We start from the raw sequence: 57,671 nt of genomic DNA, 5'->3' as shown, positions 1-57,671 counted from the left end.
TTTCATGCCCAACTCCAGGATATGCGGGAACAACAACAGCTCTGCAGACTTACCGTATTGTAACACAAATTGATTCATATAGGTGATGTGTAGGCATGCATAAAGTAAAGAAATTTGTTCAACCTGCACGTACAAAATTCAACGTCGTTCTATTTTGGAAGTTTTTACCTGTAATACAATATAATTTGTATGCCAAAGATTCCTCACCACCAATTTACGTTATGAAAAATTACTTCCATGGCAGGGCGCCCCGCCTGGCGGGATCCTTGTTGTTTGTCATCTTACAGCTGATCGCCTCCTGTATCTACGCACAAACCGTCACAGGAACGGTTTCTGATGAAAAGGGCGTGAAATTGCCCGGGGTTTCTATAGCAGTAAAGGGCAGTTCCCAGGGAACCACGTCCGATAGCTCCGGCAAATATCGCATTCCCGCTTCCGCCAACGCCACTCTTGTCTTCACTTCGGTAGGCTTTAAAACAACAGAAGTGAAGGTAACCGGCCAGCCAATATTAAATGTATCGATGGTGATTGACAACCAGAATCTGGGGGAGGTGATTGTAACCGCCCTTGGTATTAAAAAACAGTCGCGTAGCCTGGGATATGCCGCTACCAGTATCAAACCCGAAGAAATAAGTGTAAATCGCAGTAGCAATATCATGAACACCCTGCAGGGCAAAGTTGCCGGACTGAATATCTCTTCACTCGGTACCGGTCCGGGCGGCACGTCCAAGATCCGTATCCGCGGCCAGTCGTCTATTTCAGGACAAAACAACCCACTGATCGTCATTAATGGGGTGCCGGTCGACAATACTAATTTCAACGACAACATCATAGGCGTAAAAGGCGGGGGGGTGTTCTCAGATGGCGGTGACGGATTATCCAGTATCAATCCTGATGATATTGAAAACATGACAATATTAAAAGGGGCTCCCGCATCCGCTCTTTACGGCTCCCGCGCAAAGGACGGTGTCATCATGATCACCACAAAAATCAAAGGGAAAACCAGAGGGATTGGTGTTACATATAACCTGAATTATACCAACGATACACCGCTTGACTTTACGGATTATCAGCGTGAATACGGACAGGGTGAAAACGGCGTTCGCCCTTCAGCGCCCAACCCGACTTCAGGGCAATGGTCCTTTGGTGAAAAATTTACTCCGGGCTTGACGCAAATCCTTTTTAATAACTTAACGCTACCCTATGAACCACAAGGTAGTCGCATAAAAGAATTTTATCGTCATGGCCAGAACGTTGCCAACACAATTGCTTTTGAAAGCAGCAGTGAAAAAGGTGGCTTCCGGTTATCGCTTAATAATACCCAGAACCAGGGAATCATGCCCAACAATACATTTAATCGTAAATCGATGAACCTGGGGTTTAGCTATAATTTGTCAGAACAGTTTCTGATATCAGGTAACGTCAACTATTCACGGGAAATCAATAAAAACCCACCTAATATTGCCAATCAGGACAATTCCATCCCCACTACCCTGATGGCAATGTCCACCTCCATGCCTTTGCATGTGCTTGATGAAAATAAATACAACGCTGCGGGCGATGAATACAATTGGTCCAGGTTTACCAACCGCACCAATCCCTATTGGGTAATAGCAGAACAGTTCCATAATATCAAACGGGACCGCATTTACGGCAACGTGACCCTGAGATACCATTTGCGGCCATGGCTCAGCGTGCAGGGACGGTTTGGCCAGGACTATTGGTCCCGGGATGAAGATGTCAACAACTTCCCTACCGGTCAGGCCTCCAGGGCTGCCGCACCTCCGGGATTTGTAAATGGTTTATATACGCAGGAATCACGCCGCTTCAGGGAGACAAACCTCGACTACCTGATAAACGCGAATAAAAAATTCGGTGAAGTGGAAATAAACCTTAACGCCGGCGGTAACCGTATGCGTAAACGGACGGACGTCAACAATGTCGTAGTAACAGACTTTATCACCCGAGGATTATATACGGTACAAAACGGACGTTCCAAAGATCCTGTATATACACTGATAGAACAGGGCGTAAACTCATTGTACAGTTCCGCTGAAATAAATTTCCGGCAAACCTTCTACCTCACCGGCACAATACGAAATGACTGGTTCTCTACCCTGGCGCCTGAAAACAGAAGCATTTTGTATCCGTCCATATCCGGCAGTTATATCTTTTCAGAACATCTCCCCCATATCAGTTGGCTGAATTTCGGTAAACTGCGGCTAGGTTATGCCGAAGTAGGAAGTGATGGTGATGTGGCGCCTTATTCTAACCAGCTGTTCTATACACCTAATGCCAATTTCATTAGTAACCCAAATGGACAGGCAGTGCCCGTTGGCACCAGTGCCATTAGTAATAATGTTACCGGTACTACCTTACCTAATGCACAACTAAGACCCAGCAGAATATCTGAAGTTGAAGCCGGACTGGAAATGCGTTTATTCGACAACCGCGTTAATATCGACCTGGCGGCTTATCGCAAAATTACCCGCGACCAGATAGTACTGGTACAGATCTCAGATGCCTCCGGCTACCTGAATACACCAATCAACAGTGGTAAAAGCAGGAACCAGGGATTTGAAGCCATGTTGAACCTGGTGCCGGTAAGAGGTGTTCACTGGAACTGGGAATTCACAGCAAATACTTCCTATAATATCACAAAAGTACTCAGCATCATCACTGATAGACCAGGCGAACGTATTACCACCGGTACGCACGTATTTAATGGTGAAACCAGGCATGTAGTGGGTCAGGAAATAGGACAGATTGCCGGCTACGGCTATGCATATAATGACAAAGGACAACAAATATTTCAATCAAACGGTTTGCCGCAACGTACGTCCGACTTCCTTTTGTTTGGCAGTGCATTGCCCAAATGGGTAGGTGGTTTTTTAAATACCGTTAACTACAAAGGATTCAGGCTTAGCGTATTTGTAGATTATAAACTTGGTAACAAAATGCTGTCAGGCACCAACTTCAACGCTATACGGCACGGACTGCATAAGAAAACGCTGGAAGGACGTGAAGGCGGCGTAAAGGGCGAGGGTGTAGATGCCAGTGGTAATCCAAATAATGCCGTAGCAGCAGCGCAAACCTACTGGGAACATCTCCGCTCACAACAGATCATTGCCTCTGTTGTATATAACGGAGGTTACTGGAAGTTGCGCCAGGTATCGCTCGGGTATGATCTTACCAGGCACATTCCGGCAAGATGGCCTATAAAAGGGCTGAAGATCGATCTTGTAGGCAACAATTTATTGATTTTAAAGAAGTGGGTCGACAATATTGATCCGGAAACATTTGGTTTTGGTTCCGACAACCAGCTCGGGCTTGAATCGCCCGGACTTCCCACTACGCGCAGTCTTGGATTGAACCTGAATATCAAACTTTAACAGATTCCATCATGAAAAAGATCTTATTATCCATCATTATATCGTTTTCGCTTGTTGCCTGTGATAAGGGATTAAGTGATCTGAACGTCAACGAAACCAATTCAACCTCACTGGATCCGGTCCTGTTGCTCAACCAGGCCATTATAAACACTTCATTTCCGGTTAAGTCACTGGTATTCGATGTGGGAATAGTGCAACAGATGATATCGCCTAATGGCGGTGTACTTGCCGGCGCTAATTTTAACCAGGACAGTCGCGATGTAACTACACAACCCCTGTGGACTGCCTACTATCAAAGCGTGATCAAAAACACCTATGATGCCCGTACACGGGCTAAGGATCTGCCCAACCGCAGCAACATTTACAACATGGTCCGCATTTACCAGTCATACGTTTTTATGATATTAACAGACGAATACGGAGATATTCCCTACCTGGAGGGTGGCGCCGGGTTGACTACCGGTGCACTGTTTCCCAAATACGACCGTCAGCAGGACATTTATCCATCGATTATACAGGAACTCACAGAAGCGGCGGCAGCACTCAATACCACCGCTGTTATTGAAACAGGAGACCTGTTATATGCCGGCAATGTAGCCAAATGGAAAAAATTTGCCTATTCCCTGTTGCTGCGGGCTGGTATGCGATTGAGTAAAGTAGATGAGGCTAAAGCACAGAGCACCGTGCAGGCAGCCGTAGCAGGCGGTGTGATTACTGTTAATGCAGACAACGCGTATATAAGGCACGACGCCAACTATACCCAACCTATTGGCGCTACCTTGAATGGCGGTGAGGCTGCGAATTTTTACCTGGCCAAACCATTTGCAGACCAGCTGAAAAATTCCAACGACCCACGATTATCAGCAATTGCCATCAGGTACATAGGCGCCACCAGCGGGGCAGGACAAACCGTAGCCGCCGGCACTACTGATCCCACCAAACAAATCGGTATGCCTATCGGCCGGGACAATGGCACCATTGCAGCTGCCGCCACTGCCGATGGCCTGGCCAGTTTTTATGAGTATAGCCAGGTTGACCGGCGCAGAATGCTCAAAACATTTTCCCCTGTTTTCCTTGTAACGGTGGCCCAAACCAACCTGCTGCTGGCTGAAGCCCGTTTCAGGGGTTGGATCACTACCGGGACCGCAGCTCAATACTATACTGATGGTATTGCCGCCCATATGGATCAAATGGCAGTATACGATCCTAATAGTGCCATTATTGCCGATGCCCGTGACGCATACATAGCTGCCCATCCCCTTTCGGCCGGCAATGAGCTGAAAGAGATCAATACCCAATACTGGATCGCGTCCTTTCTGAATGGTCCGGAAGCCTTCGCCAATTTCAGAAGAAGTGGTTTCCCTGAACTATCTCCTAACCCATATGGCCAACCTGGCAATCCGGATGTACCCGAGGGTACCTTTATCCGGCGACTCACCTATCCTACCTCGGAGCTAAGTGTAAATAGTGAAAATGTAAACGAGGCAATATCCAGGCAGGGAGCTGATAAGTTAAGTACAAGAATCTGGTGGGACGAGCAATAAATGATACCGGCAATGAGCACACAGAAAAAGTTAAGGAGTTCCGACTGGTTCGGCAAACAGGATAAAATGAGTTTTGTACACCGGTCCTGGTTCCGCAACCAGGGTTATCCCGATGATTATTTCATGAACAGGCCTGTCATCGGGATCTGTAATACCTGGAGCGAGCTTACTCCCTGCAATGGTCACCTTCGTGACATAGCCGAAGTCGTAAAGCGCGGCGTATTGGAAGCCGGAGGCGTTCCATTTGAATTCCCGGTCACTTCGCTAGGTGAAACGGTCATGCGGCCAACTACGATGTTGTTCCGTAACCTGACCAGCATGGATGTTGAAGAAACGATCCGTGCCAATCCTATTGACGGAGTAGTGCTACTCACCGGTTGCGACAAAACCACACCAAGCACTATTATGGGCGCCTGCAGTGTAGACCTGCCTACGATTGTAATACCAGGCGGTGCTATGCTTAATGGACATTTTCGTGGTGAATGCATCGGAAGCGGCACATTTAACTGGATGATAAAGGAGAAACAAGGCGTGGAAAACTACACCATGCAAGACATCCTGGAAGTAGAAACGGGTGTCGCGCGTAGTCAGGGCCACTGTATGACGATGGGTACTGCCAGTACGATGGCGTGTATGTCGGAAGCCCTGGGGCTGACATTACCCGGCGCCGCCGCTATTCCAGCCGTGGATGCACGTAAAAAACTGCTCGCCCAGTTAAGTGGGCGTCGTATTGTAGAAATGGTAAAGGAAGACCTTAAGCTCTCCCGTATACTCACCCGGAATGCGTTTGAAAATGCCATTGTGATCAATTCTGCAATTGGCGGCTCATCAAATTTTATCATCCATCTGCTGGCTATTGCTGGTCGCATCGGTGTTCCGCTTTCATTGGAGGATTTCGATGTCACCGGTAGCAGGGTTCCCCTGCTGGTCAACCTTAAGCCCTCGGGAAAATTCCTGATGGAAGACTTCTATTATTCAGGGGGGCTGCCGGTGGTGATCCGCGAGATGCAACCCTATCTGAACTCAGATGTCATAACTGTTAATGGGAAAAGCCTTTGCGACAACTGTACGATCTCCCCCTGTTACAACACGGATGTCATTGCTACGTTACAGGCCCCTTTGCAATCAGAAGCCGGGATGGTTGTGCTGAAAGGAAATTTATGCGAGCAGGGAGCTGTTATTAAGCCTGTCGCTGCATCTGCTCATTTACTCAAACATCGCGGCCGGGCTGTCGTCTTTGAATGTATAGAAGACTATATCGCCCGTATCGACGATCCGGACCTGGATATTGATGAAAACTGTGTGATAGTTTTAAAAGGTGCCGGTCCTGTGGGTTATCCCGGGATGCCGGAAGTAGGTAATGTTGATCTGCCGATGAAACTCCTGCAAAAAGGCGTTAAAGATATGGTACGCATTTCTGATGGCCGCATGAGTGGTACGGCAGGTGGTACAGTAGTATTGCATGTATCGCCGGAATCAGCCATAGGAGGTGTACTGGCTCTCGTACATGACGGAGATATGATTGAGCTGGATGTAGCTGCCAGGAAGTTGCATCTTGATATTACCGATGAAGAGCTGGCCGCACGCAAAGCAAGCTGGCAGCCGCCTGCCCCTATGGCAACCCGTGGGTATGTTAAATTCTATATTGATCATGTGCAACAGGCACATCTCGGTGCAGACCTGGATATATTACGGAATGGTTCAGGAGCGGAGGTGATCAGGGATCTTCATTGAGATGTAGGTCGCTGGCATCAATAGTAACACTATTGAGCATGATTGTGCTACCGCTACTGGCTTGCTCACCTGGGTTACTCGGAAAGAAATCAACCAGCGTGTCGTATATTTATATGGCGGCTAAACTTATATTTGAATATGAAGATACCCATAATACATGGCTATATTGATCGTCGGATCCTCGTGAACTTTACGGCTGACCCAAATACTGTTCAAAAGATTATTCCTGAACCATTCAAGGCCAAGATATATAAAGGTAAAGCGATTGTAGGCATTTGCCTCATCAGATTGAAGCATATTAAACCTAAAGGACTTCCTGACTTTATCGGCATTTCTTCTGAAAACGGAGCACACCGGATTGCCGTTGAGTGGGAGGAAGGAGGTGCAATCAGGGAAGGTGTTTACATTCCGAGGCGTGACACATCATTGAAACTAAATACTCTTGTAGGCGGACGGTTATTTCCGGGAATACATTATTTAGCTAAATTCAATGTCATGGAAGCTAATAATAGTTACCATATTGATTTTACCAGCTCCGACAATACTAGTATATCCATTGACGCAGTAGCAACAGATCACTTTGCCTCGAATTCTATATTTGAGACATTGGAGAATGCATCAAGCTTTTTTGAAAAAGGCGCTGTAGGCTATTCGCCGAACAACGAGAAATACGAAGGATTAAAGCTGCAGACTTACACTTGGAAAGTGCGACCACTTGAGGTACAGACCGTACATTCCAGCTTTTTTGAGAATGAGAGTATTTTTCCTAAGGGATCGGTTCAGTTTGATAACGCGCTTTTAATGACTGGAATAGAACATGAATGGAGTAGTGTGAAACGAGGATAATCATGCTTTAAGCGTGTTCCATCAACTACCTAAACCATATCCCCATAAAAAGCCTCCCGTGTTTTCCGTTCCTCCAGTTCAATGGTTACAGTAAGATATTCCAACAGTTTCAGAAGCGGATATAGTATAGCAAATTCAGAAAATACAGTTTTTAGTTTTATTGAAAGTCCTCGTACGGGAGAATATATCTGCTCCAATTTCTATCTTTATAAGCATTCGATTGCTTTTCGCACATTAAAAATATTGAACCTCAACAACATGCATCATAAATTTTACTTTTGAGTTCATAAAAATCCTTATCTTAGAATTAGGTAATACGCCCCAATCCCTTCACTTTTCAGACGTCGCTCTTGTCTTTATTTATTATTTAAAAATTTAGAAACAATTTTTATGAGAACGATTTACCTTTTCGTATCGATTGCTTTTTTAGTATCCTGCACACCCAGCTCCAACAAACCAACAACGGAAGCTGTAAAGACATCCGATTCCGATTCAACCAAACATGAAAGCATGACTTACCCATATATGGCAAGTTATTCTTCGGATTTTGAGATCGGTGATGCAAAAAACGCACAAACATTGCTCGAATTGTACCAAAACTGGGACAACAACACAATTGAGAATTCAAAGAATTCTTTCGCAGACACTGACACCATGTTTTTCGCTGATGGTAATATGTTTGCCGGCAGCAGGGACTCACTTATTGCTACTGCTAAAAAGATGAGAGGACAGATGGGCAAGGTCGTTGATTCTATTCATGCCTGGGTACCTCTCAGAAGTAAGGATAGAGATGAAGAGTGGGTAGTAATATGGACCAGGGAGTATTCAACAGATGCAAATGGAAAAACAAAAGCTAAAGAACTGCAGGAAACATGGCGGTTTGATAAAAATGGGAAAATTAATCTGATGTATCAATATGAGCAGCTCTCTCCCAAGATGCCGCCATCACCGACGAAAAAATGAATAATCTCAATATTAACAAACCCTTGCTATAATAACGGGAAAAAGAAGATAATGTGTTCAACATCCCTGAAAAAACGGGTATTACCAAACTTCCGGAATAAAATTTAATATCTGCGCTAGCGCAACGTTTTCTCTAAAACTCCAAGGGACAAATTTTATAAAAGTTTGTCCCTTTGGGTAAAGATAGTAGACATCGTAACGCAGTCATGTACTATATGGTAACAAATGAGGTAAACCGGACACAAGTGTGTAAAGCTCCTGAGATATTCAGGGGCTTTACACGCTACAGCTCTCAAAGCAGGTTTTCCTGCGCCGCCTGATAGACGGTTCTCACTGAGGCCTGAAAACCTAAACTACGGGCCAGGGATGCATCGGCATGCAGATACCAGGGATTCATCAGCGGCTCTGCTGAGGAAACCATTGGTTCGCCAACAAGCTGCAATAGCTCGTATAATGTGGTTGGGGCCTCATCTGCGATATTGACTATCCGTCCGTCCATGGCCCCTTGCAAAGCCATCATGATGGCCGTGTATATATCGCGATGGTGAATGGTGCTCACCCGCATAGCCGGATGAAAGTTAGAAGCGGTAACGTGTTTGGGCAGATCTTCCAGGTGGCCGTCACCATCCCCGTAAACAAATGGGAAGCGAAGAACCGACCAATTTAACCCGCTTTCACGCAACTCCTTTTCCGCAGCAACTTTACTGGCCGGATAGGCATGCTGCGGGTTAAGCGCATCGTCCTCCCGGCCGGGGTGCGGATTGTTCTTGTCATAAACATGACTGGTACTTGCAAAAATGAAACGGGCATCAGGGGCATTGCTCTTTACGGTATCAATGAGGTTGCGTGTACCCTCCAGGTTACTTTTCCAGATCAGGTCCGTGTCCGGCGACCGGAACACGGCTGCCAGGTGAATGATCACTTTCACATCTTTTACTGCCGCTTGCAGTGTCGCCGGGTCGAACAAATCGCCTTCAATAGCTGTTACTCCGGCCGCAACTTCTTTGCCACGTACCAGTGCCGAACAATTATATCCTGCTTCGACAAGGCGGGGCAAAAGCCTTGAACCCACTAAGCCGGTCGCACCTGTTACCAATATTTTACCAAATTGTCTGTCCATAATTAAATTATTTTAGACAAAGGTGGGGCTAATGCAATAGTATGGTTTGGACAAAAACCGCTTTTACAAGGACAGATCCTGATAAAAGCCGGCTATCGTTTTACCGGTTACTTTCTTAAACAAGCGCGAAAAATACCCCGGATCATTGAAGCCAAGCTCAAATGCCAGTTCCTTTACAGAGGTATTTTGATTATGATATATTCTACGCCTTGCCTCTATAATCAAACGGTCGGTGATGAATTCCTTAGGTGAAACACCCGAATGCTGTTTTACGATCCTATATAAACAATCTGTGCTTACGGCCAGCTTTTCCGCGATCTCCGTTATGGCAGGTTGATCTGTAAGGTTATCTTCTACAAATAACTTGAACCCTAAAAACGTATCAAGGCTCCCTGCTGTGTGTTTTTTATGCAAGACAAAATAAGCGGTGTTTATTTCTGTAAGCACGCTGTTTACGTAAGCCAGGATCAGTTCCGGCTCAGTATTAGCAGTACGTAGCAGTTCATTTAAGATCTTAAAAGTGTTCCACAGCCTAAGTGCAGCATCCGGCGGGAAACTGATTTTTTGCCGGTTCAGCGGGTTGAGCAAAAAGGGGAACTTTCTGGGCAATCGCGAAAGGCACTCGTCATCAAACCCCAATTTATAGCAGTATGCGTTATGGCGAGTTGTACTAAGTTTCCTGAGCTGGTGGGGTAAGGCAAAAAAAAGTTCATTTTTGCCAACTTCAATAGTTTCCCCATCGATAACCTCCCGACTGTTCCCGTCCAGAACGAAAAGAAAGAAATAATAAGGCAGCCGCTGGGCAGATCCGTATTGAGCTGCCAACTCCGGCGCTATATGTCCAAACTCCGGAGAAACAATACGTATAGGAATCCCTTTGTTCTGGCTCAGATTTTCAGGAAAAGTGGTACCGCGCATAACTCTAATGATCATTATTAAGCGAAGTTAATCAATTAGTCTTTGCTTATGTTGCGGTTCATATAGGCTTCTAAATTAATTTTTTGAAGGGTATCGAAATTAAAGAATATATCCGCAAGCTCAGGTTGCAATCTCAACAAGATAATCAAAAGTTCCTCATACTTTACATCTTCAAAGGCGGCATCCGGTTCCATAACACCTCTATAATAAGGTTTTATCGATAGGATAAAGCTGTAAATCCATTCACTTTTAGCAACCTCGATAATAGCTCGTTCTGACAAAAAACTGCGGCGCGGTTCTGGTGCTTTTACTGAAACTGGCGGAGGACCTCCTCATCAAAACAAAACATGACAGGCTCAAATCTTCCGTCGTACTGTTGAGCATGAATTTAACAAGGCGGTTCCTGCGGGCGATACAGCAATCCCATAACCAGCAGGTATAAATTTCATTGCCATCAAAAAAGCTGACTATACCGAATGACTACCTTCGTTTCCAGACCGTCTTATTCAAAGATTGTATATAGGCATTTCAGTTGAAGGACTGCCGGAAATCCAACGGGCTTTGTTTGGTCTTGCTTTTAAATAATTTATTGAAAGATTGAGGATGCTCAAAACCAAGCTGATAGGCGATCTCACTTAGAGACAGCCGCGTCGTAGATAATTTTTCCTTAGCCTTTTCGATCAGCTTCTCGTGGATAATCTGCTGCATCGTCTGGCCAGTCTATAGCGAGTACCTGGTCTCTGCGGTTCGATAAAGTACCGCTGACTTCAATTGCCTCTATGCCAAAATCCCCAATCCAATCATGGAGCAAATCATTAACCAGGCCTCTAAGTTTTGGCAGATCTGTCTGATGGCCGGGAATCAGATCCGGTTCTTCTATAGGAACAAACACGAGAAGATCGATTCCGGCAATTACAGTTTGAGCTGTTTCAAATAACAGTTGAATATTCCTTCCCGGGTCAATAACATGAAGATAGGCTAAGATATCAATGACACATCTGTCAAATATCACATTGCGTTCGCTTTTAGAAACCAGTTTTGCCGAATAATTAAACTGTTCAATAAAATCCTCAGCAGTAGGAATTTCTGAAAATTCATACCCTGATGTTTCCAGTTGATAATATGGCTCCATTTCAAGTGTATATCCAGGAAGGTTCGCCATAAGTTCTTCCGCTAATGTTGTTTTACCGACCCGGTGAGCACCGATTATCGCAATTCTCATATTTTCATTTTGATTTGTGAAATACGACAAAAATAAGACAGATTCGCAAGTGCGAACCTGTCTTTCCAGTGTTGAGCAATGGTTTTCGAACTGCCAGGCAATGTTTTGACAATCCTAAAAGATCTTACCTCATGTTCACGATAAAAAAGTACGAGGTCATGTTTTGTATATAAAAGAAAATCCCGCCGCAGCCTAAGCAAGCCCCCTTTTAATATTTAGCCGACAAAGCTTGTACTCTTGCAGCCGCGTGTTTATTCTTGGGCTCTAGTTCAATCACTTTTCGGTAATTGATTAAGGCTTCTGAATACCGCTCCGCAGCCTCCAATAATTCCGCAAGGCTGTCATAAGTATTTGCACTATGAGGATATAATGACACGTTCAGTTTGAAAATAGCTATCGCTGCGCTGATATTCTTTTGATCGAAGAGTTGATACCCCCATTTATTCAATTCATTTTCGCCCAGTTGAAATGCCGGATCTTTCTTTTTCAAACGGGTAGCGACGGCGACAGCTTTGTCGAAGCCCTCTTTCAGCAAGGCAGTTCTCAATTTTTTCAGATTTGCCGGCAACCCGAAACCATTGGCTTCACGCATCTCCGGGATATAGAAGCCTGCTATTTCATCAATAAACTGATCAGGATTGCCTCCTATCAGATTTGTCAATACTACAATAGAAAGGTCATCTTTGAGATATACGAATAATGCAGACCGTCCGCCGCCAACGGGTGCAACAGCAGGATGCTCATCCCTGGTTACAGTAGGCCAACCCAAGGCATATCCATTTGTTAACAGGTTAAAGCCGCCGGTCTTTCCATTATTAAGTTTAGCTGGTGTCCACAAGAGTTCAATGCTGGATGGCTGTTTTAATAGTTTCCCGCCCTTCAAAGCTATCACCCAGTTGGCCATCTCTGTAGCCGTGGATTGTATACCTGCAGCCGTTCTGAAAAACACGGGAAACTGCATATAACTATTTCCCGGCGTACTGTTTCGAATAAAGCGGTCGCCCACTTGTCGGGTCATCGTATAGGCGCCCGCATAATTGGGAATTACATCGTAGGAGTCGCCAAACCGTGTCAGCACCATACCGGCAGGTTTGAACTGCCTTTCCTCGATAAACCGTGTAAAATGCATTCCACTTAATTTTGTGATGATCTGTCCCAATAACACATAGCCCGTCTGGTTGTACCTGAATTTTTCACCGGGTTTAAACTCAATTGGTAACAGCTTTACCTTTTGCATCGCTTCCTGCTCATCTCCATGTCCCATAACCTGCTCTTCCTCATTCATGATATCTGGCAGTCCGGAGATATGTGTCAGCACCTGCTGCAAAGTGATACTCTTCCAGCTATCAGGTAAGCTGTCCAGATAATTCGACAGCTGATCTGTAATTTTCAGCTTATTATCTTCCGCCAATTGCATAATAGCGACGCCTGCAAAGGCTTTGGTAATTGAGTTAACAGAAAAGATCGTTTGATCAGTTGCCTTGACATCATATTCAAGATTGGCAATGCCATAAGTTGTGTTCTTGACGATTGCTCCATTCCGGACAACCGCTACTTGCAAGGCAGGAATGTGGCGTTGCTGCATTTTGCTCTTTACAAAAAGATCTATACTATCGGAAGTAGTAAGAGATTGTGCACCAGCAAAGGCAGTGATCAAACAAAGTGGCAAAAATGAAAAGCGTGTAAGTAGTTGATGTTTCATTTATAAAGTTGGGATAAGTAGATAAATGTAGCGCTTATTTCTTAACAATGATAATACGCTAATTAATTGTGGCCGGGTTGTCCGGGCTTCTGGCGTCTTTGCGCATCAACAGACATGCCATTAAATAAGAACATGTTTAAATTTTCTTATTTCTGTCAGTCTGCCGGATGAATACTATTCCTCTCCAAAACAGAAATACCCGGTGGTATCTTCTGGATGCCAATCTGTATTTTGAAATCTTTTATTCGTAAAAATGCCTGCTTTGCACCTTTTTATTTCAAAAATAGAAATAAAATGTGTCCGGACGGTAGCTCTGCGAGCGGCTTCAGCTTCAATTGATAATCAGTCGGGATGACCGGATTCTATCAAAAAGATAGCGATGAAAACCAGCTATTTGTAACATTTATCGCCCCAATTTGAAACATTCCCCCTCCCTGCTTTCAGACGGTACATAATAGCTTTACAGCCTCTAACCGACGTATATGAAATTGAGATTGCACCTGTTTAGCCTGTTGGCTTCTGCCTTTTTGAACGACTTATTGGCTGTGAATAAAATTCCTGCTAAACAAGCAATTTATCCTGAATCTTAACCGTATCATATACTTATCCATTAATCTGTCGAAACACCTATGAAGATCACAAACCTGTGCACACTGGCCTGTGCGCCTGTTACCATTGCGTGGGCCTGCAAGAAAGAGAAGGTCGCCGCTGTTGAAAAACTGCCATTGAACGATCATGGCACCGCTTTCGTGCATGCTGGCCTGTTACACAAACAATCCGGCTTTGACCTATGTAACCAGACAGCTCATAGCCAATGGCATTAAACCCTTTTACCGGGATACGGGCGGTGCTTTGAACAGGCGGAATAATACCGCGCTTGATAAACGTACCATTGATGCCATTGTGGCGGGTGGCAAATAATTTGAACTCTACGAAAAATTCCTTTTTCATGTCCTTCAGAAGATACATGCAATTCAGACAGAAAGCACTTGCCTTTCCTTGTTTATTTCTCCTGATCATTGTATTTCAGGGCTATCAAGTGAGGGCCCAAACCGCCAGCTATGTCTGGAAAAACGCACCTATTGGTGGTGGCGGATTTGTGACTGGGATCGTTACCCACAAAACATCCGGCGACAGGTACTGCCGCACAGATGTAGGCGGAGCTTACCGCTGGGATGCAGCGAACAATAAATGGATTGAGCTGCTAGACTGGCTTGACGAGTCTGAAAATGGATTTTATGGTGTGGAAGCTTTGGCGCTGGACCCACAGAACCCTAATAATGTGTATATGCTTTGCGGCACCTCCTATATCAACAGCGGAAGAACGGCTATACTGAAATCTACGGACAAAGGAAATACTTTTACCTATACAGATGTTACGGCTAAATTTAAAGCGCATGGAAATGGGCCCGGACGCGGAAACGGAGAACGTCTGGTGGTAGATCCGAACAACAGTAACATATTATTCTGTGGAACCCGGGCAAACGGATTATGGAAGAGTACAGATGCCGGCCTTACCTGGAACCTTGCCTGGAACGGCGTAACTACTACTCCTAATGAGAACGGAATATGTTTTGTGGTTTATGATCCCTCCGGCAGCGTAGTGGGCGGCGCAACTCAAACCATGTACATAGGTGTTTCCCGCACGGGAGGCGCAAATATTTATAAAAGTACAGATGGAGGAACAACCTTTACCGACATCTCTGCAACCACCGGTTTTATGCCTCGCAGGGCTGCGCTGCAGGGAACTACCATGTATGTTACCTATTCGGACGATGCGGGCCCGCAATCCAGTGGAGGAGATGGGAAGTTGTATAAGCTCAACACAGCTACCGGTCTGTGGACAAACGTTACCCCCGTTCATTCGAAGGATTATTCATACGGAGGCGTAAGTATAGACCCGACTAATGTTAACCGGGTAGTAGTTTCTTCCTGCGGCTTGTATTGGAACAACCAGTTTGGTACCGGTTGGGGAGACTTTGTTTTCCTTTCTACCGATGGCGGATCAACCTGGACGCTTAAAAACGGCAGGAACGCCACCTATGATAGTAACGGCATGGGATGGTCTGACGGAGGTGCGGTTAATTGGATGGACTGTATCGAGTTTGACCAGTCCAATCTTTCAAAAGTGCGGGTGGTCGGCGGAGGCGGAATATATACATGTTCGGATATTACAGCCGTAAATCCTACGTGGAAATACGATGTGATCGGGATTGAAGAAACAGCGTTGCTTGACGGGATAAGCATTCCCGGAGGGCCGGTTATTTCTTCCTTTGGAGATGTAACAGGCTTTGTGCATGAGCCGCTGACTTCTTATCCCGCAAATAAACTCGCACCTTCAGATCAGAATAACCAGAGCATCGCTTATGCTGCCGGCAACACAAGCAAAGTTGTAAGAGCTGCGAACACAGGAAGCGTTGTATACTATTCCACTGATAAGGGTGCTTCATGGATGGGATGCGCCACTAATAAAGGTACAGATGGAAGGGTGGCCATCAGCGCAGACGGAGGGACTATACTACATTGCCCCGGAGGTTCGGCAACTACCTACTATACGACGAACAACGGAGGCGCCTGGTCTGACTGTTCAGGGGTATCCCTCAGAGACGCTTCTCCGGTCGCTGACCAGGTAAATCCGAACTATTTTTATATATACAATCCAACTAACGGGCAAATGCTGAGAAGCTCCAATAAAGGAGTCAGTTTTTCAGTAGCGGGCACGCCGGGCGCGTCAACCGCGAATTATCCGTGGGAGGCGGCCTTGATCCGGACAGTACCGGGCTTTGAAGGGCATGTGTGGGTACCGCTTGGCCGCAATGGATTAAAATATTCAACTAACTATGGAGCAGCTTATACGACTGTTTCAAATGTAACTTATTGTAAAACAGTTGGGATAGGAAAGGCGATGTCCGGATCCAGCTATCCTGTTATCTTCATCTGGGGAACAGTCTCCGGCGTGACGGGACTTTTCAGATCAACAGATCAAGGTGCTACATGGACCAGGATAAACGACGACGCCCATAAGTTCGCAGGCGCGCCGTTGCTGATAGGAGACATGAACGTTGCAGGAAGGGTCTATATGAGTGCCGGCGGAGGAAGAGGTTTAATTTACTGGGAAGAAAATAACAAAAGGTCCGCTAATTGGAAAAGCGCGGCCTATACGGGAACAGGTAAGAATGGAACGGTAAAATCAGGCGATGAGATCACCTACACCATTCATATAAGGAACACCGGAAATGTGGCGCTGAACAACGTCAATGTCATAGACACCGTCCCTGCATTCACCGTATTTGTAAGTGCAGATGGCGGCATCACGCCAGATGGAAATGGCAAACTTACCTGGACGATCACTAATATCCCTGTAGGGTCAGCAGACATCACCCGCAGCTTTATCGTCAAAGTAGCCAGTGACCTGACCAACGCCGGATATATCACCAATACCGCCGATGTAGATAACGGTGATGGCACAGGCCAGCATCCAACTACACCACCCGATCCATCCAATCCAAATAATCCAAAAACTAATCCGGATCCTGACGAGCCTTCCACAAAGATCCCTGTAGATAACGGCAAGCTGTCCCTGAACTGGAAGAGTGCCCAATATACTCCTTCCGGTACTAAAGGCGGCGTTACTACAGGAGACCTCATTACCTACACGATACATATCCGCAATACAGGTAGTATAAAGCTCGAAAACGTCAGGATAGTAGATACCATCCCCGCCTATACGGAGTTTGTAAGTGCAGATGAAGGGATCACACCCGATGGTAACAAAAAACTCTACTGGACCATCGCTGAAATTCCAGTAGGGTCAGCAGATATCACCCGTAGCTTTATTGTGAAAGTAGCCAGTGATCTTACCGGTGCAACAAATATCATCAATACTGCCGGAGTAGATAACGGCAATGGAAAAGGCAACCAGCCTACTTCTCCACCAATGACTAATGATCCCGGTAATCCTGATACAAATCCTACCAGTGGCCCTTCTACCAATATCCCTGTAGATAAGCTGAATAACTGGGAATGCTGGAAAACAGTGGTGACCGCCTCCGGCAATGATCAGGTAAAACCTGATGAAGCACTTACTTATACCATCCATATCAGGAATACAGGCAATGTAGCCGTCGATCACCTGGTGGTCACTGATCCCATACCTGAACATACCTCTTTTGTAAGTGCAGGCAACAACGGGACATATGATCCTGCATCCAACATCGTCACCTGGAATGTAGGGGAAATAGCGACAGGCGCCACCACAACGATCACGATGATTGTAAAAGCTGCTGACAACCTGGATAGCATCCCCGTAATTGTCAACACAGCATCAGCAACAGATGGCACCAGTACAAAACCGACCTCCGGTTGTGATCCTGCATCGCCAGATTGCACAGGAGATACAGGTACAACCATAGTCACTATTCCCGGAGATGCAGCATTAGTTTTTGCCAATGCCATGAGCCCGAACGGGGATGGAAAGAATGAATATTTTATTATAAAAGGACTTGAAAAATATCCACCTGCATCATTGTTCGTATTTAATCGCTGGGGAAATATGGTCTATCAGTCGGCCGCTTACAATAACAATTGGGATGGGGCAGGATTGAGCGAAGGGACTTATTACTATAAACTGGTAATAGAAGGTGTGGATAGTAAGAAGACATATACAGGATGGATCCTATTAAAAAGAAAATAATAAATATGCATGCAGGATTAAAATATTGCCTTTGTGCAATATTAATGTTGATCTCGTTTCGGATACGTGCCCAGCAGGATGTGCAGTTTAGCCAGTATGCTTTCAATGGGCTGAGTGTAAATCCAGCTTATGCTGGCTATAAAGATGCGCTGTATCTAAACTGTAATTACCGGCAGCAATGGACAGGTTTACCTGGAGCCCCCCGTACAGCGGGAGTATCCGTGGATGGCCCATTACATCCTATGAAGTCCCGCACCGCTATAGGGCTGGGACTTCAGTTAACAAATGATATGCTGGGCCCACAAAAATCCTATTCAGTATATGGCTCGTATTCGTACATCATTTCTCTGGATGATGACAACACACGCAGGCTAAGCTTTGGATTGGGAATAGGCATCTCCCAGTATCACCTGGATGGAAACAGCCTGCAATACTTTGATCCGGAAGATGCTGTTTTCCCTGCTGGTGGTGTGAATGCCTTTTCACCGGATGCAAGGTTTGGAATATTCTACCATTCTCCTTCTTTTTTTATCAGTGCTTCTGTACTGGACCTCTTTAGCAATGTGATCACTTCCGATTTTAAATGGAAAGGCTATAACTATGAAAATATCCGGAAGACCCGGCACCTGTACCTCTCTGCTGGCTGCATGGCGCCAATATCCGAACATCTGAAATTTAAACCCTCCCTGATGCTTAAAGATGACCTTAATGGCCCTACAGCTGTGGATCTTACAACAATGTTGTTAATAGACCAGGTATTATGGATTGGAGGTTCTTACAGAACATCTGTGCCTATATGGAAGAAAGAGCTTCCGTCCAGGCTGGAGCAACGAAATGCTGCAAGTGCTATCATTGAATATTATATTTCCGGCAGATACCGAATAGGTTACGCCTACGATCTGAATATTAACCAGATGAGAGATGCACAGGGTGGCTCTCATGAAATATCAATTGGCATCCTGTTTCCTTCAAGGAAGTTCAGTGTTTATAGCCCCCGCTATTTTTAAATGTAGAATGATATGTTACGTTATCCAATACTATTCGTCATCATATATTTGTTCATATCGCCGGAGATAAAAGCCCAGGAAGATAAAAGCCTGGAAGAGCTGGGAAATGAAGCATTTGTACGCCAGGAATATGCAGTAGCTGCTGGTTTGTATGGCAAGGTGGAGCAAAGGAAGGGAAGAAAGACCCCAATTGTTGTACTGGAAAAACTGGCACATTGTTATGTAGAGATGGCCAGGTTCGAAGATGCCGGTTATTATTATTTACGTCTGCTCGGTCGCCCCGAGAAGCCTTCCTATGCTAACTTATATTATGGAGAAATGCAGATGAGTATAGGAGCTTATGATACCGCAAGAAAATATATAGCACTTTATCAAACTACTAATGCCGATAGCCTGCAATGGAAACAGCTCCTGCTGTCCGGTTGTGATAGCGCTGTTAAATGGAAGTCCGCAGGCTCCACCGTTGCGATAGAAAGTATTAAAGAGCTGAATTCTGAAGGTGCTGACTGGATAAGTGGGGTCGTAAAAAAAGGATTGCTGCTGGTTTCAAATGGATATCGTAAAATGTCGCTCAGCACAGGGTCTGAGCGGAATCCCCTTATTGATCTCAGAGTGAATGAGCCATATTTTAAACCATATATTTATAGGCAATACGAGAAAGGTAGCAACGCAAATACTTACCTGGAAGAAGTATTGCCGGATCTGCTTAAAAAACTCCCGTATCATATAGGGCCCGTATGCTTCAACAGGCGGGAAGATACTGCCTATATTACATTAAGCGAAGCCAATAAGGATGTTTTCAATAAAACCCGGAAAGGCCCCCTGAATGGAGAACGGTTAATGTCCTTATTCATGTCTGTAAGGAAGGGCGACACATGGTCGCCACTACTGCCTTTAACCACATTGAACTTTCCAGGTAGTTATACCGGCAATGCGGTGCTAAGTGAGGATGGACAGACACTTTATTTTGTTTCTGACCGGCCCGGCGGGGTAGGCAAAACAGATATCTGGTATAGCGAGCAACAGGCAAATGGCGCCTGGGGGCAGGCTAAAAATTGTGGTCGTGAAATAAATACCCGTTGGGAAGAAAGCTTCCCTACGATCAATGAAGACGGTGCACTTTATTTCTCAAGTAAAGGACATCCTGGTATAGGAGGGTTCGATATCTTCCGTGCATCCGGTAGCCGGGGTGAATGGACGCCCCCTTTGAACCTTCGGAACCCATATAATTCCGGAGGTGATGACCTGGGATTTATCATGAAAGACAATCATTATGAAGGCTACCTTTCATCCAACCGCGAAGGTGGTACTGGAGGAGATGACGTATATCATTTCCTGGATAATCATTTTACTGAAAATTTAAAAAATCTTCAACCAGTTGCGCCCGTACTTACACCTCCTCCAGCACCTGAAGCCCAGGATAGTATAGCAAAAACAATAAATCCACCTAAAGCTGTCGATACTGGCTTAATTCATAAGCTGGAGCAGCTTTGTTTCTATTATGATTATAACAGTGGTATATTGCTGACAAGCTCTAAAGAATTATTAGACAGAGTGGCCACCGTACTAAAACAACATAAGGATTGGAAGCTCATGATATATTCCTATGCTGACAGTCGTGGGTCATTCGAATACAATAATAACCTTACTGCACTTCGTTGTTATGCTGTCATTGACTACCTCATCAAACAGGGAATTCCCCCAAGCCATCTTTATTATGAGAACCTGGGAGAAAGAGGGCTGGTAAATGATTGTGGAGACGGTGTACCTTGTAGTGAAGCAGAGCACCAAAAGAACAGGCGCTCTACGCTGAGAGTAATTTATTAAGCAGCTCATTACTGCTTTCCCGGGCCTGAGCTGAAGTACCATCCAAAAATCCAGGCATCAAGGCTACCTCTATTTCCGGCAGCTTGTCACCTTTATTCTCCACCGTACGCTCTACCTGGACCACATCATGATGTAATTACATTGACATGTATTCCGGCCCTTGGCACATTAAAATCCGGGTATAATTGGTTATGATTAATGTAAGGAGGCTTGGGTATTAATATTAACATTACATGTTAATATAAGTTCCTCATCAGTTACCTCGTTAATCCGAACCTCGATGCACCACATTTTGATCATTTCCCTCTTTTATCTATTTGTACATCCTTTAATATTGAGGTCGAAGGCTGATCAGGGTATCGTAGATATCCGTATGTATTTTATCCCAAATGGAATAAAAATAGATACTGCAACTGCAGCATACTATGCTTACAGGTATTATATACACGATAGTTTAATTCTACGAAAAGACACTTTGACTCAGAATGAGTCTACGACAACTACTCAACGTGGTATAATTAGGAGTACATTGACAGCAAGTCTGGCACATCCTTCTTATTTGATTGACAGGAGCAAACAGATGAGTTATATATATTATTATAAAGACTCCTTACTTCGTATCTCGAAAACACCATTACCTCAAAACCAATTCGAGATTTTCTATAGAACAAATCCTAACACTCAGAACAGAAAGGCCATCATCAGGCAGGAAGATTCGGTTTGGATAGCTGGGCTACGTTGTTTTAAAGGAATAGCCGTCCATGATATAGATACTATAACGTTCTACTATTCAAAAAATAAATTAGGGTTGCATTCACCGCTTAATAATTTCTTATCGGATTTTCCCTTTGAGGTTATGAGTATTCAGGTTCCTGCCTGGAACGGAACTCAGGCTCAGGGACAAGTACTATTCATCATATCAGCTATAACAGCCACCTCTATTCCAGATAGCCTCTTAAAGCTTCCTACTTCGATCCCACAGGATGAGAATGTGCCTATTAAAAATATGCGTTTCTTTTAACCTAAATATATTAGCCCACATGAAAAAATTCTCTATTACTGTTGCTACAATGTTCACCATTTTCTTTACAAGCTGTAGCAAAGAAGATAAATCCCCCACTCTAACAAAACTTGCGCAACCAGATTATAAAGCATTGTTGGAACAAAAAGTGAAGTTGCAGCCATTATCTACAGCGCGTACTCTGGAAAACGAAAAGTCAATGCCTAAGTTTGACACCTATAAGGAAGCATACGAGTTTTTTCAACAACTTAACAAAATGAGCGTTCAGAGTTCTCAAATAATGGAACTGACATCGGTTGAAATGCAAAACGTTCGTCGGGGTGTAGGTACACTTGCAAATTCAGGAACTGATGTTTATCACTATCATAACAGTATAGTGTCTGGTGCTACTGTAGGTAGTGCCTATTTAACTTCTATTTCAACTACCTACAATACGACTGTTGACATTGGATATAGCTGGATATCTACAGATAATGGTGTGACGAAGAATTTTCAAACAAAACAATTTTTGGGCACAGATGCGACGCAACCCCATATCACCTATTCTGGCATAGGCACGATTAATGAATCATTTATTACAATGTATACATCCGCTGGAAGCGGATCATATAGTGGTTCTTGCCAGGGGGCAGTCATGATTGAAGGAGTTGCCCTTTCTTTCATAGTTAACGTCTATGGTACATTTACGGCGGTAATGCCAGCTAACATTCAACCTCGTCCCCCAATAACTATTACTATTACACAGTCGCTGAGTGCAAGGGCATTATAATTCATTTCTACTGCCGAAATATCGATGAGTAAAATCTCATCGATGTTTTCATTTTGGTTGCATCACAAATGACATGCACTTTTCGTTCTTCTGTTTACTTAATTGAGCTGTTTTATTGTTGATAGCGTTTTCTCCCCGAGTAGTCCCTTCCAACAGAATGTGAATTTTCACAACTATAGAAAAAGTTATCCTTATCGAAAAATCACAATACTTATTTATTCTTCAAAAACATTACAAGGCAAGGTACAGGATATTAAAGATACTGCTCTTTCATGATGATAATCATCCATCACATAAATTTCAATTTTTCTAAAGATAATTAACTTTACATTGCTGTATGTCCATCATAGAGTATATTTGTCCCACAACCAAACATTATGACAATCCCCAAACCACTCTCACTCAGCATCTTAGCCACACTCCTGTTCACGCAATCCAGTCGGGCGCAAGTATCCGTCAAAATGCACACACTCACCGGCTATGAAGACTACGAAAGTTTCGCTTACGCAGCCTGCGAAAAGCTACAAGTTGTCCTAAACTCAACCCGATTCAAAAATGCCGTCCGCCAGGGCTCCTTCACCAGAACAAATGGCTTAACCAGTCAAAAAATCTGGGAGAAGATAATGAACGCTCATGAAGTACAAGGACCTGGAGGAAAAGATTCCGTCGTCGACCTGCATGCACGGATCATCACCATTGAGCAAGATGGTACCAGATGGATCAACAATTGCAAACCAGGATCATGGGCGGGAACAATTGGAATAGACGGGCGGGGTGATGGCGTAACGGCAATATGCAGGGAAAAGCTCAAAAAATTCTACGATACAAAAGATACTGCATCCCTAGCCGGACACTACATGCACGAATACATGCACATGTTAGGCTTCAGCCATCCAGGCTTTCGAAAATCCAGGAGTGCCGTATACAAGATTGGTTATATCGCGCGAGACATTATCAGGCAAGGCATTTGAGCATAAGTCTCTCTATGAATAAGAGAGAACTCTCGCGAACCGAAGCTCAGATCATATTTCGAATTAAAATATTGTAATTATGGAACAACAGCTCATCTCATCATAGTATCATAATAGGTAAGTCTAAATTAGAACGCATCGCCGTTGTTACTTAGTACTATTACGCTATCAGTTGGCTGGCAGGCCTCCGATTCCGGCTACATAAATATTACATTCACAAAAGAATAACCGGCTTTATAAAAATCACTACTTTTTCTTAGTCATGCTGTTCAACTCAAAACATAACTAATCTGAGTGGTTCTTCGGAACCGCCCTTTTTTATCTTGTTTTACATAACTTTAGTCGGACTACAATGATAAAAAATGCAAAAGATTATTTTACCAAGGCCGCTTTTCTGCCCTTTTCAACCTAAAATTAACGTTTATGCAAAAGAGGCAGAAGTTCGTTCGTGTGAATTCCTGCGTAAGTTTAATCTAGCTGACTCCGAAGCAAAAGTGGAATATTATCGGCGGCAGGGCTTTGCATATATGGTTGCACGTATGTTCCCGGAAGCAGCGCCAGAAACACTTTTTGCCTTCACGGATCTGAACACTTTTTTATTTTTGATGGATGACAGATTAGATCATTCCGATGAATCGGGCTTACAGAGCGTATCTAATTTGGAGCAATATGTCACAGCATTTTTGGACATTTTGTTGATTAGTGCTCCTGACACTAAAATACCAGAGTTTCTTGCATTATTTGATATTTGGGAGCGTATTAAAAAAGTAAGTGATCATTCTTGGCAAAATCAGTTCCGTCAGAGCATGAAAGAAATTCTTGACGCTGCACTGTGGCAAAAGAGGAATGTAGTTATGGGTGTAAGCCCTGATTTTGATGAATATATAAAGATACGCCAATGTCTTGGAGCAGCTAATATTGCCACAGACACAATCGCCGTAACTAGCAGGATTTCTTTGCATCCTGACATTTGGACTGATCCCGTGGTCAGGCAATTAACAATCCTTGCCCGTAATGCTGTATGTTGGGCAAATGATTTGTTCTCTTTGTCTAAGGAAGTGAGGCATGGCGATGACTACAATCTTGTGCTTATCATTGAGAAAAAGGAAGGACTCAACCGTGAGGATGCAATTCAGAAAGTTACCGAGATTCATGACAGAGATGTTGTCAAATTCATTCAACTGGCTAATAATCTTCCCGATGTAGGAAAACAAGCAGGTGAAGTACAAAAGTATGTACGTGCGCTAACTCATATTATGAGAGCAAACATTGATTGGAGCTACAATGAATCTGACAGGTACAATTTTGACTATTACCCTGTCCCGGAATATATAAATGCAATTTAAAGGATGCAGGTTTCCTTCCAGATTGACCTCACACGTTTATACCTTTTAGTAAAGGTCTGCCACAGCCAGGCACCCTGCAAACCCCTTTCCACTCCCTGCAGATGTTTCTCAACAGCCCGCACCTGGTCAATATCCTGACCGGAAATAGATATCTGAGCCAGTCGTGCTTTGATAACGTTTATTGCCTCAATGCTGGCTTCTAACGATCCGGAGACAATTCTGGCTACTTCTTCAATAGCATGTTTTAATTCCCAGTCCGGATGATTCAGAGCAACGATTGTAACCAGATTAGAGTCTGAAAAATTATCGATACACTCTTTTTCAAAGGAGAAAAGGTCGTTTGATAAGCAGCCGAACAAACTAAACTGCCAATGTAATCTTCTCATAGCATCAGAGAGTCCGGATTTATCCAGCCAACTCCAGGAAAGAAATACTCCCGAACTAAATTCTATAAAGGCAACAGTATGTGGCATGCCTGAGATATGACACCTGTCAACATTATATTCTTCGACATTAGGAATATGATACGTGGCGTCTGTATTACAATTCTGGTGAGCTGCTTTCAAATGCAGATTATACAACTCCAGGAATTTAACGAACCAATCGGTAGGTGAAGCATCACTAATTTTCCGCAATATTTTAATATTTGCCTTTTCAACTAAAGTTGCATTGGCTCGCAATCTTAATCTGGCGTCAACCCTTGCCAACCGTTGAATGATCTGTTTAGCATCTCGTTGCTCTTTCTTACTCAGCTGCCCATATACTTCTCGCCCCATTTTGTCGTTTAAGTAAAAATCTATTGCACAATTTTCCACTATTGGAATTATCCTATACAATGGTGAATCCGGGAACAGGTATAGAGCACAGGTTATGTATTGTTTACCATTTTCCAGCCAAATATTATGGTCAGTCGCAAAGCCTTTGGCACTTTCTGCCAACCCGCCTTCATAAGAATGAGGATAAAATTTCCCACAATAGTCTTTTAGTTTAAAACTGCCAAAATTGAATAATTCTTCAATCCCCACTTGTGCTCCGTCGTCAATCATTTGTACATAATTTGCCTGTACACGTTTTAACACACTATTTGTTATTGATAATTTATCCATTATAACTAATTCGTTTCAAACATATAAAGAGTACAAGAAATTCATAACTATCTTAAATAATCTTCAATCTAACTGTAAAATGGCTATTATAGAATTATCATAAAATTTATGTACAAACAACGAAGCAAAAAATGGACATCTATTTTCCGTTTAAACCGATTGATAAAACAATCACTTTATCGTTAGTTCTGAATGAAGCAAACGGTAGGTATAGTTGCTACAAACAGTATCACATAAATAATATATGTTTTATGATCGCTCTCTGGATCCCTATATTTTAGTAGCCGGAAGGCAACTGTCCAATGAACAAATAATTGGATGCCGAAAACTATAACAGCTTTCCAGGAATGTCTTAGCTCTTCCAGGTTGCAAATGGTAAGCATGGAGCATAAAAAGACGCCAGGTAAAAAAAACAAGTAATGAATAAACAGCAATTGCCGGGCCTTGGCATCACCAATAGAAATAGGCAGGGTTTTTCTTCCCAGTAATTTATCTCCGGCAACGTCTCGTAGGTCTTGAAGGTGTAAGGCACAACCAGCCCAGGCACTCATAAGAGCAAAGTAGCTTTCCAGGCGGGAATTGACGAACTGATTATCGGATAGGGATATATGCCATTGCACATTAAATAAAAGAAAAGTGGCTAATGTCATGCCCACTATATTTTTAGTAATCCAGTGTTTACTCCCTCCTCTGAGATTCAGGTAATAGCTAACGACTATCCAGGCAAGAGAGTACCAAAATATTCCAAGGTATAGTGCATATAGAGCATACACCAGGTTGTATATATACATTCTGCGGTAGGCTTCTCTAACAGTAACCAGCCCTGTTACAAGGGGACGATAAGGCTTGTTGATCCGATCTTCTTCAATACCAGCTATCTGATTAGAAAGACAGAATGTATAAATGTAAAGAACTGCGTAAGTAACCGATGTTAGAAGAGTTAATGGAAGATCTGCCCAAGGACTGTCATTATATATCCATCCGGTTGCAAAAATCATTAGAGAAGGTAGTATCGTGTCCCAGATGTTGTTGTCAATAAATTTCCATACAATAAGGATTTCCCTGCTTATTGCACGTGCTAAGGATAAGGCGAGTTCACGTTGTAGTATGCTGAACATGAATGGTTTAGTCGTACCCTAAATATAGTTAGATTTGACTACAGCAGCAAAGATAAGCACTGGAAATATTTATTCTGGGATGCCGGAGAACCTAATACTTACTTAAAGATTAAGTTCTAATCGTTCATCAAAGATAAAATCAATGAGATATACGATCTACTAACTAATAACCAAGATTGCGCTATAAAACTTTGCACGAGCATGGGCTACTTTTTAGTTACTCGTTTTAGTAAATTTTCGTATATTTATCGTAATACATTCCCTTGCTAAGTGAATATAGATGGTTGAAGGTAATTCAATAAATCCCTTATTTTCTGTATGGTATTAGATTTTGTTTTCAATCCCCTTGACAACCTAAGATCTGAACATGCTATTCATCTCTTCGGTTCCCATGGAGGCATCCAATGGCCCCTAAAAGTATCTCCAGACATAGAACATTCTCAAATATACCTTGTTCCCATTTATAACATGAATCGACATCGTCCTATGCGGCAAACTTATTTTGATGAACTAATTGTCAACTTTGACTTTTAGTCAGACAATCCCTCTTTATACTTAAAATTCTACCCTATGCAATTTCAAGCTGGTTATATGTTAGAATCTGTCCGGGAGAAATTGATTCAATATACAAAAAACGAGGATCAACAACATGAATTGCAAGGATTATTGCAGTCATTAAGTACGTTCGATGTACAAACGACACTCTCCCTGGAATGTCCGCAAAATATTCCTAATATTCTTGCTGTGGCAGTAAATATCATTACCAGGGGATTGCCCACTTTACCCACCATATACCTGGAAACATATTTTGCTGATAAACTAGGCATCACTACCAGAAAGGATATCGATGGTAAGATTACCTTTCCTGCGATAGACAACACACAATCCTTACAGGGAGAGGCATTATTTAAAGCACTTCATGTGATAGATCCAAGAGCAAGGAACCGACGCCAATACCTGGAACTGAATGACCTAGACAGTAGTTTCGAACGCAATTTCCTGCTGACATTGATTCCTGAAGCGCACAGTTATTTACCGCAATTGTTGGAGAAGCAACGGAGTCGCGCATCCTTTACCAGAGATAATAACCAGGGACGTGTGGACTTCAGCATGGAAATTCCTTATAATATTGTCAGAAAGGCCTTCAACAGGTTCAATCAAAATATCGCCATCAAACATCATGATACTTATATTATAGAGGTAGATGGTGAACGTTATCATACCGATGTGATTGATGATCTAAAAGATCTGGCTATCGGACAATTAGCTAGAAATATCAGTCATATCAGGGAAAAAACCACCTACAATGACATAGCTACATTTATAAAGAAGATTACAGTAGAGCCATATGTACAAATAACAGCTGATAACTATCACAACAAACAATATCTGTCAGCTACAGCAACGGCATTGGCTTTGTCACCATTTATAATAGCACGTGTACAACGTGTATTATTACAATATCTCCTGGTTAATTATCTCGATTTCACCGACCATAAGGAGATAACGCTGGCAGTCATTGAGCGTGACTTGCCAGGGGCAAATGCAGCGGTAGAGGACCTGCTAAACTTACTACATACCATCAATGATTTGTCGCAGCTGAGCATTAATATTCCTGAGATCAAATTAACTGTATTTAGTTCCCAGGAATATAGGCATCATCCTTTAAGGGGAAATGCGCTTGCTCATGATATGAGCACATTCAATGCTGCGGATTTTGATCTAGTGATAGATGTATCTGTATTACAGCGAACTGGCATTTTCCGGAAAGATGAGCAGATATCCCCTCATACGATCGTTATTCGTAGTGCTCATTATATTCATTATACAACTGATAACTGCGTATTGTCGGCTCTGCCGATAACATATAGACAGGTGGTAATTCCCCTTTCCAATGAAGAATACGAAGAAGTAGAGCCAGTTAAGAACCTTCTCATCAGGTTGGTACAGGATATTTTCCGGAAAACGGATTTCAGGAAGGGACAGCTGCCAATCCTGAACCGGGCTATGCAACTGCAATCCGTCATAGGATTACTTCCTACCGGAGGCGGTAAATCACTGACGTATCAACTGGCAGGTTTATTACAACCCGGTATGACAATCGTCGTGGATCCAATTCGTTCATTAATGCTGGATCAGTATAATGGATTGAGAGAAATAGGCATTGACAAATGTGAATTTATCAACTCAACCTTAAGCACTGCTGAAAGAAATTACAACCAGCACGAACTACTTGCCAAAGGGCAGCTGCAATTCCTGTTTGTATCACCAGAACGATTTGTGATCGATGATTTCAGAACCGCATTGGCAAACGCCGCAGCAAAAGGACACTACTTTGCCTATGCAGTCATAGACGAGGTACACTGCGTGTCTGAGTGGGGACATGATTTTAGAACGCCTTATCTGAACCTCGGTGATAATGCCCAAGAGTTCTGCCAGACAAGCAAAGGTTCGCCGGTACCGCTATTCGGGTTAACCGCCACCGCATCCTTCGATGTACTGGCTGATATTGAGAGAGAGCTAAATATCAAAACAGATGACGGAAACGCTGTGGTACGGTTTGAAAACAGTATTAGGGATGAAATCAATTACATCGTTGAAGAAGTACACTTCAATTATGATGGATTGGAAGACCTTGATGCCTGGAAAGTCAGAGAATATATAGGGAATAAAAAGCAGCTGAGGATATTTGATATCATTAATAAAAAAGCCGAAATCTTCGAGATATTTAACAATGAAAGGGTAATCAGGGATATCATTTCTCACTCATACCAGAATTATTTACCGCTGGCAGAAAAATCAAAATTACTGAAGGCGTCGAAAAATGAAGATACCGTTCTACATCAGTATACCGAAAGCATGTTGACAAAATTATATATCCCCGGAAGCCCATTTTCAACACCATCTTCATCCGACACTATAAAATATTATCCATATGGCTTAATTGTATTTATGCCACATAGGCGTGGTTGGTTAGGAATTCATAGCACTAATGGCGGGCATGGCCTGTTTGATAAACCCGGAGTTGTCAATATCTCAAGTGAAAGAAATGCAACAATTCCCACACACCATTTTCAGGAAGAGACACTAGGTTATTTCATGGGAAGTGGAGACGATGATGCTGCTGGAAGAATAGACAAAGAATCCTTTTACCACCTGGATCAGTTCAAAAAAAATCAAGCCTCTATAATGGTAGCTACTAAGGCATTCGGGATGGGAATAGACAAACCCGATGTCCGTATGACCATTCATATCAACATCCCCTCTTCCATAGAATCTTTTGTACAGGAAGCAGGAAGAGGCGGGCGTGACGGAAAACTATCCACCTCCTTAATCCTTTATCATAACAATGTCGCGCAGATAGGCGTAAAAAAGAAAGAAGCCTTTCACCTCGACAAAGATGTACTGATGTACTTCCATAAAAACTCTTTTAAGGGACAGGTGAAGGAAAGAGTCATGATTCATGAATTGCGCAATACCATTATCTTCCCTGTAAAGACTAATTTACAGTTACTAGTCCAGGATATTAACGAACTATATGGCAACAATAACCTTCAGTTCAATATTAATTTAGGAGAAACTAAACACCACAACCGGATTTTTATCAATCTGTTGTCAGGAGAAGGTCTCGGATACGTATATCTGGATACTGGTGCGACAGGAATTCTCAAAACGCAACATGATACCCTTAGTTACAATCTTGTAGATTGGTTAAAAGGTAAGCTTCCTATTGGAAATGGTAACTCAGTTGCAGATATCAGAAGCTGGCTGGATCGTATGACAATAAACTCCCAGCAACAAACAGGTATAGAGCGAATGCTAATGGACATGGATTTCGGAGACAGTAAAAAAATACCAATCCCATTTACCAATAGGTTCTATTCACCAAAAACAAACTCCAGAAAAGATTTTTACATCAATACTGCACATTACTCCAAAGTGCTGGAAACAACTGCTATAAAGCAAGTAATGACCCAGAAGCATATTTCTTTACCGAACATACTCGCAGATGCTGTATATGAAGGAGATGATTATTTATCTTTTATTGAACGACTGAATATCCAGGACGAATCCCTGGTATCTGAGCTGAATAATGAAGTCAGCCCTATGGCTATGGAATTACAAAAAGCATACTATATTGCTCGTAGCCAGGATGATACTGCCAAAGCTATATATCGCCTGATTTCCATCGGCATTATTGATTCGTATACAATCGATTATCAGAATGGATTGTATACGGTAACCTTCACGAGAAAACGGAATGGCGAGTACTACAATTCCCTGGAACAACTGATTGCAAGATATACTTCCAGAAATATAGCCACCCAGGAGATACGTGACCTGCGAGAGAACGCAGTTGCAGATATAACCTCTGGCAAAGCTACAGAGATTAGCAAATGCCTTGAATATCTCACAACTTTCATTTATCATAAGATAAAAGAAAAACGACTACTGGCTATTGAAGATATGATAAGGCTTTGTCAAGCTGCCATCACTATTAAGGAACCACTAAAACAAAGCCATTTCATCAAAGATGAAATCTACTATTATTTCAACGCCAAATATTCCAGACGGGGATTTGTAGAACGTACCGCTACCCCACCCGAGAAAGCATCTATGCCTGATGACCTGGAAGAAAACATAGCGATTGGCGTATTTATTGATAAATATCTTGGGCTGGTAGAAAATGGTTCCACTGGAGAATTTATCAGTAATATCAAACACCTGAGGGGTTCTACAATGCGTATGCTGAGAAGTAATCCAGGTTCACCACAACTTATAATATTAAAGTCTTTCTCCTTATTTATCTTGGCTGATGCTATCGCCAGCCTGCTTGATGAAGCAAAGCGGGAATTCGCAAAAGGATTAATAGCATGGAAGCGCGAGCAATCGGATCTCGACGTAACGGAAGTCATAACCGCGCTCAGAGAAAGAGTTTATGCGCATATTGTAAATTATAACGTGGCCGATGCTTTTGAAGATATAGAAGATCTCTTTTACGCGCAATATTACGCCGAATGGACAGGAAAATTCAATAAACAATTTTTAGCATCTTAATTATTACATATGGCATCTCAGGAAGTTTTATCCGCTTTAGAAATCCTCCATAATGAATTAAATAAAATCGCCCCTGCCATTACGCTTATTGAAAAGGCGCAGGAGCTGACACAAGTAGTCAGTCGTATTCCTCAAAAACATCTTGATCTGCTAAATGCTGTAAAAGAAGATGATGCTAAACATAAAGCGTCACTCACTCAGCTCTTTACATCTCAGATGGAATCACTGACAGAGGAGCACCATGCGTTACAACGTGTTACCAACGATATACAAAACCAAATTAAAGACGAACAAGCTGCATTAAACGGTTTGAAAGAAAGAATACAAGCATTCTATGAACGCGTGGAGAAGATTAACTTCCCTGAGCGACTTGATAAAATAGATGCCAATATAGCCGGTATAATGGCCGCGACACAGGCAGTCCAAAGCAGGCTGGATACTATTGAACGCAATATAACTGAGAGACTAAGGGATATGCAGGAATCACAGAAGGAATCCAGAAATTCGTTGCAAATGGGTCTTGAAGTCATACAGAAAACTGGAAAACAACAACAAGTGCTGACATATATCACAATTGGATTAATCGTATTGGGAGTTGCTGCTTTTCTCCTTAAAAATAAGTTACTTTAAAGATTGCTCTCAATAACTATCAACTATTAGACAGCTCACTTAAATCGTCAAAAAGGCGAGTTTGACTTTCTGCACTTGGATCTCATTGGAAATGGAAATGCCTTAAGTTTTAAGGACTCGGAGATATTACAAATTACATATTACAAATAAGGGGAAGGTGTTACCCTTCCCGTATTTTACCTATCGCATGTAATACTATTGAAGCTTGGAAAAATTACCATCCAAACCTTCTTAGCACTTTTTCAAGATCATTAAAGGATTTGTTTGTATCAGCAATGCTTCGTTTTACTGACCCATTACGATCTTCCAATTGGATATTAACTCCACAGGAACATCGCATGACCTTCCTCGCAGCCACATCTTTTAACGTGACCTGATGATTTCTGCCGCATCCACATTTGACACTGACTTTTTGTTTCGATATATCAACCATCATTTTGTTTTTTAAGAGGTAAATAAGCATGAACAGCTCTAACTGTTCATGCTTGCATGTCTATTTTTCCTTCGTCACTCCTTTGAAAGGTTTTCCATCTGATTTCCCATCTATAAACCTACCTGTATTTGTGTCTCTTTTTATCCAAACTTCTGTTTTAGGATTATAAGTCTGGGTTCTTTCCTTTATTGCTCCATTGCGGTGACCATCACCTACTTTACCATTCTTAGCCATAGTTAAACATTTTTAAGACTAAATAAATTATTAATTGAAAGAGTATCTCTTCCAGGGAATACGAGAAGGGTCAATTCTTGATAAAAAGTTGACAATGTCCTTTCTTCCTTGGTAAGTAGGTCTCCCTCGTCCGTTTTGAGCCATCAAAATCAATGGGACACCTGGAAAAAGCCTCCCAATATTTTGCCGAGCGTTCTCGCATTCATTTCTGCTGCTTAGCACATAGGATTTTACTACCACTATGGCAAAAGTCACTCCTTGCTCCCTTATTAGAGCGCCATCTATCTGCATTTCAATAAAATTAGTTATTAGTAATTCATTGCTCTCTTACATCACGGAGTTAGAGCAGTAAGCCGGTAGGTTATGGCTGATCGTTGAAAAAATAATTTATCTTTTCAAATAAACTATTACATTTGTGGTCTGAAAAATTATCAACAATAGCTGGAATGCGAGGGGGTACCAACCCCTGCTAAGCTCTCTACTGCTTTAAAACATTCCTATGACAATGCCTTATAAGTTCCCGCTTTAAGGCATTATTTGTTTTTGGTAGTTTATATTTTCTCTCTATTTAAATACGTTTATTAAAAACTCACGACGATCGGTGTCTTCTACGTTCTGACGAAAAAAATCAGCTGCCGAAACGGACCTAACACCAAAGTTAGCTGCGACTTCTTTATAAAATTCAAACTCATCCTCAATTACCATTACACATGAATTAGTCAAACACAGGTGAATCACTAAAAGGCCGCCCTTTCCAATGTGAGACATATAGCTAGAATGCATCTCTGCAAAATCAAGCGCATCTGCTCCATCATCGATAAGATCAACCATGCCCGCCCCGATCATACGTTTAATCAATGATTGTTTCTCTAAAGAGTAATAAGAAATTCTAAACTCTGAAATGATTATTCTACAGCCATTATCAATGATCGGTTTGACTAAGCCCCACCTGTCAAGCATTATCAATAAGTCTATATTGTAAAAAAAATATATCATTTGATCTCTAGCATTCCATTTCTATACATTTGTTCCAATTTATCTATTGGCGTATTAGTCAATTCTGCTGCTTTTTCCCAGGTTATTCTTTTCTCAGCAATAGCCTTAGTAATCAAATTCTCAATTCGAGCGGGCTTTTCAAGACTCTTAGTATATCGTCCAAGCCCCATTTGACCATCTCTCCAAATATTATAAGTCTGTAGCCAACTATCTTTCGTTATGTTATTTATAATTCCAACATTATTTGCGCGTATGATGATTGCAGGAATAGAAATTCCGTAAGCTTCTTTTAATGAAATAAGCTCCATAAGAGAAATCGATGTCCGATCCTTCCCTATCGCTGATATTAACACTTCCTCGGGTAGAAGCAGCGCTCCAGCGAAGTAATGACACATATTTTCTTGAGCTCTCTTTGTAAGAGTAGGATTAAACCTCAACAGCAGGTGCGCTAATTCATGAAGAATTGTAAATCGTTTCCTAGTTATTTCTGAATCATCGAATGTGTTCACTATGATTACAGGTATATTTCCACTAGTATCTTCAATGTAACCACAGACCCCTGAAGAACCTGTAGGTCTTTCAATTGTCAAAATAATAAAACCTTTCGATTCGAGGAATTCCGTCACATCGTCAATTGGAGAATCGGCTATCCTCCATTTTTTTCTCAGCCTCTTAGCCGCTTTTTCAACATCACTATTGATGTTTATTTCAGTATCAGCAACCGGATTCTCAAATATAATCCTTTCATTCATTATTGTGACAAGGTCCAAATACTTCTGGGCGACTGTTACTATCAGGTCTCTTATCGTGCTTTTTTCTTTTTCCTCATCTTGCAGCGTATGACCATCCCTAAATTCAATCAGTTTTATTGGTTGTGGTGGCGCGGAAAAGAAATGCCAGACCCTAACACCTAAAGCCTCTGATATTTTCTTTAATACCTTATTACTAGGAGTGATTGTTCCATCTTCATATTGCTGAATAGCAGGTTTGGAAACACCTACTAAGTCGGCAAGCCCCTGGATGGAAAAGCCTTTTTTGAGTCTTAGTTCTTTTATTTTGTCTCCGAATTGCATAGAAAATCAAATCGTATAGCCAAAATTATGTTTTTTATTTTACACTATACGATTTTTTCAAAAAAATACCATCTTTTTATTTCATGCAACAGTAATTCATAATATGTATTTACAATTGAAAAGATTCTAACAGAGTTTCAAAGAATGTATACTCTAATAATAACGGGCAACTTTATAAACGGTTATTCATAAGCGAGCGAGAGAAAATAGAAATGCTGGAGAAGCTGCTGAATGAGAAGAAAGGCGAAAAATAAAATACTAGCAAAGTCAATATAGGAGCGCTGCACCGAAATGCAATAGCTTTAATGTTTTTTATTTTATGGTAAATTATAGGGACGGCGGCAAAGCACATCGCGCCCCCCTCTCCCCTCGCCGGGAGGGGAAGAGGGGGGCGCGACGGCTGCGCCTCCCCCAAAAGAATGGATATTATCTGATTTTTCTGGCCTTGTTCCTGAGCCGGATTGCATCTTCCTCCTTTTCTCGTGCTTCTAGCAACATAGATGCGATCAGCTGCCTTTGTTCCTCCCATTGTACAATGCTATCACGAAAGATCTGCGGGTGTGCATGATATAGCCTATTTATTTCAGGAGCGGGGAGCTGCCCGCCCTATCTCCGCAACAGGTAGCGACGTTGCCTGTCATTCTTTCGGCTGTTCTCCGGGCTGCAATATTGCTGAATGTCGTTCCAAAGAAAATAGACCCTCCATCGGATTTTGTACGCCTTTAGTTTGCCATGTTTTATCCAGTTCGTAAATAGTAGGCTTGATAACCTGAATAGCTGACAGACCTCACCGATTTTATAGAGGGGCTTATAGGTGAGCAGGGGGCATTATATGCCAGGGTATGTACCGGCTGCCTTTCCAGTTGCTGACTTCTTCACGCACTAATACACGCAGCATTTGCCCAAACTGTTCCGGCTCAATTGAGAATAGCATGGCGCTGTCGTCTGCACATTTCTTTCTCTCATTTCCATATTATACCGATTTTGGCAGCAAATATGGTTGTCCGAAAAAGAGAAAAGAGATTAAGTATACTTGTTTTAGTAAAAAAGGCTATTATGCAACCGTTATAAATCATGATATGAATTGGCCTCAAATTATTCCCTTGCTGTTAGGCGTTGTCGGCGGCGCTATTGGTGCGTATTTCCAATCACTTTTCCAACATAAAAAGCAAATGAAGGAAAATGAATATGCAGTAAAAAAGCAAAGATATTTTTGCATAAACCTTCTACTGCTAGCAAAGGTTGACTTACCTAACAATTTGCAATTCCTATTGGCACAACGCCCCAATTTGACAACTGAAGAATTGTTAGACAAAGAAATTGAAGTAGAATATTTTAATTCTTTCATTTTTGCAAGCGATAAAGTAATCTTAGGATTGAAGAAGTTCATAAATTCTCCTTCATACGATACCTATTATTTCGTTTGTAATGCAATGAGAAATGACCTGTGGGGCAATAAAATATCACTCCCGAAAATCAGGACGAATAGGGTTACAATTGAAAGGCAATAAGGTTTTATGATTGTTGCTTATTAAATTGTTGCTCCAAGTGTTTCAACTGTAATATACCTTCTGAAAACTGCATTGCCTCTAGGATAGTATAGGCTTTCTCAAAACTTTTGCCCACTTCTGCAAGATGGCGATGTTCCAATTTGTCCCTTTTATCCTTCTTAAAGATTAGGTCAAGTGCCTTTTCGATTCCATCAGGGCTTGAACCGAAAATTTTGTGCAACAGGTCTGCACATTTATCACTGGGAATTAGATAGTTGGCTTTGCTGGTTTTATCAAATGCGTAGAAAAGAAGCACCAATGCCCTGTTACTTAGCTGGTCTTGTTTACACTTTTCTTGCCATGCCCGTTCACTGCCATCGTATACCGCTATCGCCGTTTCGAACTTTGGAAGGAATTCAATGGTAAAATGGGCCGATAAAGAAGGAAGTATAATGGTATATATGCACCCATTCCCAACATTAAGTCAGCAAGCATATATTTTACATTCCATTGCCCCTCATAAAGTAAAACAGCAACATCGGCTAAAACAAACAAAAGGAAATAATGACATAACGCATTACTTCGATACTCATTAATCAACTGGCAGCGCGTTGCCTCTGCTGGCCAGTTGACATAAATATCGCTGCGCGTCATGAGTTTCACGAAAACGGGTATAAATACAACTGCATTTAACGAGGAGCTCAAAGGTGAAAAAGGATTTCAACTGCTTCATGTTCCAACTTCTCATATCCTTGTAATTTTTACTGAGTAAGAATAACAATGTCTGTAAATATACGATATCGATGGGCCTGTATCCAAACTATTTTATAATTTTTTTATGGCGCCTACTAGTAATAGAAAGGCATGTAAATATGGATATAGATATTGGTATTGGGGTAAAAAGAAAACAAAATCAACAAATTAGAAATCTTATTTTTGTAATTATTATAACTAATAAATGTAAACTGAGGTACAAAATTGCAAATCGACACTTTGATAAACAAACAAATCGACCCAAAGAAAAAGTAGCGTGCTTCGCACTACTTTCCCTTTGGGCTCTTTTCCTTAGTAGCAGCCTTCTTCTTTGGAAGTGGAGCTTGCTTCTCCACACCCTTTACCCTTATTTTCTTCTTAGGCGCTGAAATCTTCTCAGCTGTCCTCTCCCTTGTAGCCGCGGCCTTCTTTTTTGGAGGCGTAGCTTTCTTCCCAGCACTCTTTACCTCTATTGTCTTCTTAGGCACAGCAATCTTCTTTGTTACCTTCTTCATTGCAGCCGCTTTCTTCTTTAAGGGAGTAGCTTTGGAGAGGGTGGATCTCTGCTTGACAGCAGCTCTGTTTTTCGCTACCTCCGGCATTAACATTAACAATAACTCATTTTCTAAAGATTCTCGGAAGGCAAGACCTTTAGCCGCTTTGTCATTTCCACCTGCTTTTTGATAGGCCAATTTCACCCTTTCAAGCGCCTGGACAAGGATAGTTGGAGTTAGCGCTTCTGAAGCTATCAAAATATCATTATCAGTTAAGTAGACTTTGGAGGAAGCAAGACAAGTCGCATAATAAGCGACATAGTAGCGAAGATTCGTCTGTTCATTATTACTTAGACTAGCACTAGTAAAAAATGATGTGACCTTCTGCATAATTAGGAGTACAGCATAATAAAGCTGCAATGGTATTTTGTACGAAAATATTTTAGCATATTCGTCATCGTTTGCAAAGATGTTGGATGGTCGAGCACGAGCATCGTCCGGATGTCGAAGTTTAATGGCAATCATAGCTTGGGCTAGCTCTATAATTGTCACGATCTGCGTTTGAGGCTTACCCTCATTTTTATAAAAATTCTTTCTTCGATCATAAAATAAGCCTTTAGAATATAAATATTGTTCAATATCCCGGTGTACAGGATCAGTTGCCTTTAGAGCTGTTGTTGGTATGCGTGTCTGACTATTGGTAGCTTTAATTATCTTATCTCTACTTTTATCGTGCTCCGGATTGATTATGCGGAGTAATACCTCACGACTTTCCTTCTCCACTTCTTCAGGAGTGATCGAAGAGAAGTAGTTATATATTTCGTTGGAGGTTTGCAAGCCATTTACAATCTCTGGGGAATCCAAAATCAATGATGAATTACCCTTCGCTGTAATCTCATTAGTAAGAATGGTAATGCCATTGTTGAGCCACCAGAAATTATCTCCTTCTGTCGTTTGCAAGGTTTCCCGAATTTCTTTATTAACGCCACTATCGCCCTGATAGTCTCGTACATTAGCCTCAAAGATGTGGCGGTTAATTTTATTGGTAGCTTTATCTACAATGAACTTATAAAAATCTTTCAGTTTAACTAAGCATACACAGCTATTCTTATCAGAATATAAAACTTGCTTAGATAATTCAATCTCTATTTTCTGAGCAGGCCTTCTGGAAGCTATTTCAACCAAATCCCGCGCACCAAGAAAGGTAAAATCAAATGATGCTTTATTAAAAAATAATTCTTGTATCTTCTTACCAAGCTTTTCAGTAAGACCTTTTGTATTTGGGTGTACGTTGTCGCCTTGCGTTACATAAAAGTAATGAAACCTCAAAGTAATTCCTTTTACTACTAAGGACTTATAACCTATATTAAAACGCTCGGCAATCTCCAATAGCTCGGGATTATATCTTTCTTTAAATTTCTTTGCACTAAGGACATTGTTTATCGTAAAAATGTCTTCTGTCGTATTGACTAGCTTATGAATTGCGTCTTCTCCAAATCCAGCTGTAGTTTTAGATTGAATAACAAATACCTCGAGATCTATATTTTTTTTCCATGGGTCATAGCTTTTGATTTCATCTTGAATGAGTTGCCCATTAATAAAAAAGTATAACCCATCTATTCCTCCATCGAGCCCCTCGCCGACAATTCCGTTTTCAATCTCCTTATCACTTAGATCATTCGCTTTAAGTACCTGTTGGGCCGCAAAGATTTCGAAAAACCTACTGTCACTCATTGAAATAGGGAAACGGGCCTTTTCTGCTTTAATAAATTGTGAGAGAACCTCTTCGCTGTTACTTTTTATTTTTGCCATTGATAGTCAGAATATTTAAATTCATTGGCCCAATTTGGGTAGAGGAATAAATATACAAATTTTTCATAGTTTTGTTGTTTACCAGCAGCTCCGACCACTATAAGATACAGTACTGAGGCCTCGTACTGCTCTCCCTCTAAAATTATTTGTCCCTTCTTTGTTTAAAGAAAATCGTGTTAACATTAGGGAACATGAAAATTTTAAATAAGGATTTTACGTATCTTAGTAAAAGCGGATTAACCTGTATAAAGTATGGGGAAAGAAATCGGGGTTATACAAAAAAAACTCGACTAAACACTCAACTAAAAACAAAACCCCGCGACTAGCGCGAGGTTTATAAGCTTCCCAGTGATCCCGCTGGGACTCGAACCCAGGACCCATACATTAAAAGTGTATTGCTCTACCAACTGAGCTACGGAATCATTCCCCGAAGGGGCTGCAATATTACATCAAACATTTATCATTCACTAATTTTTTTATAAAAATTTTTCTCATTTGTAAATTTTCCCTTCCTTATTAAACTCCCTGATTACTCCCTCTTCTATATCTGCAGCGGATATCAGCGATATTTTCCCATCCGCCTGCATATTCTTCAAAAAGCAATATTGAGCGATATTAATAATAGAAGCACCGGAAATTTCATACGTCGCAGCTATTTTTTCAAGTATACCTTCCCGTGACATCATCTCATCCGGCAGTATCATCTTCCACAACTGCAACCTTTCGCTCTGATTCGGCATCGGGAACTGGATAATAGACTGGAACCTCCGGGAGAACGCAGGATCTATATTATTGCGGAAGTTGGAGGCCAGGATCACCAGACCGTTATAGTTCTCTATACGCTGTAGCAGGTAAGCGATCTCCTGGTTGGCATATTTATCGTGCGCATCGCGGATATTGGTACGCTTGCCGAATAAAGCATCTGCTTCATCAAAGAACAGTATCCAGTTCTTATGTTCTGCTTTATCGAACAGGCGGGACAGGTTCTTCTCCGTCTCACCGATGAACTTGGAAACAACGAGCGAGAGGTCAATACGGAACACATCTATCTCCTGCCAGCCTTCTTCGGGGTCATCAGCAGGATCACGTTTGCCCAGCAGACAGGCGGACAGGGTCTTACCCGTACCCGGCGGACCGTAAAACAGCGCCCTGTAACCAGGCTTCAGGCGTTTATTGGTAGCAATAAGCTGGTCCTTCAGGCGTAACCATTTCTTCAGCTCCTTCAGCTGCTCCATGGTCTGCGTATTGAGCACAAGATCTTGCCAGTCCAGCGGTGTAGTGATGCTTTCAGCCGGGAAGTCGCTGCCAAAGCGGGGCTTGGCATAACCACCGGTAAGGAAGAGGTCAATGTATTCCTGCGAGAGAACGATCTTTCCGCTCATAGCCGGCTCTCCTTCCGGCGGAGCTTCCAGCCATAATACCTGCCGTTTGGCAAAGAAATGGGTCTCAGTGAGCAGTTCCATGACCTTGATACGTTCTCCCAGGTCAAAACCTGCCAGGAGGAAAAGGAAGGTCTCCCCTGTCGGAAGCAGTCCGCGGAACTGTGAGCCCTTCACACAACCTATCAGCGGAAAATCACCTTTATCTACCAGGTTCTCATTGATCAGCTCTTCAAAAAAAACAGCGTTGACATGTGGAGCTAACGCCATGATTAGCAACAACTGCTCGTTCTCTGACAGCTCATTATCGGCAATGAATTTCACCAGCGGCGCCTCCGGCCAGGAAGGATTAACATCGGCCGGTGGCTCTTCTGCATTAGCCACATCCGGCCTGAAATACGCTATCAGCCTGTTTCTCATCTTCTCATGCAACCAGTTCAGGTATTCCTGCAGGACCGTGGCATTCTTAGTCTGATCCATCATAGTATCTTAATCTTTAGCTTCATCCGTTGTCTTTATACTGTATTTCTGCATACGTTTAGCAAATTTCTTCCGTGCAGCATACCACTCCTTTTTCCTCTTTTCATACTCAGTCTCAGTAATAGGCGAATCTATCACGATCTCCGGGAATTTTTCTGCATCCACAAAATCCCTGAAATCCTGCTTATGATGCCCTTCATGGAAACCCAGGCTATCATTGTGTGCATCCTTATCCGATCGAATAAATCCCCTGCCATAGCCGGAAGTGCTACCGGCCGTTACCCTGGACCCGTAAATAGTTTCCATTTCAATTACCCTGGGGATGGTAACACTTTCAATCAACCCGTCCTTATTCTTTACAGGCACAGGCTCTCCAGGCATTTTGAACATAGTCTTGGCCCTGTTACCAGGTATCTTATCCTTCTTACCAGCCTTCCTGTCGGGCTTATCTATAAACGTAAAACCTCCTGACCGCAGCTCGGCTACTCTTGATGTTTCAGGAGGCTTCTCTTTTTTCGGCGCCGAAGAACCCTTCTTCCGCTGCACACCAGGAACAACCGCCGGAGCCGCTCCCTGCTGCACTACATGCGTCAGCTCATGCGCCAGCAGGCGTTTGCCGGCTGTAGATTCCGTATCGTATTTTCCACTGTTAAAATAAACGTCATTACCATGAGTAAAAGCCTGCGCCCCCAGCTCTGAGTTCAGTTGTGCTGCTTTATCATCTGTATGGATGCGTACATTGCTGAAGTCCGCTCCAATAGCACTGCTCATTTCATTATAAACATCGGCAGGCAGCGGATTGCCCTTACTACGTTGTTCCTTTAACCGGCCAGCCAGGTCCTCATTAGCCTGCTGCCTTCCCAGAGAAGGGCTTTCTTTTGTCATTACGCCCGGTTTCCCCTCTTCTTCCTTCTTCAGCTTCTCATCAGCCGGTAACTTCTTCTCCGGCTCTTCCTTCTTCTGCAAAGGCTTCTCTTCCTCTTTCTTACCAGGATCATCCTTCTTCTGCAAAGGTTTCTCTTCCTCTTTCTTACCGGGATCGTCTTTCTTCTGCAACGGTTTCTCTTCCTCCTTCTTTCCCGGTTCATCCCTCTTCTGCAAAGGCTTCTCCTCTTCCTTCTTATCGCCAGCGCCCTTCTTCTGCACCTTCTCCTCCTCTTTCTTTTCAGGCATAGCCTGTACGGTGGATATCTCCTTCCGCTGCACAGGACTCCCTTTCGCCGGATGCTGATCCACTACCCTGCTGGCAACAGCATCCGCCTCCCGCTCATATGAATCACCCGGCTGACCAACAGCCAGCTTAGGCTGAAAGAAAGCATCTTCCTTGGTTTGTATCTCCTTTTGCCGGGGACTGAAAAACGGGGTTTCTTTCTTGTCCTGCGCCTCCGGGTTGCGATGTCTGCGATAGCGACGACTATTACTTTTCATATCTACCGGTTTTAATGGGATGCCACAGCGGAAAGACGGGCGGTAACTTCTTCCGCCAGTGAGCGGTAGTCTTTTGCGCCATTGGCACTGTTATCAAACGTGAATATATCTTTAAACTGCTCCTGCGCTTTAGCCAGGGCAATATTACTGCGTATGCCGGTATCCATTACCAGGCCAGGGTACAGATCTTCCAGCTGCCTGCGTATCTGCCTGTGCATGCTTTTATGCTCATCATATTTGGTCAGCACCAGGCCCAGCACCTCCAGCTTTTTATTCAGCTGCTTTTTGATAAGCTGCACATTCTTCATAAAACGCTGCACACCTTTAAACGGCAGGAACTCTGCCTGCAAAGGCATAAGAATATAATCGCTGGCGGTAAGGGCGTTCACAGTAAGCATCCCCACTGCCGGCGGACAATCAACCACTACCACATCATATTCCTCCGGCAACTGTCCTAACAACTGTTTCAATAGCTGCTCTCTGCCATACATGCTTACAAGCTCCAGCTCAGCGCTGGCTAACTCCAGGTTAGCGGGAATCAGGGGAATGATACCGGTATTGATGATAGCCTTTTCTGTTTCCAGCGTTTCCCCGGAAGCCGCCTGTTTCAGTAATTCATAGATGCTGAATGATGAATCATCAGCAATGCCCATGGATTGGGTCAGGTTAGCTTGCGGGTCAAGGTCTATAAGCAGTACCTTTTGACCGGAACGCTGCAAGGCAGCGGCCAGGTTTAGTGCAGTGGTGGTTTTGCCGGAACCACCCTTTTGTATGGCGATAGAGATTGTTAGCATGGGGTAAATGTTAAGTGAGATATTCTGAGATATCTGTAATGAAAACCTTTCCGTCATCACTCCCCGAAATCAGCAATTTTCCGTCTTTGCTGAACTGGAGAGCATTGACCTCATCTTCATGTATATCCTCCATCATCAGGAATTTGCCCGTATCAAGGTCCCTGAAGGCTACCTTCCCTCCCGCCCCGCCAATCGCAAAATACTTTCCCGAAGGATGAAAAGCGAAACAGGAAGAACCCTGATAATCCTCGTTCAGGTATTGCGGTAACAATCTTTTCATCGAAGGTAACTCCCAGAGCAGATCTGCATAAGGCATCCGGCTGATAAGAAACAAATGCTTCTCCTGCGAATCTATCTCTATCTGCTGCGCCTGTATAACCCCACCGGGATACTGTTCTATAAGTTTACCTGATTCAATATCATATACCGAGAATTTGTTATCATTATTACCGGTGATGATAACAGCACTGTCATCTTTACAAAAGGTAGCCACTGCCGGTAAATTACCATAAGAAGCCTCTACCATCCACTCCGAATTTCTATAATAGTCCTTAAACAATTCCGGCGATAGTCCTTCTGTATGTTCATACGCCTTATAATCCCTGTATATAAAGATCTCCACATCCTCGTTATCCAGTACCGAAACCTGTTCACTCACTACAATTAACAGGTCTTTATTAGCCGCATAACGCACCTGGCTGGCTCCCTGGAAGCCCATTTCCAGCTCTGTAGCCAGATCATTCATATTAAAGAATCTCACCTCATGCCAGCCAGAAGGAACATATGCAAGCCTGTTGCTATGCCGGTTAAACGAAAGACTGCGTATACCAAAAGGCTGATCTTTTTCAACAGTAGCAACACACTTCCAGGTATCTGTATTCCAGATACTCAGAGGGGCGCTGAGATCCTCATCAACCATCTGGCCTATCGCCAGCCATTTACCATCAGGACTTACCGCCAGGCTTACAACAGCTGCTTTGTTTTTGAGATTGAGCTCCATTTCAATTTATATTTTACAGGAAAGGTTCTGCCGCTCCACCTTTACCACCAGGCCCGGTGATCGTTTTTGCACCGCGTATGCCACCATCTGCTATCACACTGGTAAAGTCAGGGCCAACGAACATACTGTAATTTTTACCTTTTTTCTTACTGTTATGCCTTTGAGTGATCACCCTCAGGTTATTATCGCCCACCACATGATCTCCTCTTTTAACATCATCCGTATTATATCCTTCTGCTGTCCACAACCCACCCAGATCTTTAATATGGTCTACAGTAAATATAGAAGGATCCGGCTTCCAGGTTTTAAAATCAGCATCCCAGTCCACGATCATGATCGGGTCATTAGGATTAGTATTTGTAGGATCATGTTTCTTGATCTGTTTCCATTCTGTATCATCGCCCTTCAACGCTTTATCCTGTGCAATTTTTGCTATGTCAAGCAAAGGCGTGACTCCCCTTGCAGGATGTGCTATCATCTGCTTCTGTTTATTATCCCACGGATGTCTGTACTCATAAAGATACTTACGGACACTTTCAGATCCTGCACTTCCCCAGCTTGCCGGGAATTTCCTCACAGCAGGAATAGGATCGTTATACTCCGTTATAATACCTTTACTGACTACAATACTCAGCTTCAGCGTCTTCTCATCATCCAGCTTCAGCTTACCTTTTTCAGGCTTCTTATTCTTGTTCTTACGGATATCCCTCACATCCAGGATATTTATCTTATCCTCACCTACCATCATCTTCGTGATCAGATATATCTGCCCGCCAAAATTGATGTAAGCGCCTTCCTTAAATTCAGGAGGGATTGTTGGCGTCGTGGCCACTTTACTTGCCGGCGGCGACAACGTTCTCTGTATATAATCATACCTCCAGTGACCATCTTTTTCTACCGGTGTAATTGATTTAAATGCTTTATCCTGCGATTTTTCAACCTTATCAGCCACCTTCTGCGCCTCTTCCTTAGTAAGCGCATCATCGCCTCCGGCTGTCGTATCATCTTCTTTTATCAGCGCCTTCATACCATCCGCCAGGAGTTTCTCCTTCTCCTTATCTTTTGCATCATCTTTATCATCTCCCGGCTGCCTATCCGCCTTCACCTTCACCGTATCCTTATTCGGCTTACCATTTATCGTACCTGTAATGATCCACAGATCATTCCCTTTCGGTGCAAAGCTAATGCCCTGCACATTATGCTGCTTCTTGATCTTATCCACCTCTGTTGTTATCTCTGCCCGTGTCATCGGCTTACGGCTTTCCAGCGTCTTCGCCTGCTTCATAGCCGCCGCAAAGTTCTTCAGCTCTTCAGGATTTTCTTTGCCTTTATCTTTATCCTTGCCTTTACCCTTACCACCGCCTTTTCCTGGCTCAGGAGCCGGAGCAGGCTTACCAGGCGCCGCTGGCGGCGGAGTGCCTTTAGCTTCTGCCGGCGGAGCGGCAGCGCCTCCATCCACAAATTTACCCTGCTTATCTCCCTTACCACCACCACTCTTCTGTGGCACATGATCATCCACCAGGTCTGTCATGAACTTAGCGCCATCAAATTTAGCTTCGCTGAAAGTCACTTCAGGCACCTTACCGGAACCAAGTACATATTCCATATCAGCGCCAATGCCAAACTCACCCGGCAACGGATATTCCAGGGCGCCTATCGGCCAGGTCCATTTCTTATCAGGTAATGGCGACCACCACGGACTATCTATTTCCACAAACAGATCGCCACTCAGTCCCAGGAACGGCTGCGCCGCTATCTCCATATGACCTTTGAAGAAGAATTCTCCCGGATCACGGTAACCTATAGTCGGACGGGCATCTACATATCCTTTCACACCGGCATCTGCATTAACGCCAACGCCTATCTTCAGATCATGGCCCAGTAATTCAAGGCCAGCACCACCTTCCGCACGCAGTCGCAGACCTGCATATGCTGACATGTTAAGAGAACCTGAGAGGGATATCTCTCTGGCAATATCCGGGTTATTGGAATAAGTACCATTCACTTCAATATTGTAGATCTTCGCCGGACCAACTTTAGCCAGGGCGCTCAATCCTATATTAGCAAATACGAAGACATTACCCACTACAGGAATACCATAGGAAGCCCTGGCTTCGAATTTAAACAGCTCTTTAATATAATCTTTCTGTTCAAAGAGAATGATCTCTTTAGGCGGAGCTATCTTACCTACTACCGTCACAAATCCCTTACCATCAACTATCACATTCACTGTACCTGCAAACCATTCCGTCAGGTTGAAAGTAAGGGTACCCATACCCGCCAGCGCACGTTCACCTTTTCCTTCTGCCGGAGGTACTGATTCAGGTAAGACAGCATCTTCTGCTTTGCCCTTACCTACCTGGCTCACAGCGAAATTATCTGCCGTGGCCTTATCGGTCATGATCAGCATGATAGAACCACTGAGACGATCGCCCGAGTAGCCTACCTGCCCTTTAACATCCAGCACGCCATCCAGGAACTTCGCCTCAATATTACCGGAGAAAGATTTATAATCTACGCCAAACTGCCCTTCGCCAGACAGCTTACCTTCCTTAAGATTAATATCAAGATTGCTCTTCACCACACCCTTGATATCCATATTTGCTATTACATGCGCCGTAGGCTGCATATTCACAAAACCAAAGTCCAGCTTGGCAGAAGCAAAACCACCCACTTTTACATCTACTCCGCTAAGTGTAAATGTAAAGGCGCCGGTTTCAAATTTATTGGTAAACTGCGCAGCCATGCCGGCAACATCAATGCCGGTCAGCCAGCTCAGTTCCTTACCATGCTTAGTCAGCCATTTAGGAATTGTATCGATATGATCATTCTGCCCTATAGTGGCAAAACCACTTATCTGCCCGTTATCCAGGCGGATAGCCAGCATAGGACTGGCGGCGCTGAACATCGGCATATTTAACGGCAGATATGCGTTCTTTATACTTTCCAGTACACCTTCCTTCTCCCGCACCTTTATCACACCGGTACCAGCCAGGTTACCACCGCTGATATTAACATCTACTCCTTTTCTCTTACTCGCTCTGATCACTTCTTTCAGGTTCTCGGAAGGATTGAACGCTCCGGAAGATATATTCACCACTTCGCCGGAAGCAGCTGTAGGCGGTGCTCCGGCATCGGGTACGCGTTGTATTATTTCTTTCTTCTGCACAGCAGCACCCTGCTGTACTGTATGGGTCAGCTCATGCGCCAGCAGATGCCTTCCGGTGCTACTGGCAGTATCATATTTCCCTTCGTTAAAATAAATATCATTACCATGCGTGAAGGCCTGCGCCTGCAGGTCATTACTCAGTGAGGCTGCTTCGTTACCTGTATGCACTCTTACCTTACTGAAATCTGCGCCAATGTTAGACTCCATGGCTGTCTTCGTATCTGCCGGTAATGGAGCGCCAGAGCCCTTAGTACTCTGCAGCCTCTTTTCAATATTTGAAGTACTTTCCTTAGGAGCGTCTCCTTCATTCGGTTTACGCCGTATCTGGTCATCCGGAGGGTCTGCAAGACTATCAAAGATAGGCTTACGCTGTACCTTCTTCTCCTCTCCTGCCACCTCTTCTTCCTTCTTCAACTCCTTCTCCTTCATCTGTAACGCCGCAGGTTGCACTGCTGCGGATGGAACATGACCGGGAGCAACAGCCGATACTGCCGGTGCTGCTTTGGCCTGTACGACAGGCGATTGACTCATACGCTGTACCACCTTGTCAGCCACATGATCTGCCTGCTTCTCATAATGGTCGTCAGGCTTGCCTATAGTAAGTTTACGTTGTACAAAGAAGGGATCCTTCGCCGTTTCCTTTTCTCCAAAGAAAGCATCGCCACGGTCCTTATTAAAGAACGTGCTGCCCGCCTGCTGCTTTTGTTGCGGCTGCCTGGCAGAGCTTTTAGTATCAGTGGCTTTTATCATTATTTCAGGTCCAGACAGTTTTAATCAGCCATGGCATCCACGATAGCCCTACTACACTAAAACCCCATGGCAAACGGTTTAACAACATATCATACGCCTGCTGGGTAACATACAGCTGCCATTCCTCATTTCTCCACTCCAGCCGGCCTTCCCTTAACAGGAAATTGCCACGCAACCCATCGGGCGATGTCTCTCCCAGCGCGCCCCAGTTGTTGATCACAGCCTGCAACAACGTATCTGCCTCCGCCTTCTCAACGTCCGTAAGGGTTATAAAACGCTTCACCGGCTGAGCAGGCATCAGTCCGCACAACAACTTGGGAAAAAGCAGATCATATTCAGGGATATCATTTTCTCCATAAGCAAGGTATCCGAGTAACTGAACAGCTCTGCTAACAGCATCTTCATCTTTAAATGCGTCTTCATGTAAAAACGACAACTCTTCAAAAAGTATTCGCAGATACGGGTGCAGCAGTATAAGACCGGCATTCCCGATGTACAACTGCGTACCTTCTTCAGGAGCAGGTACACTGGTATTGGTATCAGCAGTGACGGATGATGATGTTACCTGTTCATTCTCAACTTCATTTTCTGCTGAAGATATTTCCTCAATATTTTTTTTGGTCGAAGATACTCTGGTATCCTCTTCTGCCAGGTCGGGGCCAGTCCTCTTTTCTTTCTCTGCAGGAACATCCTCTTCCACAGAAGATGGTCCTTTGCCACGCTTCTCTTCAGTAAAAGAAACCGATGAAGGAAAAACCGCCAGCACTTCCCTGTATTTCCCTGACAACAGATCAAGTGTTCCCTGCAGCAATGCCGGTGCAGACTTCTCTGTAGCAACAGATTGCCGGACCACATGCAGCCCATGTATAAAATACGCCCGGCCAAACGTCACCTGCAGTAGCTTTTCCAGCAACACAACATTCTCTGCCTTTACACCGGGCAAAACCAACTCTTTGATCAGCATAGTAGTGACAGAAAGGTAAAGTGTATCCTTCCCCGGTAATACTACAGATTGGGCAGGTATAAATCTCCTCACCTTCTCTGGAGAAACAGCAGCACTATTATACAACTCCTCCCACTCAGTCACCAGGGTAATTGCCTCCCTGTACGCACCGCCACTGAAAGCCAATATCCAATTGCGGACAAAATTCTTTGAGAACTGGTACAACAGCCGTGGCAATGCCTGCGCACAATCAACAAGCAACTCCCGGCATTGCCTCAAAGCATGTATCTCCGTCGAGATAGTGGCCAGTATCCCCTCTTCCCATGCTGCCTGCTCCCACCTGCCGGCCGTAACGGGCAGCGTACCATGCTCCAGGAAATACAACCAGCTCTGGAAATAACCCTGCGCCAGGAGAATACGTTCCATTCCCTCTGCCAGCGTTGCCTGTTGCTTCATAGCCGGGTAATGCTTCCGCAGGTAAGCTATGATCATTTCAGGCAGGTCCCGCTGCAATGTTTCCCGGCTACAGCTACCCAGGTCTATCTCCAGCTTATCTATCTGCAACAACGTATCCGGATCGGTCCATTCATCAAACAGCTCTCCCATAAGCGGCGCCAGCGCTGTCTTACAGTCCGCTCCCAGCCTGTTCTGCAGACTGAAGGCATCCTCCCGGGAAGGCAGCTGTATGCTGAGGCAGAACTTTCCTATGGTATGCTGTTGCATCATTACTTAACAAGTTTGCTATACGCAGTTACTACTTTATCATTCTCTTTAGTGGTGATCTCTGCGGATGTCCATACCTGGTTCCAGGTCTCCAGCCCATTCTTCTGCGCAGTAATAGTATCACCTGCTGCCTTGATCAGCTTCGTTGCAGCAGCAGGGGCTTTATCAGGCGATGCCACTATCAGCCGGTCTATAAAATAAGCAGTAGCATAGATCAGCAGCTTCACCACCTGGTCCTTCTGTGCCACTTTCAGCTTCGAAAACCCTGTCTGCAAGGAATCCAGCAAATGCTCATATCCCTCCTGCAGCTTTTCAGGCGCTCCACTGGCCAGCAGGAAACTCTTCGTCTCTGAGAACCGGGGGTCTTCCGCCAGCGCAGCATCCGATTTGCCCAGGTCATTAGCCTGCTTACGGTAAGCAAGGATCCGCTTGTTAAAGACTGCCTCATCACTGACCAGTTTCTTATCATTACCGGTCTCTATCACCGTAATAGTCATTATAGCAGCATTATCCTTGCAATCCTTGATATCTTCAAACGCATACTTCAGCTCATAAGTTCCCGGCACCGGCTTCTGCAAAGTAAGCAGGGCGGTTTCCTTATCATCTGTCCACGATACATTATATACCAGCGGGATCGCCTTCTCATTCTCTGATAACGTAAGCGTGAACTTCCCTCCATACGGAGCCGCCTCCAATGGCAGGTTCATCACATCACTGTCATGTACCCATTCCACTTCGGTTTTTCCGTTACTGGTGAGTTTTACCTGTCCCTGCGGACAAACAACCACCTCATCCTCATAGTGACTGGAAAGCCCATCTCTCCACGCCGTAAGCTTCACTGTATACACAGCTCCATCCTTCAATGACAGCGTAAACTCCGCAGGCGTGTTCAGATCGTTCGTATCTTTTTCATCCAGCTGCTCACCCTTGAAACTCAACAGCTGCCAGTGATACTTCGAAGCGCGCAGGGATTCATTCTTTAATACAAGCGCATATTTATCTCCCGGCTGACCGGACAACTTCGCCACACTAAAGAACGCAGACGGAGGCAGGGCCTGGAATTCAACTCTTATAGCAGGTTTGTCAGAACAACAGGTGTAAGGCAGGCAGAAATCAGCTACTACTTTATACGTGAGCAGATCGGCAGCCATGCTCTTCCCGGCGGCATTGGCATCCTTATCACTGCTCAGCATCATTTTCACCAGGTTATTTACCTCTCCTGTAGAAAGGGTATTGATATCAGGCTGCGCACATACCAGCACCAGGGTACCGCCACGGGGTACACCGCCATTATGCTCCAGTCCCGGATGGCTTTCAGCATAACGGTGGAAAAGAAGGCTTTTAGCCAATTGTTCCTCCCTGCGCAGGTATTCATAGCAAACAGCGTAAAGAGAGGTAATATGGGCCCGGCAGCAGCTCTTATCATCGTCGCTGCAGGTGCCCTCCTTATTGCAAAAATCCTGTGCCCATTTATCAATGTCAGGTATCTCATCCCGTCCAAAGAGATCTGCCAGCTTTTCAAACATGCCACCTATATCATTACGGTCAAACTTTCCATCAAAGATGACTTCCTCCAGCTCATTTGAACAGGCCCCGCTGCAACGGATATCCCCCACTATCTTTTCCAGCATCACCTTCAGGTCGCTGAAAGCAGAAGAGCTTTCACTGATCAGCCCCTTCAGCATATCATCAGTACCCAGGTAAACTATCTTGATATCAAAAGGCAGATGAGTGGCCGATCTCATAAGGGCTATATCAGCCTGTGTCTGCTCAGCAGTTTTACCAATATGCCCTTTAATACGATAGAACGTATAGGCATTTATATCCGACAGTAAATATTCATAGTCTTTGGCGTCGGTAATACCGGGAATGGAGAACGACCGGCCCGTACGGGCCAGATCAGCATTCCATTTCTTCGAAAGCGTCTCTGCATCTTTATAATAAAAAGGGATAGCCCTTTCAGAAAGCAGTTTATGAATTCCGGCATCAGGAGTAAAACGGATGCCATAGTCTGCCAGCTTGGGGTCCTCCAGCCTTGTATTGACCAAATCTGCCAGGTAGATAAGCCTTTCCACCAGGAAACGGGGCCTTTGCAGTGCATTCACACTCAGGTCAGCGAACGGCGGACGATACAGGCCCATACGATAAACAATAGCGTTCCCATTGGGATCTTTAGTACGCACACTGTTCAACGCTACATACCCCGGAAAGCGTTCCCTGTCCGGCATCCATGACAGGAAGCTGAAAACATCTGTAGATACTATCTCCTGGTAGGCAGATACCAGGTCTTTATAATAATCGTACAACCACGGGAAATAACGGGTATCAGGCTGGTTGCCCATTATCTTCCCCCTCAGCTGACTTAATTTTCCCGCCAGCCCCGTAAACGGGTTGGATGGATATTTCAGTACCAGCTTATCCTTTACCAGGTCATACAGGTCTGCACATGCTTTCTCCAGCCCCGGTTCGGCCTCCGCGCACACCTCGTTAAAGCCCTCACAGACATTCCCCCAATCGGTAAACCGCAGGAAAGAGATCTGCACATTACCACTCTGCCCCTTACCATAACCAAAGCGATGTACTACAGGATCATGCTCTCCAGCGCCGGTTACGTCCTGCTGTCCCCAGGCCTCCAACTCGCCGGGAAGAAAGAAATCCCTCCTTATTAACGCAGCTTCCACCTCCAGCTTCTTCGTGGTCACGTTGTTATCATAACCATACAAACAGCTGGGCACAGTGCTTTCATCACTGCGTACCGCCAGGATCAGCAGGTACTCCGTCGCATCTTTTGCACCGGTGCCGGGATTGGTACCGCTATAGTATTGTACAAAATCATTGTGATTATCCTCTCCGGTAGTCAGCACCATAACACTGGCTGTCCTTCCCTGCACCGATACATTGACGTCCTTCTCAACGCCCTTGTACACTATCTCATCCTCTATAGTAAAAAGCAGCCCGTCTGATGTCACAGCGGTACCCGGCGCCAGTGTCAGCGCACTGCCGTCCCAGTTGACTGTCAACCCGTAAAATATACCCGCTCCTTCAAGATATACCCGGGTGTCCTGGTCCTCCTTCTTCGCAAAGTCAACAATACCTGTCAGGTCGCTGCTCCGCAACTGTTGTCCCTTGGTAAAAAGCGGGTAAGGGGTAGGAATATTGATTATCATTTCTGAAGAATTTATTTCTTAAATTTTATCCAAGCATTGCTTCATCCAGTATGATCAGTGGCTTATCTGCACCACCATCATCATCATACAGGTATGCGGCCGGATATACGTTTTTCAGTTCCATTAATATTTTATTCAGCTGCTCAAGACTGCTGGTGTAGTCACAGCTGTCCTCGCGTGATAAAGCCATCGTCCATTGCTTCCAGGCCTTCTCAAACTGCAGCATCTGCTGCGGGCTTACCCAGAGAATGTTCAGCCTGATATGTGCTGGCGCTTCCCTGCGCAAAGTATCTTCAAAGAACTGACGGAAACGGGCCAGCCTGAAACGCTGCGGCCATGCCGGCAACACCACCGTTGCCCAGAATGAATAAGGATCAGCAAAGAATGTACAGTCGCAATAAGGCTTGTTCTCCTCATCTATTACTTCCTGCGCCCTGTCACACAGGCAGATATCCGTACAGGAAGGCAGCACCACATCAGCTCCATTGCTGCATACAGGCACTGTTTCAGTAGTCACCAGCTGACTGCTCACTCCCGATAACAATTCCTGCATAGTCCCGATAAAACCATCCCTGTCTCCCAGCGCCTTTGTCACGACATCACTCGTTTTCAGTTGTGCAGAAGCTATTCTCTCATCCTTCTTCCACCAGGATATAATATAGCCCTCCGCCTCCTGGTCAATAAAAATGCGGCCATCCTTGGCAACGCTCCTGATATCATCCAGGAAAGCATTACTGTCCTTATAAACAGTTTCAGCGCCGATCTTCAGTAGTACAGGCAGCTCCTGACCGGATCCTGGATACCAGGACAGTTGTAGCTGCATAGATTCATAGTACTGTTCCTGTGTACGCGGACGTAACAGTATATGTTCCAGCAAATGCATACCCTCTGCGCTGATAGCGGTCTGCACCTGTTCTATCGCCGCATTGCGGGCAGAGATACTTGTATAGGTAAACGGATGGTCTGCCAGTATAGCCTGTGGATCCACCAGTGTTACACTGAACGGTCCACACGCGTCCTCATCGCCACGCTGGTAATTGCGCAGGTCCGTCAACAGCTGACTGGCCTTTGTTAAATCCTTAAAGGCCTCATCAGGGGTATCGTAAACGCGTACAGATTCCCATATGGTCATATAGCTCAGCTCTCCGCTTTTAGCGTCCTGCTTTATATTATTGATCTCAAAGCTGTATCCCTTACCTGTTTCCACTACAGGATACATCATGGCGTTGAAGATGCGGGTATTGCGGTCCTGCTCAATATCCGGGGCACATATCACATCAGGCGCCACGGCAATGATCTTCCCGTCCATATCTTTCAGGGAAAGGGTAAATGCCTTCTCACATCCCACCACAGGCTCATAATAATAGGAAGCTTCAGAACGGGCCATTTCCAGCAGGTATACATAGAAGTACTGTTCAGCCTCTGCTGCCTGTTCAGGGGTGGAATAACGGGTAACAGTATTCCAGATCACCTTTTCATCATTACCGGTCAGCTGGTAATAATACAGGGAGACCTCCTCTGTGAGCTTCTCTGTTGCCGGTTGCCAGAATTTATGTTTCTCCTTCATTGTACCAATGGCAGAATAACTCATCCAGAGATCGGCAAAGTTTACTTTTCCCGGCTGCTTAAAATAACACTGGAGTATCTTCTCATCACGGTTAGCCGGATCTTCAGGGTCCGGTTTTACAAACCAGCCATACAACCTCTCCTTACAGTAAATATCACATAGCAGCTCCAGGCGCTTCTCCTCCCGTTCTTCCATACCCTGGTACCATTCGGTATGCTGTGCTACCCTGTATAGCTCACTATCCACCATACGGAAGGCATAACGGCAACCGCCTGCATAATCAGTGTAAGGAAAGAAATTACTATCGCCCTGCTGCTGGCTGTCCAGGAATATCTGCAGCCTGTTCCAGGCCTCCGTTTCATCTATCACCTCCGGCCCGCTGTCGCCTTCACACCTCCTCGTTACATGCTGAATATCCAGCAACACTTTGCCCAGGGTAAGACTATAATAACAACCGGTATTCTCATTGTCCAGGCAGTAATTACCCCTGTACAACAACAGCTGCATAAATTCTTTCAAAGCAGCAGCTGCCGCTTCGGGGTCAGCATAAGTGCTGATGCTCTCCCATTCATACGCGCCTGCTTTGACGTTGTAAATATGAAATGCATAAGCGCCATCCTTCGTAACATAAACACCATGTTGCTTTGCAAACAGCTGGCGTGCACGGATAGCGGCCAGGTAAGTATCATAACTGCCGAAGGCTTCATTGAGGACTGCCAGCGGCAACCCTTTTTCATCGTAAAGGGTCAGCTGCGTTTCACTATTGCTCCAGCTGCTGTAACTTTCCTGGAGCAGCGAACGCTGTAATATCTGCCAGCAGGCAGCTTTAAAGGCAGCGGTTGCGGCAGCCGCATCTCCATAAGCGTTCACGCTTTGCCAGAGCAGCGTATCATTACGGCGCAACTGGAAATAGTATAATCCATTCTGCACAAAGACAACAGAGTTGCCCGCTTCCAGTACTGTATAATAAGGTAGCTTTCTCTTATAACGTTGTAACAACTCAAGAAGAGCGGTTTCTCTTTCTGCAGGAGAATTAAACTGTGTGCTGTAACGCGCTATGCGGAATTCCCTGTCCCATAACCGGTAGCCTATCATCGCCTTCTCCGACCCCGGTTGATAGAGGTCCGTATGCACATCTGTTTCTTCTGAAACTTTCCCCTGCGCATATACGCTGAGAGTGAACCTGGCCCAGGCCGTCAGCCTTACGATCACATCTTCCGCTTCCCTCCGGCAATCCAGCCAGTCGGGATGCACAGCCAGATCAGCACCTTCCTCCACCAGGAAAACACGGAAGCCATTCTCATCTTCCGCTATCCTGTAAACTTCCTTCTTATCCAGGTTGGCCGCTACAAGCAGTATATGTTTCAGTGCTGTTTCTGCGTCTTTCAGCGCTGTTTTTTCTTCCAGGGCATCCAGCGCTGTGGCAGATTGCCAGCTACAGCAATCCAGCCATTGCCAGCTATACTTCCAGGCGCCGGCAAGCTTCACTTCATTTATCACCTGCCCGTATTCCTGCAGAAACTTTATAGTTCTGTCCACCGCCGCATCACGGGCTGCCGTAGTAGTATATTCAAACGGATGAACCGCCAGCACACGCTGCTGGTCATCTGTCACCTTAAAACCATAAGTACAGTTCTCCAGGGTGGTAAGCAGGTAATATGGTCTTTGCTTACCAAATCTCACCGTGTTATAGAAAGCAGTACGTACTGCCTGGTAACTTGTAAAGTATGATGGCTCCTGTAATAACAGGAAACCACTGCCTTCCTTTATCTTAAAATAATAATGATACAATGTTGTAACAGACCATCCTATATCTGCCAGCAGGGGATGCTGCTCTTTCTTCAACAGCCAGCTGATAAAAGCCACAGCGGCTGCCTGGCGCGTATCCCACACACCTGTGCTTTTCTCTTCTTCCCACACCCACCCAAAAGCAGTCACCGTCTCTCCTTTCTCTATCCACAACGCCTCCTGTCCGGCCCTTAATAATATCTGCTCCATC

37 protein-coding genes, 1 tRNA gene and 1 pseudogene (2 of these 39 running past the window's edge) are annotated in these 57,671 nt (G+C 44.0%); 16 read left to right on the top strand and 23 right to left on the bottom strand.

The features are described from left to right. A protein-coding gene (locus GO493_RS08835) for a helix-turn-helix transcriptional regulator (RefSeq protein WP_157305782.1) crosses the window boundary here: on the bottom strand, nt 1-78 show its beginning. Its footprint begins 810 nt before the window's first position; the window shows 78 of its 888 coding nt (coding positions 1-78); its start codon is at nt 76-78; its stop codon lies beyond the left edge, outside the window. A gap of 143 nt (nt 79-221) precedes the next feature. On the opposite strand from GO493_RS08835, the gene GO493_RS08830 reads away from it, so the two are divergent. From GO493_RS08830 to GO493_RS08810, 5 genes are all read left to right on the top strand, one after another. Continuing rightward, nucleotides 222-3,392 carry a SusC/RagA family TonB-linked outer membrane protein gene (locus GO493_RS08830; protein ID WP_157305781.1) on the top strand — a complete coding sequence of 1,057 codons (3,171 nt, stop codon included), beginning with the start codon at nt 222-224 and terminating at the stop codon, nt 3,390-3,392. An 11-nt stretch (nt 3,393-3,403) separates the two neighbouring features. Next, nucleotides 3,404-4,936 (top strand): SusD/RagB family nutrient-binding outer membrane lipoprotein, encoded by a 1,533-nt coding sequence (locus tag GO493_RS08825; protein WP_157305780.1) that lies wholly within the window; start codon nt 3,404-3,406, stop codon nt 4,934-4,936. A gap of 12 nt (nt 4,937-4,948) precedes the next feature. Continuing rightward, on the top strand, nt 4,949-6,670 hold the full coding sequence (locus GO493_RS08820) for an IlvD/Edd family dehydratase (protein ID WP_157305779.1): 1,722 nt from the start codon (nt 4,949-4,951) through the stop codon (nt 6,668-6,670). Between the two features lie 138 nt (nt 6,671-6,808). Further along, nucleotides 6,809-7,516, top strand: a complete 708-nt coding sequence (locus GO493_RS08815; protein WP_157305778.1) for a DUF2071 domain-containing protein — start codon at nt 6,809-6,811, stop codon at nt 7,514-7,516. A gap of 390 nt (nt 7,517-7,906) precedes the next feature. Then, nucleotides 7,907-8,479: a hypothetical protein gene (locus GO493_RS08810; protein ID WP_157305777.1), complete on the top strand. Its 573-nt coding sequence runs from the start codon at nt 7,907-7,909 to the stop codon at nt 8,477-8,479. Between the two features lie 292 nt (nt 8,480-8,771). Here GO493_RS08810 and GO493_RS08805 read toward each other — a convergent pair whose 3' ends face one another. The 6 genes and pseudogenes from GO493_RS08805 to GO493_RS08780 all read right to left on the bottom strand — a co-directional run bounded on the left by GO493_RS08805 (nt 8,772) and on the right by GO493_RS08780 (nt 13,441). Continuing rightward, nucleotides 8,772-9,599, bottom strand: coding sequence for an NAD-dependent epimerase/dehydratase family protein (locus tag GO493_RS08805; RefSeq protein ID WP_157305776.1), 828 nt, complete (start codon nt 9,597-9,599; stop codon nt 8,772-8,774). Nucleotides 9,600-9,662: 63 nt separating this feature from the next. Further along, nucleotides 9,663-10,517: an AraC family transcriptional regulator gene (locus tag GO493_RS08800; protein WP_157306122.1), complete on the bottom strand. Its 855-nt coding sequence runs from the start codon at nt 10,515-10,517 to the stop codon at nt 9,663-9,665. 35 nt (nt 10,518-10,552) lie between these two features. Then, entirely contained in the window at nt 10,553-10,798 is a 246-nt protein-coding gene (locus GO493_RS31420) for a hypothetical protein (RefSeq protein WP_157305775.1), read from the bottom strand. A 247-nt stretch (nt 10,799-11,045) separates the two neighbouring features. Continuing rightward, nucleotides 11,046-11,237: pseudogene (locus tag GO493_RS08790) on the bottom strand (helix-turn-helix domain-containing protein); the annotation flags it as partial. Beyond that, nucleotides 11,185-11,739, bottom strand: a complete 555-nt coding sequence (locus tag GO493_RS08785; protein WP_157305774.1) for an AAA family ATPase — start codon at nt 11,737-11,739, stop codon at nt 11,185-11,187. The pseudogene GO493_RS08790 and the gene GO493_RS08785, both read right to left, overlap by 53 nt. 208 nt (nt 11,740-11,947) lie before the next feature. Next, nucleotides 11,948-13,441 carry a serine hydrolase gene (locus GO493_RS08780; RefSeq protein ID WP_157305773.1) on the bottom strand — a complete coding sequence of 498 codons (1,494 nt, stop codon included), beginning with the start codon at nt 13,439-13,441 and terminating at the stop codon, nt 11,948-11,950. Between the two features lie 629 nt (nt 13,442-14,070). Between GO493_RS08780 and GO493_RS08775 the strand changes: the two genes are divergently transcribed. The 8 genes from GO493_RS08775 to GO493_RS08740 all read left to right on the top strand — a co-directional run bounded on the left by GO493_RS08775 (nt 14,071) and on the right by GO493_RS08740 (nt 25,075). Further along, a complete protein-coding gene (locus tag GO493_RS08775) occupies nt 14,071-14,265 on the top strand; it encodes a hypothetical protein (RefSeq protein WP_157305772.1) in 195 nt (64 codons plus the stop codon). A gap of 125 nt (nt 14,266-14,390) precedes the next feature. Beyond that, a complete protein-coding gene (locus GO493_RS08770) occupies nt 14,391-18,134 on the top strand; it encodes a T9SS type B sorting domain-containing protein (protein ID WP_157305771.1) in 3,744 nt (1,247 codons plus the stop codon). After that, nucleotides 18,110-19,141 (top strand): PorP/SprF family type IX secretion system membrane protein, encoded by a 1,032-nt coding sequence (locus GO493_RS08765; RefSeq protein ID WP_317165412.1) that lies wholly within the window; start codon nt 18,110-18,112, stop codon nt 19,139-19,141. Before GO493_RS08770 ends, GO493_RS08765 begins: the two co-directional genes overlap by 25 nt. A gap of 12 nt (nt 19,142-19,153) precedes the next feature. Then, on the top strand, nt 19,154-20,968 hold the full coding sequence (locus GO493_RS08760; protein WP_157305769.1) for an OmpA family protein: 1,815 nt from the start codon (nt 19,154-19,156) through the stop codon (nt 20,966-20,968). A gap of 529 nt (nt 20,969-21,497) precedes the next feature. Then, nucleotides 21,498-21,989 carry a hypothetical protein gene (locus GO493_RS08755; RefSeq protein WP_157305768.1) on the top strand — a complete coding sequence of 164 codons (492 nt, stop codon included), beginning with the start codon at nt 21,498-21,500 and terminating at the stop codon, nt 21,987-21,989. A 19-nt stretch (nt 21,990-22,008) separates the two neighbouring features. After that, nucleotides 22,009-22,758 (top strand): hypothetical protein, encoded by a 750-nt coding sequence (locus GO493_RS08750; protein ID WP_157305767.1) that lies wholly within the window; start codon nt 22,009-22,011, stop codon nt 22,756-22,758. Nucleotides 22,759-23,135: 377 nt separating this feature from the next. Next, nucleotides 23,136-23,729, top strand: a complete 594-nt coding sequence (locus GO493_RS08745; protein ID WP_157305766.1) for a hypothetical protein — start codon at nt 23,136-23,138, stop codon at nt 23,727-23,729. 362 nt (nt 23,730-24,091) lie between these two features. Then, a complete protein-coding gene (locus GO493_RS08740) occupies nt 24,092-25,075 on the top strand; it encodes a terpene synthase family protein (protein ID WP_157305765.1) in 984 nt (327 codons plus the stop codon). Here GO493_RS08740 and GO493_RS08735 read toward each other — a convergent pair. Next, the gene (locus GO493_RS08735; RefSeq protein WP_157305764.1) at nt 25,072-26,181 is read right to left on the bottom strand and encodes a terpene synthase family protein; all 1,110 of its coding nucleotides are present in this window, start codon (nt 26,179-26,181) and stop codon (nt 25,072-25,074) included. The two genes, GO493_RS08740 and GO493_RS08735, sit on opposite strands and share 4 nt — an antisense overlap. Before the next feature lie 182 nt (nt 26,182-26,363). Then, nucleotides 26,364-27,299: a UbiA family prenyltransferase gene (locus tag GO493_RS08730; RefSeq protein WP_157305763.1), complete on the bottom strand. Its 936-nt coding sequence runs from the start codon at nt 27,297-27,299 to the stop codon at nt 26,364-26,366. A gap of 570 nt (nt 27,300-27,869) precedes the next feature. Between GO493_RS08730 and GO493_RS30825 the strand changes: the two genes are divergently transcribed. Continuing rightward, complete coding sequence (locus tag GO493_RS30825) at nt 27,870-32,357, top strand: DEAD/DEAH box helicase (RefSeq protein ID WP_198315648.1); 4,488 nt, start codon at nt 27,870-27,872, stop codon at nt 32,355-32,357. 9 nt (nt 32,358-32,366) lie between these two features. Further along, nucleotides 32,367-32,987 carry a hypothetical protein gene (locus GO493_RS08715; RefSeq protein ID WP_157305762.1) on the top strand — a complete coding sequence of 207 codons (621 nt, stop codon included), beginning with the start codon at nt 32,367-32,369 and terminating at the stop codon, nt 32,985-32,987. Nucleotides 32,988-33,480: 493 nt separating this feature from the next. Here GO493_RS08715 and GO493_RS30820 read toward each other — a convergent pair whose 3' ends face one another. The 3 genes from GO493_RS30820 to GO493_RS08705 all read right to left on the bottom strand — a co-directional run bounded on the left by GO493_RS30820 (nt 33,481) and on the right by GO493_RS08705 (nt 35,723). Next, entirely contained in the window at nt 33,481-33,654 is a 174-nt protein-coding gene (locus GO493_RS30820) for a hypothetical protein (RefSeq protein WP_198315647.1), read from the bottom strand. A 564-nt stretch (nt 33,655-34,218) separates the two neighbouring features. Next, on the bottom strand, nt 34,219-34,614 hold the full coding sequence (locus GO493_RS08710; protein ID WP_157305761.1) for a hypothetical protein: 396 nt from the start codon (nt 34,612-34,614) through the stop codon (nt 34,219-34,221). Between the two features lie 32 nt (nt 34,615-34,646). Beyond that, nucleotides 34,647-35,723 (bottom strand): XRE family transcriptional regulator, encoded by a 1,077-nt coding sequence (locus GO493_RS08705; protein ID WP_157305759.1) that lies wholly within the window; start codon nt 35,721-35,723, stop codon nt 34,647-34,649. A gap of 932 nt (nt 35,724-36,655) precedes the next feature. On the opposite strand from GO493_RS08705, the gene GO493_RS08700 reads away from it, so the two are divergent. Beyond that, a complete protein-coding gene (locus GO493_RS08700) occupies nt 36,656-37,234 on the top strand; it encodes a hypothetical protein (protein ID WP_157305758.1) in 579 nt (192 codons plus the stop codon). A gap of 4 nt (nt 37,235-37,238) precedes the next feature. On the opposite strand, the gene GO493_RS08695 is transcribed toward GO493_RS08700, so the two are convergent. From GO493_RS08695 to GO493_RS08645, 11 genes are all read right to left on the bottom strand, one after another. Then, the gene (locus GO493_RS08695) at nt 37,239-37,529 is read right to left on the bottom strand and encodes a hypothetical protein (RefSeq protein ID WP_198315646.1); all 291 of its coding nucleotides are present in this window, start codon (nt 37,527-37,529) and stop codon (nt 37,239-37,241) included. Nucleotides 37,530-38,253: 724 nt separating this feature from the next. Next, nucleotides 38,254-40,272 carry an AIPR family protein gene (locus GO493_RS08690; protein ID WP_157305755.1) on the bottom strand — a complete coding sequence of 673 codons (2,019 nt, stop codon included), beginning with the start codon at nt 40,270-40,272 and terminating at the stop codon, nt 38,254-38,256. A 349-nt stretch (nt 40,273-40,621) separates the two neighbouring features. Further along, nucleotides 40,622-40,694: transfer RNA gene (locus tag GO493_RS08685), tRNA-Lys, on the bottom strand. 69 nt (nt 40,695-40,763) lie between these two features. Next, complete coding sequence (locus GO493_RS08680; RefSeq protein WP_198315645.1) at nt 40,764-42,134, bottom strand: ATP-binding protein; 1,371 nt, start codon at nt 42,132-42,134, stop codon at nt 40,764-40,766. A gap of 6 nt (nt 42,135-42,140) precedes the next feature. Next, entirely contained in the window at nt 42,141-43,559 is a 1,419-nt protein-coding gene (locus tag GO493_RS08675) for an eCIS core domain-containing protein (protein ID WP_157305754.1), read from the bottom strand. An 11-nt stretch (nt 43,560-43,570) separates the two neighbouring features. Next, nucleotides 43,571-44,353, bottom strand: a complete 783-nt coding sequence (locus tag GO493_RS08670; RefSeq protein WP_157305753.1) for a ParA family protein — start codon at nt 44,351-44,353, stop codon at nt 43,571-43,573. 10 nt (nt 44,354-44,363) lie between these two features. Then, nucleotides 44,364-45,353, bottom strand: coding sequence for a WD40 repeat domain-containing protein (locus GO493_RS08665; RefSeq protein ID WP_157305751.1), 990 nt, complete (start codon nt 45,351-45,353; stop codon nt 44,364-44,366). Between the two features lie 13 nt (nt 45,354-45,366). Continuing rightward, on the bottom strand, nt 45,367-49,272 hold the full coding sequence (locus GO493_RS08660) for an eCIS core domain-containing protein (RefSeq protein ID WP_157305750.1): 3,906 nt from the start codon (nt 49,270-49,272) through the stop codon (nt 45,367-45,369). A 4-nt stretch (nt 49,273-49,276) separates the two neighbouring features. Continuing rightward, nucleotides 49,277-50,941 (bottom strand): contractile injection system tape measure protein, encoded by a 1,665-nt coding sequence (locus GO493_RS08655; protein ID WP_157305749.1) that lies wholly within the window; start codon nt 50,939-50,941, stop codon nt 49,277-49,279. Continuing rightward, a complete protein-coding gene (locus GO493_RS08650; RefSeq protein WP_157305748.1) occupies nt 50,941-54,105 on the bottom strand; it encodes a hypothetical protein in 3,165 nt (1,054 codons plus the stop codon). The genes GO493_RS08655 and GO493_RS08650 overlap by 1 nt, the downstream gene beginning before the upstream one ends. Nucleotides 54,106-54,130: 25 nt before the next feature. Then, a protein-coding gene (locus tag GO493_RS08645) for a hypothetical protein (RefSeq protein ID WP_157305747.1) crosses the window boundary here: on the bottom strand, nt 54,131-57,671 show its 3' portion. The gene runs 3,443 nt beyond the window's last position; the window shows 3,541 of its 6,984 coding nt (coding positions 3,444-6,984); its start codon lies beyond the right edge, outside the window; it ends in the stop codon at nt 54,131-54,133.

The organism is Chitinophaga tropicalis (genome assembly GCF_009758205.1).
Taxonomy (GTDB): domain Bacteria; phylum Bacteroidota; class Bacteroidia; order Chitinophagales; family Chitinophagaceae; genus Chitinophaga; species Chitinophaga tropicalis.
This window is presented reverse-complemented; position numbering and strand designations above follow the sequence as displayed.

Bases quoted from the DNA above. Each gene is read 5' to 3' on its own strand.
- GO493_RS08770 (WP_157305771.1), top strand. From the start codon at position 14,391: ATGTCCTTCAGAAGATACATGCAATTCAGACAGAAAGCACTTGCCTTT.
- GO493_RS08800 (WP_157306122.1), bottom strand. From the start codon at position 10,517: ATGCGCGGTACCACTTTTCCTGAAAATCTGAGCCAGAACAAAGGGATT.
- GO493_RS08690 (WP_157305755.1), bottom strand. From the start codon at position 40,272: ATGGCAAAAATAAAAAGTAACAGCGAAGAGGTTCTCTCACAATTTATT.
- GO493_RS08750 (WP_157305767.1), top strand. From the start codon at position 22,009: ATGAAAAAATTCTCTATTACTGTTGCTACAATGTTCACCATTTTCTTT.
- GO493_RS30820 (WP_198315647.1), bottom strand. From the start codon at position 33,654: ATGGCTAAGAATGGTAAAGTAGGTGATGGTCACCGCAATGGAGCAATA.
- GO493_RS08775 (WP_157305772.1), top strand. From the start codon at position 14,071: ATGAAGATCACAAACCTGTGCACACTGGCCTGTGCGCCTGTTACCATT.
- GO493_RS08730 (WP_157305763.1), bottom strand. From the start codon at position 27,299: ATGTTCAGCATACTACAACGTGAACTCGCCTTATCCTTAGCACGTGCA.
- GO493_RS08830 (WP_157305781.1), top strand. From the start codon at position 222: ATGAAAAATTACTTCCATGGCAGGGCGCCCCGCCTGGCGGGATCCTTG.
- GO493_RS08705 (WP_157305759.1), bottom strand. From the start codon at position 35,723: ATGCAATTCGGAGACAAAATAAAAGAACTAAGACTCAAAAAAGGCTTT.
- GO493_RS08780 (WP_157305773.1), bottom strand. From the start codon at position 13,441: ATGAAACATCAACTACTTACACGCTTTTCATTTTTGCCACTTTGTTTG.
- GO493_RS08825 (WP_157305780.1), top strand. From the start codon at position 3,404: ATGAAAAAGATCTTATTATCCATCATTATATCGTTTTCGCTTGTTGCC.
- GO493_RS08810 (WP_157305777.1), top strand. From the start codon at position 7,907: ATGAGAACGATTTACCTTTTCGTATCGATTGCTTTTTTAGTATCCTGC.
- GO493_RS08680 (WP_198315645.1), bottom strand. From the start codon at position 42,134: ATGATGGATCAGACTAAGAATGCCACGGTCCTGCAGGAATACCTGAAC.
- GO493_RS08765 (WP_317165412.1), top strand. From the start codon at position 18,110: ATGGATCCTATTAAAAAGAAAATAATAAATATGCATGCAGGATTAAAA.
- GO493_RS08660 (WP_157305750.1), bottom strand. From the start codon at position 49,272: ATGATAAAAGCCACTGATACTAAAAGCTCTGCCAGGCAGCCGCAACAA.
- GO493_RS08710 (WP_157305761.1), bottom strand. From the start codon at position 34,614: ATGCTTGACAGGTGGGGCTTAGTCAAACCGATCATTGATAATGGCTGT.
- GO493_RS30825 (WP_198315648.1), top strand. From the start codon at position 27,870: ATGCAATTTCAAGCTGGTTATATGTTAGAATCTGTCCGGGAGAAATTG.
- GO493_RS08745 (WP_157305766.1), top strand. From the start codon at position 23,136: ATGACAATCCCCAAACCACTCTCACTCAGCATCTTAGCCACACTCCTG.
- GO493_RS08675 (WP_157305754.1), bottom strand. From the start codon at position 43,559: ATGAAAAGTAATAGTCGTCGCTATCGCAGACATCGCAACCCGGAGGCG.
- GO493_RS08785 (WP_157305774.1), bottom strand. From the start codon at position 11,739: ATGAGAATTGCGATAATCGGTGCTCACCGGGTCGGTAAAACAACATTA.
- GO493_RS08670 (WP_157305753.1), bottom strand. From the start codon at position 44,353: ATGCTAACAATCTCTATCGCCATACAAAAGGGTGGTTCCGGCAAAACC.
- GO493_RS08740 (WP_157305765.1), top strand. From the start codon at position 24,092: ATGCAAAAGATTATTTTACCAAGGCCGCTTTTCTGCCCTTTTCAACCT.
- GO493_RS08820 (WP_157305779.1), top strand. From the start codon at position 4,949: ATGAGCACACAGAAAAAGTTAAGGAGTTCCGACTGGTTCGGCAAACAG.
- GO493_RS08760 (WP_157305769.1), top strand. From the start codon at position 19,154: ATGTTACGTTATCCAATACTATTCGTCATCATATATTTGTTCATATCG.
- GO493_RS08650 (WP_157305748.1), bottom strand. From the start codon at position 54,105: ATGATAATCAATATTCCTACCCCTTACCCGCTTTTTACCAAGGGACAA.
- GO493_RS08655 (WP_157305749.1), bottom strand. From the start codon at position 50,941: ATGATGCAACAGCATACCATAGGAAAGTTCTGCCTCAGCATACAGCTG.
- GO493_RS08815 (WP_157305778.1), top strand. From the start codon at position 6,809: ATGAAGATACCCATAATACATGGCTATATTGATCGTCGGATCCTCGTG.
- GO493_RS08665 (WP_157305751.1), bottom strand. From the start codon at position 45,353: ATGGAGCTCAATCTCAAAAACAAAGCAGCTGTTGTAAGCCTGGCGGTA.
- GO493_RS08700 (WP_157305758.1), top strand. From the start codon at position 36,656: ATGGCGCTGTCGTCTGCACATTTCTTTCTCTCATTTCCATATTATACC.
- GO493_RS08735 (WP_157305764.1), bottom strand. From the start codon at position 26,181: ATGGATAAATTATCAATAACAAATAGTGTGTTAAAACGTGTACAGGCA.
- GO493_RS08805 (WP_157305776.1), bottom strand. From the start codon at position 9,599: ATGGACAGACAATTTGGTAAAATATTGGTAACAGGTGCGACCGGCTTA.
- GO493_RS08715 (WP_157305762.1), top strand. From the start codon at position 32,367: ATGGCATCTCAGGAAGTTTTATCCGCTTTAGAAATCCTCCATAATGAA.